This window comes from Rhodococcus sp. BP-241, from assembly GCF_019836145.1.
Lineage (GTDB): Bacteria > Actinomycetota > Actinomycetes > Mycobacteriales > Mycobacteriaceae > Rhodococcoides.
Genome location: NZ_JABUEI010000004.1, coordinates 341808 through 397957 on the forward strand (window position 1 = coordinate 341808; position 56150 = coordinate 397957).

Sequence of the window (56150 nt, forward strand, 5' to 3'; positions counted from 1 at the left end):
GTTCTGCAGCAAGGCGACCGGAAGCACGCGCGAGGTGCGGGAACACTTCGGAGACCAGGTGCGCTACATCTTCCGCCACTACCCGCTCGACGACTACCACCCGCATGCCCGGTACGCGTCCGAGGCGTCGGAAGCTGCTGCGGCACAGGGCAAGTTCTGGGAGATGCACGACACGCTGTTCCTGCACAGCGACGCCCTCGAGCGCGACGACATCGACCGCTACGCCGCGGACCTCGGGCTCGACATGGATCGCTTCGAGGACGACCTCCGGACCGGCGACTTCGTCACCCGCGTCGAGGACGACGAACTCGACGCGCTCACCAGCGAGCTACCGGGGACACCGACGTTCTATCTCGGCGTCGAGGGCCGGGTTCCGCAGCGCCACAGCGGCCCACACGACGCCGCGACCATCATCCGCGAGCTCGAGGCGATGCGCGCAGCCGCCCGCCGGCCTGTCGCCGACTGACGTCGCCTACTCCTGCGCCCGGTTGCCGTCCTCGTCCCAATGGGCGGCCACCTTCTTCGACGGCTGGACGCGGGGCGGCTCGCCGGGCATCTTGGGGTAGTCCGGGGGGAAGTTGAGTTCGCCGCCGGGCAGCGTCTCCCACAGATCGAGCAGCGGAGCCAACGAGTACGCCTCGTCGTCCATCGACGCCCAGGGATCGCCGTCCTGCAGGTAGTCGGGGACGGTGACCAGGGAGTACTCGCGGGGGTCGCTGGTCTCGGCGAGGCGCTCCCAGGTCAGCGGCGTCGACACCGGGGCGCCGGGACGCGCCCGCAGACTCCACGCACTCGCGATGGTGCGGTCCCTGTTGTTCTGGTTGTAGTCGATGAAGAGGCGCGCACCGCGCTCCTCCTTCCACCAGGCCGTGGTCACGCCGTCGTCGCGGCGTTCGAGTTCACGGCCCAGGCCGATCGCGGCGTGACGCACGTCCTCGAACGTCCACTCCGGCCGGATCCGCACGTACACGTGGATGCCGCGGTTGCCACTGGTCTTCGGGTAGCCACGAAGACCCATTTCCTCCAACAGTTCTCGCGTCACCAGAGCGACGCGGCGGGCGTCGGTGAACGAGGTTCCCGGCTGGGGGTCGATGTCGATGCGCAACTCGTCGGGACGGTCGACCTCGGGCCGACGGACCGGCCACGGGTGGAAGGTCAGGGTGCCCATCTGGGCGGCCCACACCAGCGACGCCGGCTCGGTGGGACACAGTTCCTCTGCGCGCCTCCGGCTCGGGAACGTGATCTCGACGGTCTCGACGAAATCGGGTGCACCTCTGGGCAATCGCTTCTGATAGAAGCCGTCGCCACCCTTGTCCTGCGGGCCGGTGGCCAGGCGCATCCCGTCGCGATACCCGTCGGGCCAGCGCTCCATCGCGGTGGGACGGTCCCCCAGGGCGCGCATCAACGGCTCGCCCACCGTCGAGAAGTACTCGCACACCTGCAGTTTGGTGATGTCCGGTGTGCGGTCCGTGGCCTCGTAGATGATGCGGTCCGGACTCGAGACCTTCACCTCACGCTCGCCGACCTGCAGCATCACGGGCGTCGACTTCGCGGCCACGGTCAGGACCTCTCGAGGATGTCGGAGACGTCGTAGTCCGCGGGCACGTCGAGCTGGTCGTACGTGCAGCTCAGCGGATCCCGGTCGGGGCGCCAGCGGACGAAGCGCGCGGCGTGGCGCAGCCTGGACTTCTCCATCTGGTCGTAGGCCACCTCGAGAACCCGCTCGGGCCGCACCGGGATCCACGTACGGTCCATGCCGGAGCGCCAGCGGGTCTGCTCGCCGTCGGAGACGATGTCGTCACCGAGCCGCAACGGTTCCAGTTCCTCGAGGTAGGACAACCGCTTCGCGTCCGTGAACGCGGACGCGCCGCCGATCATCTGGAGCTGGTGACCGTTGTAGAGACCCAGCAGCATCGACCCGATACCGTTGCCGCTCTTGTGAATGCGGTACCCGATGAGAACGCAGTCGGCCGTGCGGGCGTGCTTGACCTTGATCATCTCGCGCTTGTTCGGCACGTACACGCCGTCGAGCCGCTTGGCCACGACCCCGTCCAGTCCCGCTCCCTCGAACCGGTCGAACCAGTCGGTGGCCAGAGCGGCGTCCGCGGTCACGCGCGTCACGTGGCACCGCGGCTCGGTCCGACCCGTGTCGAGGATCGTCTCCAGGCGGGCACGCCTCTCGGCGAAGGGAAGACCGGTCAGGTCCTCGTCACCGAGAGCCAGGAGATCGAATCCGATGAACTGCGCGGGGGTCTTCTCGGCCAGCATCCGCACGCGACTGTCGGCGGGGTGGATCCGCTCGGACAGCGAGTCCCAGTCGAGCCGCCACGATCCGTCGGTCTCGAGAGCGACCACCAGCTCGCCGTCGACGACACATCGTTCGGGCAGTTCCTCGCGCACGGCGTCGACCATCTCCGGGAAGTACCGGGCCAGGTCCTTACCACCGCGTGACCCGAGCACCACCTCGTCCCCGTCACGGAAGACGATCGTGCGGAAGCCGTCCCACTTCGGCTCGTAGGACCACGCCGGATCCCCCGAGTCGGGCTGGTCGGGGACCGTCTTGGAGGCCTTGGCGAGCATGGGCTGCAACGGGGGTGAAACGGGGAGGTCCACCGCTCAATACTTACACGTCGGACAAACGGCGCAACGGGCTTACAGTGTCGTCCATGACGATTTCTCGGCGACCGGGAACGCGGCGCGCTCCGGCCGTTCTCCTCGTGCTGACGGCGGTCGCCCTGCTGGCAGGATGCTCGTCGACGATCACCGGTACCCCCGTCGCTCAGCAGGGCTCCGTACCCGCGTCCGAGGTGCCCGAGTTGCCGAACGATTCGATCCTCCCGCCGGTCCCCACCACTGCGTCCGGCACCGGCGGCGACGTCTCCATCGACGCGCAGGCGGGTGACTGCGTGCGTCTCGGCGGCACGGTCGACGAGGCCACCATCGAGGAGGCCGCGTGCGGGTCTCCCGAATCGAACTACCGCGTGGTGTCTGCCGAGGTCTCCACCGACTTCTGTCCCGGTGACGTCGACCAGACGTACTACGAGACGCTCGCCGGCATCGAGCAGGGCGCGCTGTGCCTCGACATCGACTTCGTGGTCGGGGGATGCATGGATCTGGGCACGCCCGACCCGGAGCGCTCGGACTGCGACGCCCCGATGATCGGCGGTGTCCGGGTCGTCGACGTCCTGCAGGGCACGACCGACGCGTCGGAATGCCCGTCGTCACGCAGTTACGTCTACGACGAGCGCGCCTTCGTCGTCTGTCTCGACGACCAGTGACCTCGCCCTCGCCGACCGTCCCCCTGTCGTCGGCGCGCGGCCGGTGGATCGTGCTGGCCACGGTGCTGGGATCGACCCTGTCGCTGCTCGACGGAACCGTGGTCACCATCGCCCTCCCCGACATCGGGACCGAACTGGGCGCCGACGTCAGCGGGCTGCAGTGGACGGTCACCGGCTACACCCTGACGCTCGCCGCGTTCGTGCTGCTGGGCGGCTCGCTCGGCGACCGTGTCGGACGGCGGCGCATCTTCGTCCTGGGCACGATCTGGTTCGCGGTCGCGTCGGTCGCGTGCGGTCTGGCGCCGAACGTCGAGTTCCTCGTGCTCGCTCGTGTCGTGCAGGGCATCGGCGCTGCGTTGGTGACGCCGGGTTCGCTGGCGATCCTGTCGGCCTCGATCGACCCGAAGGATCGGGGTGCGGCCATCGGCCTGTGGTCGGGCTTCGGTGGCATCGGGTCCGCGGTGGGCCCGCTGCTGGGCGGCTGGCTCGTGGAGATCGCCGGGTGGCGGTCCATCTTCCTGCTCAACGTGCCGCTCGCCGTCGCGGTCGTCGTCGTCGCGGTGCGCCACGTGCCCGAGACGCGAGACCCCGAGACCTCCGGCCGACTCGACGTCCCCGGAGCTGCCGTCGTCGCCCTCGCTCTCGCGGCACTGACCTACGGGGCGATCGACGGACGGTGGCCGATCATCGCGATCGGCCTGGTCGGCATGGCCGTGTTCGTGGTCGTCGAGCGCCGGACGGCCCACCCTCTGGTGCCGCCGTCGCTCTTCTCGTCCAGGGTCTTCGTCGCGGCGAACATCGTGACCTTCGCGGCCTACGCCGCGCTCGGCGGCGTGTTCTTCCTGCTGCTGCTGCAACTGCAGGTCGCGCTCGGCTACTCGGCCCTCGCCGCCGGCACGGCGACACTGCCGATCACCGCGGCGCTCCTCCTGCTGTCGGCGCGCGCCGGCGCGCTGGCCGGCCGCATCGGACCTCGTCTGCCCATGACGGTGGGACCACTGATGGCCGCGGTCGGGCTGGTACTCATGGTCCGCATCGAGCCGGGATCGACCTACGTCGGTGCCGTGCTGCCGGCCGTCGTCGTGTTCGGCGTGGGGCTCTCCCTGCTCGTGGCGCCACTCACCGCGGCCGTCATCGGTGCGGCACCGGCATCGCACGCGGGTACCGCGTCCGCGGTGAACAACGCGGTCGCGCGCACGGCTCAACTGCTCTCGGTCGCCGCGATTCCCGGCATCGTCGGCATCTCCGGGCAGCTGGATCCCGCGCAGTTCTCCTCGGGATTCCGCGCCGCGATGCTCATCTGTGCGGCCATGCTGACTCTCGCCGGGGCACTCGCCGCCGTCTCGATCCGCACACCTCGCCCGACGGGTCGCACACCGATGCACTGCGACGTGTCCGGACCACCCGTGACGGACGGCCGCTGACGGTCACTCCGCCAGGCAGGCCACGCGAGGATCGACGCGCATCTTTGCGAGTGCGCTGCGGATCCGCGACTTCATCGTCGACACAGGCACGCCCATACGATCGGCGGCCTCCGCATACGTGAGACCTTCGAAGAACGCCATGAACAGGCATTCCCGCTGCCGGCCACTCAGTTCCTGCATCGCGTCGAGCACCGGACGGCGGTCGAGGAAGCGGTCCGACGAGTCGTGAATCCCCACGGCGGCGTCGAGCATCGCGTACTTCGACTCGCGATCGGTCCGCGACTGCTCGGACCGCACGCGGTCGATGGCTCGCCGGTGCGCCATGGTCACCAACCACGCCGCCGGCGACCCCTGTTCGGGCGAGAACGTGGGGGCCTTCTGCCACACCTCGAGGTAGACGTCCTGGACGCACTCCTCGGAGAATCCACGATCGCGGAGCACCCGGAGCACGGCTCCGTAGACGCGGGAGGACGTCGCGTCGTAGAACCGGGCGAACGCCTCACGGTCACCACGGCCGACGGCCTGCAGCAGAGCCGACAGTTCCGCCGTCGAGCGAGCCGCGGGCCGAGGCGCGGGAGACACCGCCGAATCATCCGTAAGCGGCTGTGCAACAAGTGTATTCACGGTCTTCACCTCGATCCGTCGAACGCGGGACGTGCTCTCGATAGGCATGACGATGCCAGCGCTACCACGCGGTAGCGCATCGCGAGTGTCGCGATCGGGTCACTGGTTGATAACGGAACGGTCACGGTGGCTGAGGTCGAGTCCGGTGCCCGATGATCGGTGATTCCGGTGCGGTCTAGGGTTTTTGCCATGAGCAGCACCCCCGCAGACGCCACCACCTCCACCAGCGCCGACACGGCCGACGTCAAGCCCCGCAGCCGCGACGTCACCGACGGTCTCGAGAAGACCGCAGCGCGCGGCATGCTGCGCGCGGTCGGCATGGGCGACGCGGACTGGGGCAAGTCCCAGATCGGCGTCGCGTCGTCGTGGAACGAGATCACCCCGTGCAACCTCTCGCTCGATCGCCTGGCGAAGGCGGTCAAGGAGGGTGTGCACACGGGCGGCGGCTATCCCCTCGAGTTCGGCACCATCTCCGTGTCCGACGGCATCTCCATGGGCCACGAGGGCATGCACTTCTCGCTGGTCTCCCGTGAGGTCATCGCCGACTCGGTCGAGACCGTGATCAGCGCCGAGCGCCTCGACGGCTCCGTGCTGCTGGCCGGCTGCGACAAGTCGCTGCCCGGAATGCTCATGGCGGCCGCGCGCCTCGACCTCGCGAGCGTCTTCCTCTACGCGGGCTCCACTCTTCCCGGTTTCGCGACGCTCTCGGACGGCAGCGAGCACCAGGTCACCATCATCGACGCGTTCGAGGCCGTCGGCGCCTGCTCGCGCGGCCTGATGTCGCGTGAGGACGTCGACACCATCGAACGCGCGATCTGCCCCGGCGAGGGCGCCTGTGGCGGTATGTACACCGCCAACACGATGGCCAGCGCGGCCGAGGCCATGGGCATGTCGCTCCCCGGCAGCGCCGCCCCGCCCGCTCCCGACAAGCGTCGCGACGGATTCGCTCGTGCCAGCGGCGAGGCCGTCGTCGAACTGCTGCGTCGCGGCATCACCACGCGCGACATCATGACGAAGGAAGCGTTCGAGAACGCCATCGCCGTCGTCATGGCCTTCGGCGGTTCCACGAACGCCGTGCTGCATCTGCTCGCGATCGCGTACGAGGCAGGTGTCGAACTCACCCTCGACGATTTCGTCCGCGTCGGCGCCAAGGTGCCGCACCTCGCCGACGTGAAGCCGTTCGGCCGCCACGTCATGACCGACGTCGATCGCATCGGCGGCGTTCCCGTCGTCATGAAGGCCTTGCTCGACGCCGGCCTGCTGCACGGCGACTGCCTCACGGTCACCGGCAAGACGGTGGCGGAGAATCTCGCCGACATCGCCCCGCCGGATCCCGACGGTCTGGTGCTGCGCGCGATGAGCGAGCCGATCCACCCGACCGGCGGCATCACGATCCTGAAGGGCTCGCTGGCTCCCGGCGGCGCCGTCGTGAAGTCGGCAGGCTTCGACTCCGACGTCTTCGAGGGCACCGCCCGCGTCTTCGAGCGTGAGCGCGCCGCGATGGACGCTCTCGAGGACGGCACCATCACGTCCGGCGACGTCGTCGTCATCCGGTACGAGGGCCCCAAGGGCGGCCCGGGCATGCGCGAGATGCTGGCGATCACCGGAGCCATCAAGGGCGCGGGCCTCGGCAAGGACGTCCTGCTGATGACCGACGGTCGGTTCTCGGGTGGCACGACGGGCCTGTGTGTCGGGCACATCGCTCCCGAGGCCGTCGACGGCGGACCGATCGCGTTCGTCCGCGACGGCGACCGCATCCGCCTGGACGTCGCGAACGGCACGCTCGACCTGCTGGTCGAGGACGCCGACCTCGAGTCACGCAAGGCGGAGTGGGCACCGCTTCCGCCTCGCTACACCCGTGGCGTGCTGGCCAAGTACTCCAAGCTCGTGGGGTCCGCGTCGCAGGGCGCCGTCTGCAGCTGAGACCGTGCGGTGACAAGACCGTGACCTGACCGTGACCATCGGCGGAGTTGGCTGATACCGGGCGGGGGCATCCTTCGAGGACAAGACGCGGCAACGATCGTTGCCGTCGATCGTTTTCGGGAGAGGGCAACCCACGTCATGTCAGTCGTCAAGAGAACCATCGCCGGAGCGTTCACCGTCGCACTCGGTGTCGCCGCATTCCTGCCCGCCACCGCCTCGGCCGCACCGGTCACGGCATGCCAGGCACCGTTCGGTGCGGACGCCGTGCCCGCCGGTGGCCTGTGCTCGGCGACCAGTGACGCCTCCAGCGCCGCTGCCGCCTACGGTGACGCGTCCGCCGACGCCAGCCGCAACGCCCTCGCCCTGGCGCTCGGCCTCAACGGCGGCATCGCCAGCAGCTCGGCCGTCGGTTACGCGGCACCGGCCGCCATCGCGTTCGGACCGGGTTCCGTCGCCGAGGCACTCGGCCTGAACCCGGGTCTGTCCATCGCCATCGCGGCACCGGGCTCGACCGTCACGGTCGACTCCCTCGGCGGCGTCACCTGCGACGGCCCCGGATTCGCCGGCGACCTCACCACGCTGAAGGCGTGCCTGCGCGTCAACTGATCCACAGCTCCACCCAGCCGACACCACGAAGGCCGTGACCCCCTCTCGGGAGTCACGGCCTTCGTGGTGTGGCTGGGTGTCCGGCGATCAGCCCGTGACGGTGAACCCGGTACCGACGCCGCCGCCGCGGTTGATGTCGTCGAGCACCGTCTGGATGTTGGTGCCCACCTCGGGACCGATGCACGGGATGCCCAGGTACGCGTTGACCATGCCCACCAACGTGGTGCCGGCGACGACGGGGCCGCCCGAGTCACCCTGCTGGACGCAGATCTGCGTGTAGGTGCGGTCGTTCTGGAAGAGCTCCCCGTAGGTGATGCCGCACGTGTTGCCGGTGGTGCGGCCCTCCTTGCACATGATGCCGGGGAACGTCGCGGGCGCCCCCACGCCCGTGATGGTCACGTTGCCGACGCGGTTAGTCGGTGCGACGCGGCCCCGATCGAACTCGATGACGGCGTAGTCGAGGCCGGGGACCGAGCTCACGATGCGGCCGACGGCGCCCGCGTCGGGCAGGTACTCGGCGCCGATCAGATCACCGGGAACACCGCAGTGACCTGCGGTGATGCCGACGAGTCGACCGGCGGCGTCGTTGCCGATGGTGGTCAGTGTGCAGTCGAACTTGCCCTTGCCGGTGCTGTCTGCGACGAGCACTCCGGATCCGCCACCGAGCACGGCGACGGGTGCGGCCGACGCGGTTCCGGCGCCGATCCCGCCGGCGAGCGCCAGCGCTGTGGTGGCAACGAGCACGAGTTTCTTGAGCATGTATCCCCTCCGAGGTCACGCACACCGTAGCAATACGCGGGACCCGGAACGCGACGCTTCTACTCGTTCTTCAGTCGATCGAGCGCGCGGCGTGCCTCGTCGAGTTCCCGACTCAGGGCCTCGACCCGCTCGAGCGCGGCAGCCCGAGCCGCCTCGATCTTGTCCTCGACGGCAGCGGAAGCCACATCGTCGCCCAGTTCGCGGATCGCGCGGAGGACCCGGTCTGCCGTCACGTCCGACGGCTTGGCCAGCTTCTTCGCACCGTGCGACACGGTGACGGTCCACTGATCGTCGGGCCCCGACGTCACGGTCACCGACACCGGCGCGGGCTGCGCCTTCGTGCGCCGAGTCGGCCGAGCCGCGGGCTTCACCGACGTCTCCGGCGCGAGAGCCGGCGTGGCCACCGACTTCTCGGGTGCTGCTTTCTCGGGCACGGGAGTCTCCGATCGGGGCGTCGCTGCATGTGGGACGACGGGGGGTGGGACCACGGCGGGGCGGGTTGTCGGGCGCGCCGCCGTCGTGCGCGGAGCGACCTTCGTGGCTTTGCGCGCCGGCGCCGGCGCGTCCTTGCTCAGACGCAACTCGTCCGCCTCGTACGGCAGCTGGTCGTCGATGCCCTTGGGGCTCACCGTCACCGTGGTGCCGTCGACCGAGATCACCCGCGCCGAGGCGCCCGCCTCGAGGCCGAGGGACGGCGTCGCCTCCCGCAGGTAGACGGTGACGCGGCGACCGGCCGCGAGCCCCGCCTCGAGAGTCGCGAGGTCCTCGGCGGACAGCGCCTCGCCGGGTCGGGGGGCGCGGCGCCGGGCGGGAGCGCTCATGATCGGGTGCCTCTCGTCGTGAGTGGAGCGGGTCGTGGCTGGGGATCGGCGAGTCCGGGCGTGGGGCAGAACGGACGCGACAGAAGTTTTGCACGACCCACCGACACCGTTCGACGCACCGAGTCCTGCACGTCCGGTTGCGCCACCACCACCGCGGGTAGCCGTGCCCCATGACTACTGACGAGAGAACCGAAGGCACCGCCCGCGTCGCCGAACTGCTGTCCGACGCGACGCTCTGCATGTTCACCACCCACGGCACCGACGGCCACCTGAAGGCGAGGCCGATGGCCCTGCAGGAGACGGAGTTCGACGGCGATCTGTGGTTCTTCGCCGCGAACGACTCGAGGAAGGTGGCCGACATCCGTTCCGATCCGTCGGTCAACGTGTCGTTCCAGTCGGGCACGTCGTGGGTCTCGCTGTCGGGGCGCGCGAGCGTGGTGCTGGACGACGCGAAGAAGAAGGATCTCTGGAGCCAGGGCGTCGCCGCGTGGTTCGAGAACGGTCCCGAGTCCGACGAGGTCGTCCTCATCCGGGTGGAGTCGGAGGGAGCCGAGTTCTGGTCGGCGCCGGGGTCCAAGGTCTCGACGCTCATCGCGTACGCCAAGTCGCGCATCACGGGCGACAAGCCGGACGTGGGTGACAACGAGAAGGTCGACATGTCGTGACGGAGGCACCACTTCGGTTCCGCGGCCGGGGCGGCTCGTGAAAGTGGCACCGGGGTACCTGTCCCGGGCGTAGCGTTGCGGACCATCACGTGCACGGCCCACCACCGGTGGCGCATCGGAGGGGGAAGGCGAGCGGACATGTCTCAACTGGATTCGACCGAGCATCCGCTGACGGGGAGATCCTCGTCCTCCGACGATCAGGTCTTCCTCATCGACGCGGTCTCCGACGTCGACGTCCACGCGGCCGACGACTGGATCGATCGTCACCACGGTGACGGCCGACCGGAGTCGGTCGTCATGACGGGCAAGGCCCTCGACGAACTCACCGAGCGGGCCGGTGGTGCCGATCCACTCATCACTCCGTTGCGGGTGAGCTGGACCAAGGCTCCGCGTAAGGGATTCGGTCTCCGGGTGGGCCGGGCACGCCGCGGTGAGCCGCGCATCATCGAGGGTGAGCCCGCCTCGTTGTCGGCGCTGCGTGAGCGGTTCGAGGCGACGGCCGGCCGCTCCCTGTCGTCCTACATCGCGCGGCAGGCCAGCCTCACGCTGGACAAGGCCGAGCGTGAGGTCATCGGCAGCGAGTACAAGGTGCCGCGGTTCGTCGTCGAGGAGATGACGGAGCGCTCGCAGTTCCGCGCCGATCTGGCGGAGTTGGCGGCCTCGGTGGACACCCCGGTGTCGGCGGTCAATGCTCGGGTTCACGAGATCCTCGACGAGATGGTGGCCACCGAGAACAAGGGTGCCGTCGAACTCTGGGGCCAGCTCGGTGCCTTCTTCTCGCGGGCCTACCGCGTCGAGGTGGACACCGAGAAGCTCGCCGAGCTGCGCGATCTGGACAAGTCGTTCCCCCTGGTCTTCCTGCCGAACCACCGCTCCTACCTCGACCCGCTGGTTCTGCGCCCCGCCCTGCTCGAGCAGGGCTTCCCGCTCAATCACGTCATGGGCGGCATCAACGTCGGGTTCTGGCCCATCGGCCCGCTCGCGAAGCGCAGCGGTGTGGTGTTGATCCAGCGCAAGTTCTCCGACGCGGTCTACAAGTGGACCCTGCGCCAGTACATGAGCTTCCTGTTGAGCAAGAAGTTCAACCTCGAGTGGTACATCGAGGGTGGCAGGTCTCGCACCGGCAAGCTCCGGCCTCCGCGCTTCGGCCTGCTCACCTACCTCTTCGACGCGCTCGAGAACAGTACGGCGGCCGACGCGTACCTCGTCCCGACGTCCATCACCTACGACCGGTTGCACGAGGTCGGCGAGATGGCGAAGGAGTCGCACGGTGCGACGAAGCAGGCCGAGGGAATCCGGATGGCCATCGGGTACGTCCGCGCCCAGGGCCAGTTACGCGGAACCGTCTACCTGCGGTTCGGGACTCCGATGTCGGCACGGCAGTTCCTCGACGAGTACGACGACAAGCGGGTCGCGGTGCAGCGTGCGGCGCTGGCGGTGTCGCACGCCATCAACGAGTCCACTCCGGTGACGCCGGCGGCGCTGGTGGCGATGGCGATGCTCGGTATCGAGGACCGCGCGCTGAACAAGCGTGAGATGTGGTCGATCATCGAGCCGTTGGCGTCGTACATCCAGCAGCGTGGTCTCCCGACGGCGGGTGGGGTGGATCTGACCGACATCGACGTCATGACGGCCGCTGTGCGCGCGCAGGTCGCGGCCGGAGTGGTGCGGCGCTTCGACGACGGCCCGGAGCCGTTGTTCCTGCTCGCGCAGGACAAGCATCTCGTCGCGTCGTTCTTCCGCAACAACGCCATTCACTTCTTCGTGATGCGGGCGATCGGCGAGTTGGTGGTGTTGCGCACCGAGGACTGCCCCACGGGCGAGGTGGCCGCCGACGATCTGTGGAAGTCCGCGCTGGAACTGCGGGACATGCTGAAGTTCGAGTTCTTCTTCGGCGAGAAGCGTGAGTTCGGGGAGCGCCTCGAAGCCGAGGTCGATCTCATCGATCCGCACTGGCGCACCGGTCTCGATCGACCCGGATACGCGCTGAAGTCGTTGCAGTCGCAGCCTTTTCATCTGGCGCACCGGGTACTGCAGCCGATCTTCGAGGCGTATCAGGTGGTGGCCGACCAGCTGCTCACCCTCACACCGGGTGCGAAGTTCGACAAGGTGTCGTTCCTCGACGACTGCCTGGGCGTCGCGCAGTCGCGGCGACTCCGACAGCAGCTCGAGCACAGCGAGGCCATCTCGAACGAGCTCTTCGACACCGCCCTGCAGTTGGCCGACAATCGTGGTCTCCTGTCCACCGAGGACGACGACATCGCTTCCCGCCGTCAGGAATTCGCTGCGGACATCGCGGCGTGGGGACGTGTGAGCAGACGTATCCGCACGATGGTGCACGTGGCCCTCGACTCCGTCGACGGTGCGGACGCACCCGATCGACCAGACAACGCTTCCGGAGGACACCGGTGACCAGCACTCACCCAGCACACACGTTCCAGGATCTGCTCGACGAGGTCGCACAGGCTCCGAAGGGTCCGGACGTGGTGGCGTTCTTCGATTTCGACGGCACCGTGATCGACGGTTACTCCGCGACCGCCGTGTTCAAGGAACGTCTTCGCCGCTTCGACGTCGACCTGTTCGAGCTGTGGGAGATCAGCAGCGCCGTCGTGGAGATGCGGGTGCGCGGGACCACCGTCGACAACCTGATGGACAAGGCCGTGCACGCGTTGGCCGGCAAGACGCACGACGAGTTGATGGAGCAGGCGCAGCGGCTCTTCCGCTCCGAGATCGCTTCGCAGATCTTCCCGCAGGTCCGCACCCTCGTCGCCGCGCATCGCCGGGCCGGTCACCGCGTCGTGATGTCGACGTCCGCGACCCCGTACCAGGCTCAGCCCGTGGTCGACGACCTCCGCTTCGACGACCTGATCTGCACCCACCCCGAGATCGGGCCGGACGGCGTCCTCACCGGCCTCCTCGACGGCCGGTCGCTGTGGGGTCCGCGCAAGGCCGAGGGAATCGAGGACTGGGCGACGGCCGAGGGCGTCGACACCTCCGTGTGTTTCGGCTACTCCAACGGCATCGAGGACGTCCCGATGCTCGAGACCGTCGGTCGTCCCGTCGCGCTCAACCCGGACCCCGAACTCGACCGCACGGCGCGTGACCGCGGCTGGTCCCGTGTCCAGCTGCGCAGGCCCACTCGCGGAGCCGATCTGACGTCCACCGTGCGCAGCGTCGCCGCCCTCGGCTCGGTCCTGGCGAGTGCCGGACTGGGTGCGACCCTGGGCGTGCTCAGCGGCAGCCGCCGAGTGGGCGCCAACGTCACCAACGCCGTCGCACCGGAGGTCGCTCTGGCCCTCACCGGCATCACGGTGAACGTGGTGAACGAGGAGAACGCCTGGAGCCACCGACCGGCGGTGTTCCTGTTCAACCATCAGTCCACGATGGACATGATCGTCGTCGCCCGCGTCCTGCGTCGGGACATCACGGCCGTCGCGAAGAAGGAACTGAGCCGCGACCCCCGGTTCGCCCCCCTCGGGGCTCTCTTCGACGTGGCCTACGTCGACCGATCGAACAACGCCGCGGCGCGCGAAGCGATGAAGCCGGCCATCGACAAGCTCCACAGCGGCGTGTCGGTGGCCGTGGCCCCGGAGGGCACCCGCATGCCGACGGAGCGGTTGGGGCGCTTCAAGAAGGGCGGGTTCCATCTGGCCATGGCGGCCGGGGTCCCGGTGGTTCCCCTGATCCTCCAGGGAGCGGGCGACGTGATGTGGAAGTCCTCGTTCACTGCGCACTCCGGCACCGTCACCGTCACTGTGGGAGAACCGATCCCGACGACGGACTGGACGGCGGAGACACTGGACGAGCACATCGCGGAGGTCCGGGCGGTCTACGAGCGGACTCTCGACCATGTCTGACCAGGGCCCACCGGACGCCGGCCGGCCCACCTTCCGGCAGAACGAGGTCGAACAGACTCTGCTGGGAGAGGAACCCACGTACACCCGCGATCAGGTCGCGGAGCTGGCGAACGTGGATCTCGAACGCGCGCAACAACTGTGGATCGCCATGGGCTTCCCGGTCAGCCCGGATCCGGATGCCGTCATGTTCACCGATGCCGACATCGAGGCGCTGCGCCTGCTCACGACACTCGTCGACGAGAACGTCGTCGAGAAGTCGATGGAGGTGGCGGTCGCGCGGACGCTGGGGCAGTCGATGTCACGACTGGCCGAGTGGCAGGTGGGCGTCGTCAACTCCTACATCCGCTCGCGCATCGCTGCCGACGCCGCCGATCCGGACGCCATTCGATCGGAGTCCCGAGTCACCGCCGCGGACACGGTGCCCACCATGGAGAAACTGCAGAACTACGTGTGGCGGCGCCATCTCGCCGCGGTGGCCGGGCGCGCACTGTCCGTCGAGTCGAGCGGGGAGACCGACACGGTGCTCGCGGTCGGCTTCGCGGACATGGTCGGCTACACCTCGCTCACCCGTCGACTCGATGTCTCCGAGCTGACCTCGCTGCTCGAGGAGTTCGAGTCGGTGGCCACGACGATCATCGCCCGCGGCCACGGATCGGTGGTGAAGAACGTCGGCGACGAGGTGATGTTCCAGACCACCGACCCCCGGGACGCGGCACGGATCGCCCTGGAGCTGCACGACGCCTTCGCCGACCGGGACGACGTTCCCGCGCTGCGCGTTGGCATCGCCGTGGGTCCGGTGCTCGCCCGCTTCGGCGACCTGTACGGGTCCGTGGTCAACATGGCCGCCCGCCTGACCAGCAACGCGCACCCCGGCACGGTGCTGGTGGACAGCGAGACGGCCGACGCGCTGTCGGGCGAGGACGAGTTCTACCTCAAGTCGCTACGCCCCCTGCGGGTGCGCGGTTTCAGCAAGCTACGGACCTACGCGCTGCGTCGCAATCGCGATCACCAGCGGGAAGGATCGCGCGACACCGAGCGTTGACCTGAGGTGATGACGGATGCACCGCTCACTCCGACCCGCCTGTGGACACCCCGGCGGGTGATGATCACCAAGTCGGCCGCCGAACTGCCACACACCGCCGAGATCGTGCGGCGGTGCGAGGCGGCGGGTGTGTCGGACATCGACGTCCTCCCGGCGGATCGCCTCACGGGGCTGCGCGGCGAGTCCGAGCGGGAGACCTACGCGCGGGCGAAGTCGACGCTCGCGGTCGTGGTCGCTCCGCCCAGTGCGCTGAAGCCGCAACCCATCCCACCCAGCGCCGACTGGCGCATCGACCTGGCGAAGGGCTGCCCGGCGCACTGCCAGTACTGCTACCTCGCCGGCTCGCTGTCGGGCCCACCTGTCACTCGGGTGTACGCCAATCTCGACGACGTCCTGGCCCCGATCGCGACGCATGTCGGCCGCGGCACCATCACCAGCGGCACCGCCGAGCGTGGACACGAGGGCACCACCTTCGAGATGTCCTGCTACACCGACCCTCTCGGCATCGAGCACGTCACCGGATCACTGGCCGCCGCCATCTCGCGGGTCGGTGCCGGCGAGTTCGGACCCGGCGCCTCCCTCCGCTTCACCACCAAGTTCGACGATGTCACCGAGTTGGTCGGCCTCGACCACGGCGGGCGTACCCGGGTGCGACTGTCGGTCAACGCCCGCGACATCGGGAACCGTTTCGAGGGCGGCACGGCTCGGATGCCCGCGCGCATCGCGGCGCTGCGTGCGCTCGCACAGGCGGGGTACCCGGTGGGCGTGACCATCGCTCCGATCATGCCCGTGCCCGGCTGGCGCGAGCAGTACGGCGAGCTCCTCGCCGACATCGCGGCGGCGCTGGCCGACGTCCCGGACGTCGACCTCACCGCAGAGATCATCACGCACCGGTTCACTCCGTCGAGCAAGGACGTGCTGCTGAGCTGGTACCCGGCCACGAAGCTCGAGATGGACGAGGACTCGCGCTCGGCCAAGCGGTCGAAGTTCGGGGGCGTCAAGTACGTCTACCCGAAGGACACCATGGCGGAGATGAAGAGCTGGTTCACCGAGGAACTACGGGACGTCCTGCCCGCGGCGCAGCTCCTGTACTGGACCTGACGTGCCGGAGGGGGACACGGTCCACGCGCTCGCGGCACGTCTGCGGGCGGCGCTGGACGGCCGGGAACTGGCCGAGGGCCGGCTGAACGTCCCCGCACATGCGACGGAGAACCTCGCGGGACGCACGATCCAACGGCACCGGACGCACGGCAAACACCTGCTCACCGATCTCGACGGCGACCTGACGCTCCACACGCATCTGAGGATGACGGGGTCGTGGACCGTCACCGCCTCCGGCCGACGACTGCCCCGTCGCCTCGATCCCGACGTGCGCGTGCGGCTGGCCGTGCGCGACGGGCCCACCGCGTACGGGCTGCTGCTCCCGGTGGTCGAGTTCTCCACCACTCGCGACGTCGACGCGGCGCTGTCGTATCTCGGCCCCGATCCGCTGCACGACGACTTCGACGCCGCGCAGGCGGCGGCGAACATCGCGCGGGACCCGCGCCCGATCGTCGCGGTACTGCTCGATCAGCGCGTCATGGCCGGTCCGGGCAACCTGTGGGCCAACGAACTGTGTTTCCTTCGTGGTCTCGGGCCGTGGGTGCCGGCGTGCGACGTGGATGCCACTCGACTGGTCGCCCTCACTCGCAAGGCGATGCGCCACTCGGTGTCCACCCCGCGGGCCATGCAGGTGACCACCGGAGACACCCGGCCAGGTCGGCAGCACTGGGTGGCGGGTCGCGCGGGCAAGCCGTGCCTGCGATGCGGCACCACCGTCCGCGTGGTCGCCGAGGTGCCGGGAGATCCGGAACGACGGCGGACCTGGTGGTGCCCGCACTGCCAGCCGGGGCCGGAGCGGCCGTGATCCGGTGCAGCCGACCGTGCTGTACCCGGTTCACTGCACCGGATCCGATCCACGGAACTGCCGCGGAGGCGCGCGCGTCCAGTGCGAGATGATCGAGAGACTGCTGGCCGAGCAGGACGGGGTGGTGACCACCGCGCAGGCCCGCACCGCCGGACTCACCCCCGAGGCCATCGAGTGGCGCGTCCACACCGGCCGCTGGCGGCGCACGAGTCGCGGAGTGTTCTTCGCCGTCGACCGACCGTTCACCGACGACGCGCGGATCCGGTGCGCGGTGTGGTCCACGAGTACGGGCGCGCTGTCCGGTCCTGCAGCCGCGTACTGGTATCGCATGCTTCCGCGGGCCCCGGAGACGATCGAGGTGACCGTGCCCCGGACAGGCTCCGGTCGCGGAATCACGGGTGTCCGGTTGCGGCGGCGCGACCTACCGGGCATCGACGTCGTGATCGTGCGCCGTGTCCTCGTGACGAGGACGCCGCTGACCGTTCTGGAGGCGTCGACGGTGCTGGTGGGCCCCGAGGTCATGGATCGCGCCCTGCAGAAGACGATGACCCTCGACCATCTCCGACGAGCGCACGCTCGCAACCCCGGACGTCGCGGGTACGTGCGAGCGGAGCAGCTCCTGCGCGCCGCCGAGGGCGGTGCCCGGTCCGAGGCCGAACGGCTGTTCCGCAGGATCATGAGATCCGCACACATCACCGGGCTGCGGGTGAACCTGCCGTACGCGGGCTACAATCCTCGACTTCGCGTTCCCGCACGCCAGGGTCTGCGTGGAGATCGACGGGTGGGCCTTCCACTCGGACAGCGCCGCGTTCCACCGCGACCGGATCCGGCAGAACGTCCTCAGCAGGGAGTGGACGGTGTTGCGGTACACGTGGCGGGACCTCGTCGAACGGCCCGACGAGGTGGCGGCCGAGGTGCGACGCTTCGTCACCGGCTGATCCGGTGCAGCTAACCGTGCTCTCCGCGGTTCACTGCACCAGATCCGGTCCGGACCGGCGGATGTGGCACAGTTGTCAGCCGGGCGCGCCACCGGACGAGAGAGACGAAGATGCAGTATCAGTCGACGCGGGGTCACAACCTGCCCCAGCACTTCTCGGACATCCTCCTCGGCGGCCTGGCCCCCGACGGTGGTCTCTACCTGCCGGCCGAGTACCCGCAGCTGACCGCCGACGAGCTCGAGTCGTTCCGCTCACTGTCCTACGCCGACCTCGCCTTCGAGGTGCTCTCGAAGTTCGCCGACGACATTCCCGCGGAGGACCTCCGCGACATCACGCGCCGGACGTACACCGCCGAGGTCTACTCGAACGGCCGACCCGGCGACGACACGTCACTCATCACCCCGCTGCGTCCACTCGGCGAGGAGCAGGGCACCTCGCTCCATCTCCTGGGGCTGTCCAACGGCCCGACGCTGGCATTCAAGGACATGGCGATGCAGTTGTTGGGCAACCTGTTCGAGTACTCCCTCGCGGGCAGCGGCGAGGAGCTCAACATCCTGGGCGCCACATCGGGTGACACCGGCAGCGCCGCCGAGCACGCGATGCGCGGCAAGAAGAACATCCGCGTCGTCATGCTGAGCCCGCACGGCCGGATGAGCAGTTTCCAGCGGGCCCAGATGTTCAGCCTGCAGGACGAGAACATCGTGAACCTCGCGGTCGAGGGGAATTTCGACGACTGCCAGGACATCGTCAAGGCCGTCTCCAAGGACGCCGAGTTCAAGGCGCACCACGCCATCGGCACCGTCAACTCGATCAACTGGGGTCGAGTCGTCGCGCAGGTCGTCTACTACGTGCACGGGTGGCTCCTCGCGACGGACGGGCCGGGCCGGCGCGTGTCGTTCTCGGTGCCGTCCGGCAACTTCGGCAACGTGTGCGCCGGACACATCGCCCGGTGCATGGGCCTGCCGATCGACCAGCTCGTCGTCGCGACCAACGAGAACGACGTCCTCGACGAGTTCTTCCGCACGGGTGTCTACCGTCCCCGCGCGGCCGCCGAGACCCACCACACCTCGAGCCCCAGCATGGACATCTCGAAGGCGTCCAACTTCGAGCGCTTCCTCTACGACCTCGTCGATCAGGACGCGGTCCGGCTCGGTGAGCTGTTCCGCGCGCTCGACACCGACGGCGGCTTCGACTTCTCCGGTACTCCCGAGTTCGATCGCATCCAGGAGTTCGGCTTCGTGTCCGGCCGCAGCACGCACGCGAACCGCGTCGAGACCATCCGCGACGTGGCCGAGCGCTACGGCGTGACCATCGACCCGCACACCGCCGACGGCGTGAGTGTCGCCCGCCGGAACCTGCGCGAGGGCGTGCCCATGATCGTGCTCGAGACCGCGTTGCCCGCGAAGTTCGCGGACATCGTGCGGGAGGCACTGGGAACCGAACCCGAGCGTCCGCCGGCGTTCGAGGGCATCGAGGACCTGCCGCAGCGCTTCGACGTCGTCCCCGCGGACGTCGATCGCGTGAAGGACGTCATCGTGGAGCACACCGGTCGTTAGAGTCGAGCGATGTCGATACGACTCGAGAACGTCGGGATCGCGGTACGCGACCTCGACGAGGCCATCGCGTTCTTCACCGATCTGGGTCTGACACTCCTCGGCCGTGACACGGTCCAGGGCGAGTGGGCCGACACGGCGGTGGGTCTGGACGGCAATCACGCCGACATCGCGATGCTGCAGACGCCGGACGGGGCGGGCCGCATCGAGCTGTTCCAGAACCGCCATCCCACCATGATCGAAACGGAACCGACGCTCCCGCATCAGATCGGCATGCACCGCATCGCCTTCGAGGTCGACGACCTCGAGCAGGCTCTGGCAGTGGCCGCTCGGCACGGCTGCCACCCGTTGCGCGGTGTCGCGAACTACGAGGGTGTCTATGCACTGACCTACGTGCGCGGACCCAGCGGCATCATCGTCATGTTCGCTCAGAAGCTCGGGGCCTGATCACCCGGTGCTCTTGATCTCCTGGTGGTAGGTCTGCATGGCGTCGGTGAGAGCTCCGAACACACGGTGCGCCGCAGCGAGATCCGTGTCCGGCAGCGCGGACAGCGACTCGTGGACGTGCTGTCCGAGCGGGCCGAAGAACTGCCGTGCGACGTCCATTCCCGGCTCGTCGTAGCGGAGGATGACCCGCCGTCGGTCCCGCGTGTCGGGTTCGCGGCGGATGTGACCCGACGCGATCATCCGCTCCACCAGATACGTCATGGCGGCGGAGGAGAGTCCGAGGAGAGAGCCGAGCTCGCCCGGCGACACCGGACGTCCACCGACATCGGCGACCATGATGTGCAGTAGGGCTCGGAAGTCGTTCGCGCTGAGGTGGTGTCGAGAGCCGAACACACGGCCGAGCTGATCCGACTCGGCTGTCATGGCGCGCATGTCGGCGGCGATCGTGGATTCGAGATCGCGCCGGGCACCGTCGGCGTCGGTCGCGTCGGACCGCTCCGACCGTTCGTGTGCTGACACAGATTCTCCTTCGAAAACTCGGGTGTCAGCGTACTCGCCGGACCTCCGAGCAATGTCTCAGTTGCTTAACGATCAACTAACTGAGACACTTTTCCGGTGAGCGACAACTCTGTGTGGAACCGCGTGGCCGGCCTCGTCTCGGGGCCTCGGTCCTGGATCGTCGCCCTGCTCGTCGTCCTTGCCGCCGGCGCGCTCATCGGCGGCGTCGGGAGCAACTCCGCCGCCGAGAGTTCGCCGACATCGCTCCCCTCGGACGCGGAATCGGCACGGGTCGACGCCCTGCTCGAGGAATTCCCCGACTCCGACCTCTCGCCAGTGATCCTCGTGGTGACGCGCGCCGACGGCGGCGCCCTGTCCGAACAGGACCTCGCCGACGTCGCTGCCGCGAGGATGCGGATGAACGGTGTCGAGCGCGGGGTGGACGCGGGTGCGCCCGACGCCCCGGTCGTTCCCGCACCCGACGGCGAGGCGGCCATCGCCCCCGTCCAGGTGTCGACGTCGGAGTCCGGAACGGGACTGGCCGATCTGGTCACCGAGCTGCGCACCTCTGCCACCGACGGCCTCCCCGACGGGTTGACGGCGCAGGTCACGGGCGGTCCCGCGTTCGCCGCCGACATCGCCGACTCCTTCTCCGGGGCCAATGTCACGCTGCTCGGCGTCACCGCGCTGGTGGTGGCCCTGCTGCTGATCGCCACGTACCGGTCACCGATTCTCTGGCTCGTGCCGCTCGCCGTCGTGGGCTTCGGTGACCGGGTCGCCTCGACGGTCGGCACCGCCGTGTCCGGGCTCACCGGGCTCTCGTTCGACGGCAGCACCTCGGGCATCACCAGCGTCCTGGTGTTCGGCGCCGGGACCAACTACGCGCTGCTGCTCATCTCCCGGTACCGCGAGGAACTGCGCCGCGAGAGCGACCACCGGGTCGCCCTCCACCATGCCGTGCGACGCGCCGGCCCGGCCATCGTGGCGAGCAACGCGACGGTGGTGCTCGCGCTCCTGACGCTGCTGCTGGGCACTCTGCCGAGTACGCGCAGCCTGGGCGGTCTGGCCGCGGCCGGTCTCGTGGTCGCCGCCGTCTTCGTGCTCTTCGTTCTTCCGCCACTGCTCTCGCTGTTCGGCCGGAAGCTGTTCTGGCCGTTCGTTCCTCGCGTGGGCGATCCCGAGCCGACGGACAAGGGCGTGTTCTTCCGCGTCGCCAACGCCGTCGGTCGTCGACCCGGCCGCGCCGCGGCGGTGTCGCTGGTCGCGCTGGCCGTCTGCATTCTCGGCCTCGTCGGAACGAACGTGGGCCTGTCGCAGACCGAGCAGTTCCGCGTCACCGCCGAATCCGTCACCGGCATCGACACGCTCGCCGAGCACTTCCCGGCGGGGCAGTCAGATCCGACCGTGGTCGTCGCCCGGACCGCGGCGGCCTCGGAGGTCGAGGCAGCGCTGCAGGACACCGACGGCGTGGTGTCGGTGTCCCGAACTGCGGACTCCCGGCCCGGCACCTCAAACACCGGTCTCACCGAGTGGTCCGTCGTGCTCGACGCGGAACCGTCCTCCGACGGCGCGTTCGCCGCGGTCGAGAACCTGCGTGCATCTGTCGCTCCGATCACGGGTGCCGACGCTCTGGTGGGCGGCAGCGATGCGCAGGCGCTGGACACGTCCGATGCCGCAGCTCGCGACCGCCTGGTGATCATCCCGGTGATCCTGCTGGTGGTTCTGCTGGTGCTGTTCGTTCTGCTCCGGTCGGCCCTCGCACCCCTGGTGCTCGTGGCCACGACGGTGCTCAGCACGCTGGCGGCTCTGGGCATCGGCAGCTGGGCCAGCGAGAACATCTTCGGCTTCCCCGCCCTCGGCGACAACGTGCCGCTGTTCGGGTTCCTGTTCCTCGTGGCCCTGGGTGTGGACTACACGATCTTCCTCGTCACCCGGGCACGCGAGGAGACACCGTCCTACGGGACGCGGACGGGCATCGTGCGCGCCGTCGCGTCGACGGGCGCGGTCATCACCAGTGCGGGCATCGTGCTCGCCGCGGTGTTCACCGTGCTGGGCGTCCTGCCCCTCATTCTGCTCACGCAGCTCGGGATCGTCGTGGGCCTCGGCATCCTGCTCGACACCTTCGTGGTCCGCACGATCGTGATTCCGGCCCTGTTCACCCTGATCGGTCCCCGCATCTGGTGGCCGACCGAACTCGACCCGCACTCCGAAGACAGTTCGAACGCCACGAAAGAAGGAGTCACCTCATGATCCGCAGCATCATCCGCACGGCAGTCGCCGGAGCGTTGGTCACCGGAGCTCTGCTCGCCGGCGGTAGCGCCGCGTCCGCGCAGCCCCTGTTCGAGCCGCTGCAGCCCATCGCTCAGCTGGACGTCCAGCGCTACGCGGGTGACTGGTGGCAGATCGCGGCCGTCCCGCAGCCGTTCAACCTGAACTGCGCCAAGGACACCCGGGCCAACTACCAGGTGCTCGACCCCAGCAACGTGCGCGTGCAGAACAACTGCACCCGCTGGGACGGCGGAGCCAACGAGATCATCGGCAACGCCCGGGTGAACGATCCGGTCACGCAGGCGCAGCTGCACGTGAGCTTCCCCGGTGTGCCCACCCAGGACAATCCCGAGGGACCCACCAACTACATCGTCACCTACATCGCCGACGACTACTCGTGGGCGCTGGTGGGCGATCCGTTCCGCACGTCCGGCTTCGTCCTGTCGCGGTCGCCGCAGGTGAGTTCCGATCAGTGGAAGCAGATCCGGAGCGTCGTCGAGAGCCGCGGCTACAACGCCTGCCTGCTGTTGACGTCGCCGACCACTCAGGGCAGCAACGAGATCCGCCCGCTCTGCACCGTCTGACCTCTGCCACCGCTCACCGTTCGGCTCAGCTGGGTCGAACGGTGAGCACCGGCACCGGTGACGTCATTAGCAGACGCTGACTGACGCTGCCCAGCAATGCCTTTCCCACCCGACTGCGCTTCTTGATCCCGATCACGAGTCGCGTCACCTCCGGGTGCGCCTCGATCTCGTCGATCACCGCGATCACCGGGTCGCGGTCCTCGCGCCCCGCCCGGTCGATCACTCGCACCGCCACGTCACCGCCCACGTCGCTCGTGTCGAGCGCGCCGAGGGTCAGGTTCACCGCGATCACGTCGGTCTCGAGCATGCGCGCCTCCGACACCGCCTCCGACAGTGCGTGTCGGCCCTCGTCGCTGTCGGTCACTGCCACCAGTACTGCCATGATGTCTCGCCGTCCTTCTCGAAGTGGGGTGATCGTGTCAGGAGTACTCGCGGCGGAACCGGGCCTCGAGTTCCTCCAGGCTCTGACCGCGGGTCTCCGGCACCTGCGTGATGATGAAGACCAGGGCCAGTATGCCCAGTCCGACGAAGATGAAGAACGTCGGCGCGATGCCGAGCGCGTCGACCACCGGCGGGAAGGCCAGTGCAACGGCAGCATTGGCGATCCACAGCATGAACACGCAGACACCGATGGCGAAGCTGCGGATCTTGAGCGGGAAGATCTCTGCGAGCATCAACCAGACCAGCGGCCCGATCGTGCCCTGCATGCAGAAGACGAAGAGCACGACGAAGACGAGGATGAAGTATGCCTTGGCGGTGCCGTCCGGCAGCAGCAGTGCGGACAGTCCGACCAGGAGATGGAAGAGCGTCGTCAGTGAGAAGCCCGCGATCAGCATCGTTCGGCGATCGATCCGATTCATGATGAGCAGGCCGACCGTGATGCCGAGGACGCTGAAGAGGCCGTTGAGCGTGTTCGCGATGATGGCGGAGCTGCTCGAGAATCCGGCGTCGCCGAGGAGCTGGGTGCCGTAGTACATCACCGAGTTGATGCCCGTGAACTGTTGGAAAACACCGAGTCCCACACCGATGTAGATCAACCGTCGGATCCACCGCACCGACAGGTCGGCCGCGCCGCCGGTCTGCGAGAGCTTCTCCTCCTCGGCCAGCGCGTGCACCTCGGCCATCTCGGCCTCCGCACGTTCGGGGGACCGCACCTGCTTCAGCACCGCCAGGGCGTCGTCGTCCCGGCCCTGCGAGACGAGCCAGCGCGGACTCTCGGGCATCCGCAGCATGCCGAAGAACAGTGCGAACGCGGGCAACACGGCGACCAGCAGCATGTAGCGCCAGACGGAGTCGTGCTCGCCCCAGATGTTGAAGATGAGGGCGTTGATCACGAAGGCCGCGAACTGGCCGCTGACGATCATGACCTCGTTGCGCGTCACCAGGGAACCGCGGCGCTCGAACGGTGAGACCTCCGAGAGGTACACCGGCACGGTCGCGGACGCTCCGCCGACCGCGAGGCCGAGGATGAAGCGGAACACCGCCAGCACCTCCCACGACGGGGCGAGAACGCAGCCCAGAGTGCCGAGGACGAAGATGCCGGCCAGCATCAGGATGTTGTGCCGACGGCCGTACTTGTCCGACAGTCGGCCCCCGACCAGTGCGCCGATGGCCGCCCCGAAGATGAGGATGCTGACGACGAAGCCCTCGGTGAAGGCCGTGAGCGACAGGTCCTCCTTCAACGGCTCCAGCGCGCCGTTGATGACGCCCGTGTCGTATCCGAACAGCAGGCCACCGAAGGTCGCCACCACGGCGATGACGCCGAGGCGACGCGAGTGGGGACCGGGTGCGTCCGGCGGTAGTGCACTTCCCGTGGTGCTGACTTGCGAAGACATGACATCCCATCGTCGGCGTGGCGGGTCCGAGCCGCCCAGCGACGCTCGAACCATGTCTGTATGTCTTAACATAGTTTCCGCGCCCTGAGAAGTGGATCACATCATTTTCCCCTCGACACCGGTATATCTCTCAGTTGTTCAACTATTCAGAATCTGAGATGATTGGTCCGGCGATCCACGTCGAGAAGGGAGTGCCACCATGTCCGACGAGCCCGAGCGGGACAGCGAGCAACGCGCGGCTCCGTTGTCGTTCGTCCAGTTGTTCTTCGACGCGACGGTCGACACCACGTCGCCGGGACACCTCCCCGACGACGGACCCGACGACGCGGGCACATCGCCCCTGCGCTGATCAGCGATGCGCGAGCCCTGCGTAGAACGCGAGATGAGCGGCCGCGGCGTCGTCCCAACTCGTGCGGGCAGCCAGTGCGCGCCCGGCAGCGGCACGGTCGTCCGACGTCAGAGCGTCCTCGAGTGCGGCAGCCGTCCCCTCCGCGTCGCCGCCGTAGCGCACCGCGTCCCCGAACACCTCGCGGAACACGGGGAGGTCCCGCACCACGACGGGAACCGAGGCGGCGAGAGCCTCCATCGCGGCCAGCCCGAAGCCTTCCTTGGTGGAGAGGAACGCGAATGCCGACGCGCCCGCGGCGAGAGACGGGAGCACGTCGTGGTCGACGGTGCCGAGCACCCGCGGTACGGGCCCCTCGTCGCCTGTCGACCGACCGGCCTCCGGCCTGCCCGCCAGTTCCGCGAGTCGGGTGTCGAACTCCGCCCGGTACCCCCGGTAGTCGAACAACGTCTCACCGCCGGCGAACACCAGACCCACGTCCGGACACCGCTCTCGAAGCGCGGCGTGGGCCTCGAGCAGGTCGATGCTCCCCTTGCGCGGCTCGATGCCACCGACCGCGAGGACGTATCGGCCGAGACGGGTGCGCCACTCGTCGCCGCGTGCCGCCGCGAACCGAGCATGGTCGACCCCGTTGGGGATGACCGTCGGCGACAGCCCCCATCCCGCACGCACCTCGTCGGCCACGGCGCGCGAGACACAGATGCGGGCGAGGGGCTCGACGACCGCGCGCTCGTGGCAGGCGGCGAGTTCCGGTGTCGTGAACTCCTCGAGGTGGTGGATCGTGCGGACACAGCGTCCGACGGCGTTCGCGGTGATGCAGTCCTGGGCATGCACGACGTCGGCTTCACCCGGGTCGAATGCACTGCGCATCAGTGCTATCGACCGCAGGATGCGATCGCCCACCGACTCGTCCTCGCGCGCCGGGAACGGAACGAGACGAACCGTCACCGCGGGATCGATCGCACGGTAGAAGCCCTCGTCGCCGCCGCGCGCCAGGGACCACACCGTCACGTCCGCTCCCGCGCGCGCCAGTGCTTCCGCCAGTTCGACGGTGTGGACCACTCCCCCTCGCGGTTTCGTCGAGTAGGTCAGGAGGGCGACACGCACGTGGTCTCCTTCGATGCCTGTGAGTGGTAGGTGTCCGGTCGTCGTTCGTCGAGGTGACGCAGCACCCGACGGGCCCGGTCCACCTCCGCGTCCACGTCGATGTCGCAGCACGCCAGGCCACCCTTGTCTCGCGTCCGGCACAGGACCTCGCCGCCGGGACCGACGATCTTCGCCTGCCCGAGGAAGCGCAGAGATCCCGTCACCCCCGTGTGATTGGACGACAGCAGCACCACCTGATTCTCGGCTGCCCGGGCGGCGTCGTAGAGGTCGAACAGGCGAGACTGTCTGTCGTTGGCCAACTTCGACGCCCTGTCCGTCACACTGGCCGGCCACGCCGACAGCGCCGCGATGATGCGCGCACCGTCCAGAGCCAAGGTGCGCGCCGCCTCGGGGAATGTCTTGTCGTAATCGATCAGCATGCCCATCCTGCCCACCGGCGTGTCGAACGCCGAGAACCGATCTCCCGCCGCATAGGCCAACGACTCCCCCGCCGGTTGGTGCACCTTTCGATGACGACCCAACACACCGTCGCCCGTGAGGCACACGGCGGCGTTGTAACGGACCAGGGCCGCCCTCTCGGTGTAGCCCACGCACACGGTCATCGCACCGGCCGCAGCAGCGATCACCGCGAGCTCGGGTCCGTCCTCGTCGAGCGCCGGCGGCAGCTCCTCGAGATCGGGCCGCGCGAGATCACCGAGGTAACCGCCGAGGCAGGCGTCGGGCAGGACCAACAGGTCGATGCCCCGCTGATGGCCCTGCTCGATGATGCCCACGATCTTCTCGACGGACCGCTCGACGTCACGGCCGAAGTGTCCCGCGAGCGCCGCCGCCCGGATCGGCGCCATCTCGCGGTCAGACCGCCGCGGGCACGCGGGCGCCGACCGCCGGGGACATCTGCTCCGCGAGGTACTCCGCATCCCGTGCCACCGCCGCGAATCGGCCCGAGCCCCAGGTGTTCTGCCATGGCAGACCCAGGAAGTACAGGCCCTCCGCCGCGGTCACACCGCGGGTGTGAGCCGGGTGGCCCTCACCGTCGAACACCCCGACCTTCAGCCAGCGATAGTCCCGGCGGAAGCCGACGGCCCACACGACGGACGTGACGCCCGCCGCCTCGAGATCGAGCTCGGTGGGTTCCGACTCGGGCCGCCAGACCGGTGTGTATCGCTCCTCGACGGGAGCGTCGAGTCCCGCCCTGGTGATGTAGGCGTCGATGTCGTTCTTGATGCCCTCCGACACCGCGTCCGCCGCGTCGAGTGACTGCTCGAGAGTCGGCGCGAAACGCAGGACACCGTCCGAACCGACGTCGGTCAACCGCCCGTACAGCCGCATCCCGTCCAGCGCGAAGGCACGCAGGTCGATGTCGCGTCCGCCGTCCCGCCCGGTAACGTAGTGGTTCGTGCTCTCCCGCTTGGAGAGTCCGCCGGCGTGTTCGGAGATCGACACGTCGTACACCCCCATGTCCTGCAGCCACGCGACGCAGTCCCGTCCGCGGTAGAAGCGGGCGACACGAGGCGCGGACCCCGCGACGAGGTGCACCTGCCTGCCCTCGAGGTGCAGATCCTCGGCGATCTGCGCGCCGGACTGCCCGGTACCGACCACCAGGACCCCACCCGGAGGAAGCGCCGCCGCGCTGCGGTACCCCGACGAGTGGATCTGCGTGATCGTCTCCGGCACTCGCTCGGCGAGGCGTGGAATCGACGGGACGTGGTAGCCACCGACGGCCACCACGACCTGATCCGCGGTCATCGACCCGGCGGAGGTCGACACGACGTGGCCGCCACCGGGTGCCTGCTGCACCGACAGCACCGCGACGTGTTCGCGGACCGGAGCGCCGAACGAGTCGGCGTAGCGCCGCACGAAGTCGTACACCAGGTCTCGGGTCATGAATCCGTCGGGATCGTCGCCGTCGTAGGCGTACCCGGGCAGGACGCACTGCCAGTTCGGTGTCACCAGGGTGAAGTTGTCCCACCGCCCGTCCAGCCACTCGTGGGCGATGGTGTCCCGTTCGAGGACGACATGGTCGACACCGCGTCGGGTCAGGTGCCAGCTCATGGACAGCCCCGCCTGGCCCGCGCCGATCACGATCACGGTGTGATGCTCGGTCATCGCGCTCCTCCCAGGTCGAGCACGTGCACGGTGCCGCGGTCGAACGCCGCTGCGGTGGTCTCGATCTCGCGCAGAGTCGCCGCTGCCGAGGTACACGCGAAGCCGTACTTGGCCCGCACCCGGTCACTGGCCTCGGTGAGCGCGAGTCGACTGCGCTGCACGAAGTCGGCGATCTCGTAGCGCGTCCCGACCGTGAGATGGTCACGGACGACGAGTGACGGTGAGTAGCACTGTTGGCGGCACCCGTTGGGCCACTGGACGGTGAAGGTCATCTCAGGCACGGCTCATCACCCGGTCCACCCGTGACATGCTGTCGCCGTCGACGAGGGTCCCGTACACGGACGGACGGCGGTCCCGCAGGTTGTACATGCCACCTCCGCGAGCCGCCGCGATCGCCTTCTGCACATCGAGAGTCGCTGTCGCCAGGCCGGGTTCGACGCCCGTGCCGGCGAGGATCTCCCCTCCCGGACCGACGATCTTGGCGCTGCACACGAAGTCCAGCGACCCGAAGGACCCCGCCTGATTGGACGCGATCCACACGACCTGGTTCTCCAGTGCTCGCGCCTGGTCGTAGATGTCGAAGCGCAGCTTCCATCGATCGTCGGCCATGTTCGGAGCACGACCCGTTCGCGAGGTCGGCCATGCCGACAGCGAGGTGATGATCTCGGCGCCGTCGAGTGCGATCTCCCGCGCCGCCTCGGGGAACGCTTTGTCGTAACAGATCTGCATGCCCATCCGGCCGACCGGGGTGTCGAAGGCGCGGTACTCGGAACCCGCCGAGTAGCAGAGGTTCTCGCCCAGCGGCTGGTGCACCTTGCGGTACGAGCCCAGCACCCCGTCACCGTGCACCGTCACCGCGGCGTTGTACCGCGTGAGACCGTCCGCCTCACAGAAACCGAAGGTCACCACCATGTCTCCGGCCATCGCCGACACTCGCGCGATCTCCGGACCGTCCAGCTCGAGGGCCGGCGGCAGGTTCTGCAGCCGGGTGCGGCGCTTCTCCTCCGACTCGTCTCCGCCTCCCAGACTCGGGAGGTAGCCCCCGAGGCACGCCTCCGGCAGGACCAGCAGCGCGCTGCCGCGTCGCCGTGCTTCCGCGATGGTGCGCTCGATGGTGGCGTACGACTCGTCCATGTCGCGGCCGAAGCGCTCGGACGCCACCGAGAGAGTTACGTCGTTCATGCTGGTCCCAATCCTGTGACTGCGGCGGAGACCGCCGAGGTGGTGGCGCCGTCGGGCCACCGCAAGGTGACTCCCGGCTCCGAGGTGAGGCGGCCGCAGGCGGCCGATGTCGCCGGACCGGCCGGCGGGAGCCGACGTCCGGGGCGGTCCGCGGTGATCATCGCGAACCCGGGGAAGCACGTGATCCATCGGCCGAGGTCGGCACCGCCGGGTCGGGGTATGCGGGCGACGTCGATCTCGGCGCCCGTACCGGATGCCTCGGCCAGCATGCCGACGGTGCCCGCGAGCCCCGCCATGCTGACGTCCTTCGCCGCACGAGGAGCTGCCCGGGCCACGAACGAGCCCATCTCGCGGAGGTCCGACCCGGAGCGTGCGGAGGTCGAATCCCACTGCAGGACGTGGTAACCGGGTCGCCAGCCGCCCCCGAGGTCGGCGGTGAGACTCAGCTCGTCACCGACCTCACCGCCGCCCGCACGCACCGGCGACGACGTCCGTCCGAGTGCCGTGACCGACAGCGCCGCCGGCACACCCACCTGGGTGTGGCCGCCGAGCACGGGAACCCCCCACGCGTCACCGGCGCGGGCGAGGCCCCGGATCACGCGGGTGAGGAGCGACGTCGTCGGAGCGCCGACGGCGTCCAGCATGCCCACCGGGGTCGCACCCATGGCGGACAGATCGTTCAGATTCACCAGGGCGGCACACCATCCTGCCCACTCCGGGTCGCGCTCGACCATCGACGGCACGATGGCGTCGCACGCGGCGATGATGTCGGAGCCGGGCACCGGCACTCCGTCGTCGCCTCGGAAACCACTCGCCCCCAACCCCAGTGGCGCAGTGGCCAGGGGCGCCAGCACACCTGCGAGCACGGCCTTGGTCGACCGGACGAGACGTGCCACCGTGTCGATGGTCCAGCGCATCGTCTCGTGCGGGGCGCCGGCCAGCACGGTGGGGCCGGTGGCGGTCCACCCGAGCGCCGTGAACATCGGGACGTGGCGAGACTGCACGGTGGCGTCGAATCGCACCACCCCGGCCGTCTCCACATGAGCGCAGGCGGCTCGGATCAGAGCGGGTCCCACTGCGCGACTACGCTTCTCCCGCGCGACGACGAGGCGGCTGCCCGACCACCATCCCAGGTCGACGTCCGTGCAGGGAGCCACCCGGACCCCGCCGAGGACGGTGCCGTCGGGGGCGGTCGCGAGAAGGACGACCGCGCGCGGATCGTCGTCGACGCCGTCCCGGTCGGTACCCGAGAACAAGCCCTGCTCGACGACGAACGACTCGCGTCGAAGACGGTGATAGGCGGCGAGATCGGCCGCCGACTCGGCCGGCCGGACGAGGAACGGGGCAGCGCCGACGGTGGGTGCCCCGGTGAGGATCGACAGTTCGGTGCTCATGTCAGCCACCCATCGTCTGCAGGACGCTGCACGCACCACACGCTGCGCACCCGGCCTTCTGGTCGGTCCCCAGCATCTCCGCGTCCACCAGTGCCGCGGCCACCCGAGTGCTCACGTCCGTCAACAGCTCGGCGGACGGCGCCCCGGCCCCGTCGACGTCCACCGCGAGGGTCCCCGGGTGTGGCCGGAACGGGACGACGAAGGGATAGACCCCCATCGCGATCAGCTCGGTGGCGCCGCGAACCACCTCGTCCGGGTCCTCGCCGAGCCCGACCAGCAGATACGTCGACACCTGGTTGCGTCCGAAGACACGCACCGCCTCCGCCCATGCCGCGCGGTACTCGTCGAGCGAGACCGACGCCTTGCCCGGCATCCAGCGGCGCCGCACGTCCTCGTCCAGGGACTCGACGTGGATACCGATGGACCGTGCGCCGGCGTCGTACAACTCGGTGAGGGTCGCGAGATCACCGGGCGGTTCGCACTGCACCTGGATCGGCAGGTCGGGGAGCACGGCGCGCACCGCGCGGACGCAGCGTGCCAGGTGCAACGCCCCGCGATCTCGGCCCGCCGAGGTCCCGGTCGTCATGACCATCTGGGTGATGCCGTCGAGTCGCACCGCCGCCTCGGCCACGGCGGCGAGATCGGCGGGCTTCTTCACCGCCACGGTGGCGCCGCTGCGCAACGACTCCTCGATGGAGCAGAACCGACACCGTTGCGACTCGTCGTAGCGAATGCAGGTCTGGACCACGGTCGTGGCCAGCACCCCCTTGCCGTGGAGCTTGGCGAGCTTCTCGTAGGGCACACCGTCGTCGGTGGTGAGGTCGTAGAAGGCCGGCCGGGCGATGGCGGCGATGTCCAGTCCGATGTCGTCCCCGTCGAACAGCACCCGATCGCCGTCCAGGACGTAGGGGCTCGACGGATTGCGGGGCAGCGCTGCACCGAGTCCGTCGATGCTCACGTGGCCGTCGTCGCTCGGTCCCGCACCCGCGGTGCGGCGCACCGGTGGGGTCCCACGGATGCCGAGCAGGGCCAGATCGACCCGGTGGTTCCTGGTCGAGCGGGAAGGCCGGAGGCCGGTCGGGGTCTGCAGTCGAACGTCGGACATCGCCGTCTCACCTCAGACCATGTACGTGGAGTTGATGATCGCGCCCTTGCGGGCGTAGTGGATCAACGCGTCCTGCACGTCCAGCGGGTGCGCGGGCACGACGCCCTCGATGAGGTCTTCCTCGCGGCCGCCGTGCAGCGCGAGCCCGAATCGGCAACAGAACACGGTGCCGCCCTCCGAGATGAACGTCGCGAGAGCGTCGTTGATGTTCTGCTCGCCGGGGAAACCGGAGTCTCCGGTGGTGGGGAAGCCGCGGGTCGCCAGGCAGTTGATGGCACCGGGACCGTAGAAGTACATCGCCGACTCGTAGCCCTTGCGCAGAGCGCGCGTCGCCTGCAGCACGGCGACGAAGCTCACCGACGACTCGTGGGCGATGCCGTGCACGAGGGTGAAGTACGACTCGCCGTCCTCCGCCTTGTAGTCCGGGAAGATCTTGGTTCCGCCGTAGATGTTGCTGCCCTTGGGGAGTGACGGGTGCGGGATCTCGGCGAGTGAGGCGGACATGTTGTCGAGGATGGTCTGATCGAACGCGGCCACGGGAACCTCCGGAAGATGAGTGAGCGAGTACTCGGGTGCGGAGACGTCCGTCCCGCTGACACCAGTACAGGCCCGCTCGATGTCCGGATGGTCACCCGCGGAACAACGCCCTGTTTCGTCCTGCTCACTCGCGTAACCCCGACGACACACCGCCGCGTTACCGTCGGAGTGTGGTCGACGCCTCGGGTGCCCGACGCCTCCTCGCACTCGCGCACGTCGCGTCGCGAGTCGAGGCGGGCCCACCCGTGCCGCCGGCGACGAGAGTGACCGTGCACTTCCATCCCGATCGGCTCGTGGCCGGCCGACCGTTGCTCGAGGTGCTGATCGAGGAGAACCTGTACCGATCGCAGTTCGTCACCGGCACGAGCAACGGCGGGTTCGATCCTGCGCCCGGCGGTCGTCGCCACGCATGGGAGTCCCGGATGTTCGGTGGGGCGTACGACCACGGCCCGGCATCGGAGCGCCCGATCTACGGCTCGCTGAATCACCGCCTGGAGCCCGCGGGCGGATCGGTGCGCTTCGGCTCCTCCCACCTGGTGCTCCGCCGAGACGTGCTCCCCGCGACGACCTTCTGCTACCCCGATTCCGTCCACGAGCCGACAGCCTTCGGCACCGGTGAGCGCATGCCACTCGTCGAGACGGCACTCTCCCACCACGACGTCGACGTGCTCGACGACTACATCGAGGCCCATGTCCACGGACCGCTACGACTCGACACCGATGTCGAGGCACTCGTTCTCGACCCGTCGTTCCGCGGGACCGAGCTGGACGCGATCGCACGCCGGGCACCCGTTCCGGTGCGGTGGCACCACGGGTTCGAGCTGACATCGAGTCGGTTCGATCACTGCGCCGACTACCGCGGACCACACATCGCCGACCTCGCACGGTCCGTGGCGAGAGACGGGCGTCTCACCGCGTACATCGTCGGTCAGGCCGCGAACACCGGTGAGCACGACGATCAGCACGTCAAACAGCTCTGGCACTGCGTCGCGCGCTTCGGACACGACTGGTCCGACCGTCCGGGGGCCGCAACCTCACCTGCCGAGGGACGAATCGGACGGGGATAAACTGGGCTCACCATGCTCACACCCATCACGGTCGCCCTCTACGTGCTGCCACTCGTCGCCGCGGTCTGGGCACTGGTGAAGCTGATCCGCAATCAGGCGCTGCTCCTCGCGAACCGCGGAGACCGCGTGTTCTTCCGGTTTCTCGTCGGCATCGAGCTGCTCGTGCTCGCGCAGGCCGTGGTCGGTTTCGTCGCCCTGGCCACCACCGACCGCGATGTGCACACCGTCACCTTCGGCGCGTACCTCATCGGTCTCGCACTGCTGCTGCCCATCGGAGTGTGGTGGTCTCTCGGGGACCGCAGTCGCGGCGGCACCGCCGTCCTGATCGTCGTCACCCTCACCCTCGCGGTGATGGTGCTGCGTCTGAACCAGATCTGGGCCGGCCATGCCTGACACCGCACGCACGGACCTGCAGACGGCCACCCGGTCCGGCATCGGGCGCGTCCTCATCGCCCTCTACGCCCTGTTCTCCGTCGCCGCCGCGTCGCGCTCGGCGGTGCAGATCGGGACCCGGTTCGACGACGCACCGGTCGCGTACCTGCTGTCCGCGTTCGCCGCCCTGGTCTACATCGTCGGCACCGTGTGTCTCGCACGAGCCTCCGTGGTGTCGCGCCGCATCGCGACCATCTCGTGCGTCGTCGAGATAGTCGGTGTGCTCGCCGTCTCGATCGCCAGTTACGCCGTGCCGCAGGAGTTCCCGGAGCCCACGGTGTGGTCGCACTTCGGATCGGGCTACCTGTTCATCCCGGTGATCCTGCCGATCGCGGCGCTGTGGTGGCTGCGCCGGACGGACACCGGTAGGGCGGGGACCACACCCGTGGCGTGACTACCCCAGCTTCGCCAGGTTGGTCACACTCGTGCGCACGTCCGACTCCAGCACCTTCGCGACGACCCCGCCGATCGGGCCGGACAGCAACCCGCCGCGGAAGTTCGCGTCGAGGGTGAACTCCGATCCGGCGCCCTTCGGCGCGACGGACATCTTCAGATCGATCTTGATACCGCCCTTGCCTTTGCCGAGCAGCGCGATCTCGTAGGGCTTGTCGTACTCGGTGATCGTCCAGGTGATCACGTTGCGGAAACCCTTGACCTTGATCAGCGAGTCGATGGTGACGCCTTCCTTCAACGTGTCCGGCACGGGGCTGCGCCATCCACCGAAGATGGTCATCCACTCCTGGAAGCTGGACAGATCGGACGCCCTGGCCCACGCCTCGTCCGGTGTCATCGTCGAATCCACCGTCACGTTCACTCCGGCCACGCGGCCCTCGCTTCCTGCCTCGTCGGTCCCGCGCGCGGGTCCTGCCACCGAGCGTGGCACCGCCCTCGAACATACCCAGCTCGCGAAGCACGCAATCTATCCTGAACCCATGGCATCGCTGGAGGTCGCGGGGCGACAGATCGCCCTGACCAACGTCGACAAGGTGCTGTGGCCGGAGACGGGCACCACCAAGGGCGAGGTGATCGACTACTACGTCGACATCGCGCCCGCGATGCTCCCCCACCTTCTCGGACGCCCTGTCACGCGGAAGCGATGGCCGAACGGGGTCCAGGCAGGCTCGTTCTTCGAGAAGAACCTCGCCGCGTCGGCTCCGGACTGGCTCGATCGACGACGTCTGCACCACTCGGACCGCGTCGTGGTCTACCCCGTCTTCCACACCGCCGCCGATCTCGCGTGGCTGGGACAGCAGGCTGCGCTGGAAGCCCATGTGCCGCAATGGACTTTCGACGGCGACGAGCAGGGCAAAGCCACCCGCATCGTCTTCGATCTCGATCCGGGCGAGGGCGTCGACCTCGACACCTGCGCGACCGTGGCCTGTGAGGTACGGGCGATGATCACCGCCATCGGGCTCACCGCGCACCCCCTCACCAGTGGTAGCAAAGGCATACACCTGTACGTCCCGCTGGAGAAGCCGGTCTCGTCGTCCGGCGCCTCGACCGTCGCGAAACGCGTTGCGACGCTTCTCGAGGAGAAGATGCCCGATCTGGTCACCGCATCGATGTCGAAGGCTCTGCGGCCCGGGAAGATCTTCCTGGACTGGAGTCAGAACAACGGCAAGAAGACCACCATCGCGCCGTACTCGCTGCGCGGACGCGACCGCCCTACCGTCGCGGCTCCGCGGACGTGGGACGAGCTCTCCGGCGGCGGTCTCGCTCAACTGAGCTTCGATGAGGTGCTCGCTCGCTTCCACCGGGACGGCGATCTGCTCGCCGGCCTCGATCCGGAGCCGGAGGCGTCGACGATCACCGACAGCCTCGGTCCGTACCGCGGCAAGCGGACTGCCTCGCGCACACCGGAACCCGTCCCGACGACATCGACGACTCGGGAATCCGCGGACCCGATCTTCGTCATCCAGGAACACCACGCACGTCGACTCCACTACGACTTCCGACTCGAGCGCGACGGCGTGCTGGTCTCGTGGGCGGTCCCGAAGAATCTGCCGACGGACGAGAAGAAGAACCATCTCGCCGTGCACACCGAGGACCATCCGATGGACTACGCATCCTTCGAGGGGACCATCCCGCAGGGCGAGTACGGCGGCGGCGAGGTCAGCGTCTGGGATCACGGCACCTTCACCACCGAGAAGTGGCGGGACGACGAGGTCATCGTCGAACTCGCGGGTGAGCGCGTCGCGGGCCGGTACGCACTGATCCGGACCGACCGGGACCAGTGGCTCGTGCACCGGATGACATCGCGCCCCCAGCCGACACGCACGCAGTTGCCCCAGCACCTGCGGCCGATGCTGGCGTCCGCCGGAACGCTGTCCGGACTCGAAGCCGACGAGTGGTCGTTCGAGGGGAAATGGGACGGCGTCCGCATCGTCGCGACCCTCGACCACGGGGACGTCGTGCTCGAGAGTCGAACCGGACAGGACCTCACGCGCCGCTACGCGGGGATCACGGCGCTCGCCGCGGATCTGTCCGACCATGCGGTCGTACTGGACGGCGAGGCCGTGGTCTACCGCGCGGACGGAGTCACCAGCTTCCAGGCACTGCAGGACGCGCATCCCGACGACGTGCAGTTCATCTGCTTCGACATCCTCCACCTCGACGGCACCGATCTGACGGGCAAGAAGTTCACCGACCGGCGCAAGATCCTCGAACTGCTCCTGACCGGCCTCGAGACAGCGACCGTCTCGCCGCTCCTGCCCGGCACAGCGGCGGGAGCACTGTCCGAGAGCGAACGCCGCGGGTGGGAGGGCATCGTCGCGAAGCGGCGGGACTCGACCTACGAGGTGGGCCGACGCAGCACCTCGTGGATCAAGGTGAAGAACTGGCGGACGCAGGAGGTGGTCATCGGCGGATGGCGCGCCGGCAAGGGTTCCCGCACCGGGAGCATCGGGTCGCTCCTGCTCGGCATCCCGTCGGAGAACGGACTGCACTACGTCGGGCGCGTCGGCACCGGGTTCACCGAGCGCCAGCGCGCGGACCTGCTGACACTGCTGCGCCCCAGCGTCGTCGACGAGTCACCGTTCGACGAACCTCTCCCCACCGCCGACCGCCGCGATGCGACGTGGGTGGCCCCCACCGTCGTCGGCGAGGTGCGGTTCTTCGAGTGGACGGACGGCGGCTCGTTGCGCCATCCGAGCTGGCGGGGCCTGCGTGAGGACAAGACCGTCGAGGACGTTCACCGCGAGGACTGAGCGCTCCCACTCGAGTGGACAAAGTTTGGACCTTACACAAGAACCACCGAATACGGTTGTCGCCGTCGTGTCGCTTGCTTACGGTTCGATCACGGGGCCGGGGCGCCGTTTCCCGAGTGGAACCGAGCGCTCGGGCAGTGTTCAATGTGGCTGTCGTTCGATAACCGCACAGTCGGTTCGTAGGAGTGTTCCAGTGAGATCCATTCGTCGCCTCGTGCTCGCCGTGGTCACCGCAGCCGTCGTCGCTGCCGCCCTTCCGGGGACCGCAGCCGCAGACGCCCAGTACCCGACCCCCAATGCCGACCCGTTCTACTCCGCGCCGGGCGACATCTCCGGGCTCGCACCGGGCACGATCCTCGCCAGCCGTCCGATGCCCAACCCGCCCAACTTCATCGGCGTGTCGACGTGGCAACTGGCGTTCCGCAGCACCGGCAGCGAGGGCAACCCCATCGTCGGTGTCACCACCGTCTTCGTCCCACTGGGGAAGGCGCCCGACGGCCCGCTGCTCTCCTACCAGCAGATCGTCAATGCTCTCGGCCTGAAGTGCGCGCCCTCGCAGGCGTTGTGGTCGACCGACCCGAACGTCGTCATCCGCGACGCCGCCGCCTTGAACGCGGTGTTCACCCGCGGCTGGTCGGTCTCGATGCCGGACCACCTCGGCCCCAACAGTGCCTACGGTGCCGCCAAGCTGGGCGGTCAGATCACGCTGGACGGCATCCGCGCTGCCAAGAACTTCGATCCGCTGCAGCTGCGCAACAGCCCCGTCGGCATGGGCGGCTACTCCGGCGGCGGCATGGCCACCGCCTGGGCAGCCGCGTTGGCACCCTCGTACGCACCCGAGTTGAACATCGTGGGCAGCGCCCAGGGTGGCGTTCCGATGAACCTGTTGAAGATGGCCTACATGCTCGGCGAGAACACACCGCACCCCGTGTTCGGGCTGGCACTGGCCGCGGCGATCGGTCTCGGACGCGAGTACCCGGACCGGATGCCCGTGTCGCAGAACCTGACTCCCCAGGGCACGTCGATGATGAATCAGATCGCCGACTCCTGCACCAACGACATCCTGGCCGTGGGCGCCAACCACAGCGCCGCGGAGATCACCGCGAACAAGTCGGTGTTCGCGGATCCGCAGGGCCGTGCCGTCGTGGAAGAGAACAGTGTCGAGCTCTACCCCGGCGTTCCGCGTGCACCGATCTTCGAGTGGCACAGCCCGACCGACGGGCTCATCCCCGTCGTCGCCATCGACAGCACCACCGCCCGGTACTGCAGCGCCGGCGCTCGAGTGCAGACGCTGCTCACCCCGACACCCGACCACCTCAGTGGCGCGTTGCTCGGGCTGCCGTCCGCACTGCAGTGGCTGAACGATCGCTTCGCCGGCCTGCCTGCACCCAGCACCTGCTGATCGGAGGGTCAGGCGCGGACCGGTTCGTCGAACTGCGTGCGGTAGAGCTCGGAGTAACGACCCGAGTTCGCCAGCAGTTCGGTGTGCGTACCGCGCTCGACGACGCGGCCGTTCTCGATGACCAGGATGAGATCGGCCGCCCGGATGGTGGAGAGCCGGTGCGCGATGACGATGGACGTCCGTCCCTCCAGTGCCTCGGCGAGTGCCTCCTGCACCGCGGCCTCGGACGTGGAGTCCAGTGACGCGGTGGCCTCGTCCAACACGACGACGGTGGGACGCGCCAGCAGCAGGCGGGCGATGGTGACGCGTTGACGCTCACCACCGGAGAAGCGATAGCCGCGCTCGCCGACCACGGTGTCCAGGCCGTCCGGCAGCGACAGCACCAACTCCTCGAGACGCGCACGCCGCAGCGCGGACCAGATCTCCTCCTCCGTCGCATCCGGGCGCGCCAGGGTGAGATTGGAGCGCAACGTCTCGTGGAACAGGTGGCCGTCCTGCGTCACCATGCCGACGGTGCGCCGGATCGATTCGGCCGTCAGATCCCGCACGTCGACGTCGCCGATGCGCACGGCACCGGAATCCACGTCGTACAGCCGCGAGACGAGCTGCGCGATGGTCGACTTTCCTGCACCGGACGAGCCGACCAGGGCCACCATGTGTCCGGGCTCGGCGCGGAATGACACCCCGTGGAGCACCTCCTCGCCGCCGCGAGCATCCAGGACGGACACGTCCTCCAGAGACGCCAGTGACACCTTGTCGGCCGACGGATAGGCGAAGCGGACGTCGTCGAACTCGACGGTGACCGGGCCCTCCGGAACCGCCCGGGCATCGGGTTTGTCGGTGATGAGCGGATCGAGGTCGAGGATCTCGAAGACCCGCTCGAAGCTCACCACGGCGCTCATGATGTCGACGCGGGCGCTCGCCAGTGCGGTGAGCGGCGCGTACAGCCTGGTCAGAAGCAGCGCGAGAGTCACGACCGACCCTGCGTCGAGCTGCCCCCGCAGCGCGTAGAAGCCACCGAGGCCGTAGACGAGCGCGAGTGCCAGCGCGGACACGAGGGTCAGCGCCGTCACGAAGACGGTCTGGACCATGGCCGACCGCACGCCGATGTCACGGACGCGGCCCGCCCGCAGCGCGAACTCGGCCGACTCGTGGTCCGGGCGTCCGAACAGCTTGATCAGCGTCGCGCCGGGAGCGGAGAAACGCTCCGTCATCTGCGTCGACATGGCCGCGTTGTGCGCGGCGGCCTCACGCTGCAGACGGGCGAGCCGAGTGCCCATCCTGCGGGCCGGGAGCACGAAGATCGGCAACAGCAACAGTGCCAGCAGGGTGATCTGCCAGGAGATCCCGAGCATGACGACGAGGGTGAGCAGCAACGTCACGAGGTTGCTGACGACACCCGACAGCGTGCCGCTGAAGGCGCGCTGCGCCCCGATGACGTCGTTGTTCAGCCGCGAGACCAGGGCACCGGTGCGCGTGCGTGTGAAGAAGGCGATGGGCATCTTCTGCACGTGGTCGAACACGCGAGTACGAAGGTCGAGGATGAGGTTCTCGCCGATCCGCGCCGAGAGCCACCGGTTCACCAGCCCCGTACCGGCATCGAGCAACGCCACGACCGCGATGATGACGGCCAGTACGAGGACCGTCCCGTACGCGCTGCCCTGCACGATCGCGTCCACGACACGGCCGGCCAGCACGGGCGTCGCAACGGCCAGGACCGCCGCGACGACGCTGAGGATCAGGAACCCGACAAGCAGGGAGCGCAGGGGTCGCGCGAACACCATGATCCGCCGCACGGTCACCCGGGAGAACGGTCGGTGATCGTCGCCGTTGGTGTGCATCGATCGGTACATCTGGTTCCACGCGGTCATTTCCATACTCATGTGGAACCTCCTGTTACTCGTCACGATCTCTGCACACCCACGGCGCGGCCCGTTCACCTGCATTGAGGGCAACCCCCGCGCTGCCCCCGCTCATTCCGTGGTCAGGCCGCGGCGACCTGCTCCCGCGCAGGTTCGAGGGCTTGGGCGACGATATCGGCGACGTCCGACATGGGCCGGACGTCGACGGCAGCCCGTACCTCGGCCGGCACGTCGTCGAGATCGGGCTCGTTCCGCGCGGGAACGAACACGGTGGTGAGTCCGGCGCGCTGAGCGGCGAGCAATTTCTGCTTCACCCCACCGATCGGGAGTACCCGACCGTTCAGCGAGACCTCGCCCGTCATCCCGACGTCGGACCGCACGGGTCGCCCCGTCGCCATCGACACCAGCGCGGTGACCATCGTGACGCCCGCGGACGGGCCGTCCTTCGGTACGGCGCCGGCCGGCACGTGGATGTGGATCGCCTTGTCCAGCGCCGTGGGGTCCACCCCGAGTTCCGCCGCGTGCGACCGCACGTAGGAGAGCGCGATCTGCGCCGACTCCTTCATGACGTCGCCGAGCTGACCGGTGAGGGTGAGACCGGCGGTGTCACCCGTCGAGCTCGCCTCGATGAACAGGACGTCGCCGCCCAGACCGGTCACGGCCAGGCCCGTCGCGACACCGGGGACCTCGGTGCGTTCGTGTGCCTCGGGGGTGAAGCGGGGCCGTCCGAGGTAGGTGACCAGATCGGGCTCGTCCACCGTGATGGGCCGCTCGTCCTGCGCCAGCACGGTCGCCACCTTGCGCAACGCCTTCGCCAGCAGTCGCTCGAACTGACGGACACCGGGCTCACGGGTGTAGTCGGCGGCGATCGTGCGGAGTGCAGCGTCCGTGACGGTCACCTCGGCATCGGTCAGTGCAGCGCGGTCGACCTGCCGCGGAAGCAGGTGGTTCCGTGCGATGACGACCTTGTCGTCCTCGGTGTAGCCGTCGATGGTCACCAGTTCCATACGGTCCAGCAGCGCTGTCGGAATCTGGTCGATCACGTTGGCGGTCGCCAGGAACACCACGTCCGACAGGTCGAGATCGAGGTCCAGGTAATGGTCCCGGAACGTGTGGTTCTGAGCCGGATCGAGCACCTCGAGCAGCGCCGCCGCGGGGTCACCGCGGAAGTCCGACCCGATCTTGTCGATCTCGTCCAGCAGGACGACGGGATTCATCGAGCCTGCCTCGGCGATCGCACGCACGATCCGGCCCGGCAGGGCTCCGACGTACGTACGCCGGTGTCCGCGAATCTCGGCCTCGTCGCGCACGCCACCGAGGGCGACGCGAACGAACTTGCGGCCCAACGCCTTCGCCACCGACTCGCCCAGCGAGGTCTTGCCCACGCCGGGAGGACCGGCCAGCACCATGACGGCACCGGATCCGCGTCCGCCCACCACCGTCAGACCGCGTGAAGCGCGCCTCGACCGGACGGCCAGGTACTCGGTGATGCGGTCCTTCACGTCGTCGAGTCCGTGGTGGTCGGCATCGAGAACGGCGCGCGCTGCCACGATGTCCGTGCTGTCGTCGGTCGTCACCGTCCACGGCAATTCCAGGACCGTGTCCAACCACGTTCGGATCCAACCACTCTCGGGACTCTGATCGCTCGAGCGCTCCAGCCGGCCCACCTCGCGCAGCGCCGCCTCACGAACCGAGTCGGGCAGGTCTGCGGATTCGACGCGTCCGCGGTAGTCGTCGGCACCGTCGGGTTCGCCCTCGCCCAGCTCCTTGCGGATGGCGGCGAGTTGCTGGCGCAGCAGGAATTCCTTCTGCGTCTTCTCCATGCCGTCGCGGACGTCGCCGGCGATCTTGTCCGTCACCTCTACCTCGGCGAGGTGGTCGGTGGTCCACTCGGTCAGCACCGTCAATCGTGCTGCCACGTCCGGGGTCTCGAGCAACTGCCGCTTCTGGACATCGGTGAGCCACGACGCGTAGCCGGCGGTGTCGGCCAGCGCGGACGGGTCCGAGAGCTTGTTCACCGAGTCGATGACCTGCCATGCCTCGCGGCGCTGCAACATGGCCAGAACGAGCTTCTTGTACTCCGCGGCGAGAGTCCGTACGGCGTCCGTCGGCTCCGGCTCGGACACCGGCTCGGCCTCCACCCAGAGGGCCGCGCCGGGGCCGCTCACGCCGGACCCGATGTGCGCACGCTTCTCCGCCTTCAGCACCGCAGCCGGCTCACCGGTCGCGAGACGGCCGACCTGCACGATCGTCGCCACGACACCGTAGGCGGGGTAGCGGTCGTCCAGTCGTGGGGCGATCAGCAGAGTGCCGTCGGCGCTGGTCCGCGCGGCGTCGACCGCAGCGCGGGCAGCGTCGTCCAGTTCGACCGGCACGACCATGCCGGGCAGGACGACGGGGTCGGTCAGGAACAGAACGGGCAAGCGAGTCGATTCGCTCATGGGGTCCTCCAAAGTTCAGCGTGATCAGCTCAACTTGGCGGTGGGCCCCGGTGTTCCCGCAGATGAGGGCGTTCGCTGGAGGCGGACATGGCGGGCCCGAGAGTGGTTCCCGCAGGCATTCCATGCTCCCGCAGCGGCTGCAACCACTACGGCGAGGCGGAACACCCGCGGGAACGGTCAGCCGGCGGCGCTCACTCGCTGAGCGTCACGTCCACGCCGGTGACGGTCTTGAGGAACGGGCAGATCGACCGTGCCTGCTCGAGCACGTCGCCCGGGTTGTCGACGCCCGGCAGTGTCACGCCGAGGCGGTAGGCCGCGTCGTAGCCCGCGCCGTCCGCGGAGGACAGCGTCACCTGTCCCTCCACCGATGCACCCTCGAGGGATCCACCCGCGGTACCGACTGCGATGCGCAGCGACTCGAGCAGGCACGAGCTCAGCGCAGCGGCCATCAACTGTTCGGGGTTGGTCGCCCCACCCGGACCCCCGAGGTCGGAGGGCTCGTGGACATCGAGGGAGAGCACGTCGTCGCTCGAGGAGATCGATCCGTCGGTGGCGGTGACAGTGGCGGTGTACAGGTCTTGGCTCATGTCTGCCGGGTGTCCGCGAACCGCTGTCCGCAAACCACCGAGGTCAGGAGTGCTCGGCGAGGAAGCCGAGCACCTCGTCCTCGAACTTCCGCGGCTCGTCCAGAAACAGTGCGTGACTGCTGTTCTCGAACACGACGGTGCGCGCGCCGGGAATCGTGTCACCCACGTACTGTGCCGCTTCCCACGGAAACGCCTTGTCGTGCTTGCCCACCATGACCAGTGACGGCAGCTCGAGTGCCGGCAGCAGATCGCGCCAGTCGTGGTGGGTGTGGTCCGCCATCACCGCGTTGCGCGCCTCCGAGGAGATCTTCGTCATCTCCGCGAGGAGGACCTCGACACGCTCGGCGGGGAGGTCGGTGGCGGTGATCTCGTCGAGCTGTTCGCGGTCGAAGTTCTCGCGGTCGTACGTCACACGGCCCTGCACCGCGGCCAGCGACGCGTCGTCGAAGATGCTGGTGTGCGCCAGGGTCCACTCGGGCGTCCGGTACTGGCGAGGAGTCTGCGCGACGTAGATCGCCTGCGCCAGCATGTCGGTGCCGAACAGCTCCTGGTAGCTCCAGATCACGGGACAACCCAGTGACCACCCCAGGACTGTGACGTCCGTCAGCTCCAGCCCCACGAGCAGATCGCGGAGGTCCTTGGCCAACCTCGACACCCGGTAGCCGTGGCCCGGATCCTCCGAGTCACCGTGAGCGCGCAGATCGACGGTGATCACGCGGGCGTACTCGGCGAGCCGATCGACACTGCCGTCGAAGAAGCGGCCGCTGAATCCCCACCCGTGCAGCATCACGAGCGGCCGTCCCGTTCCCTGGTCGGTGTAGTGCAGGACTGTGCCGTCGCTGACGGTCCACGTACTCATCCTGCTGAGATACCCCACCGGACACCTGCGGTAACGGTGCGATCACGCACTCCCGCCGAAGGTGCCGTCCGGCGCTACAGTGCGAGACACCAGCCGAGTCGCCCGTCAGGAGAGACCAGTGAGCGGTCCCACGCCCGAGTACGGCCAGCAGCCCGAATATGGTCAGCAGCCCCGTACGGCCAGCAGCCTCAGTACGGTCAGCAGCCTCAGTACGGTCAGCAGCCCGGTTCCGGCGGGCAGTACCCACCACCCGGCGGCTACGACGGCGGCTACGGCCAGCCCCCGGTCAGCCCGAAGAACGGCGTGGGAATCGCGGCGCTGATTCTCGGCATCCTGTCGATCCTGGCCTTCTGGACCTTCGGATTCGGCATCTTCCTGGGCATCATTGCCGTGGTGCTCGGCGTGCTCGGCCGCGGCCGAGTCAAGCGCCGCGAAGCCACGAACGGCGGCGTCGCCACGACGGGGCTGGTGCTGGGTGTCCTCGGCATCATCGGTGGCGCGGTGTTCATCGCCCTGACCGTATGGGTGTTCAACGAGGTGGGAGTCGGCGACCTCGCGACCTGCCTCAGCGACGCCGGTGGCGACGCGACACGGGTCGAGCAGTGCCAGCAGCAGTTCACCGACAATCTGGAGAACCAGTTCTCGGTGACCCTGACGCCCGCTCCGACGCCGTGACAGGTGCGGAAGGGTTGACCGCGCGGTCGATCGGGCACACCGGTGCTCATGAATGATTCCGTGAACGAGCCCGTCGACACCGCATCCATCGACCCGCGCGAGGAGTCCAAGGGCACGGGTGCGGACACTGCACAGAGTCCGGACGAGCGCGACGAGGCCGTGCGCGAGTTCGACAACCATGCCGAGGCCGAGCCGGCGCCGACCCTCGATCGGAGTGAAGCCGCCGTGGACGAGGGCAAGGATCTGCCCGCCCCGAGTCCGCGCGACGTGACCGCCGGCGACAAGGACGACAAGCAGACCGCTCGCCAGGAATGAGCCTCTGCTCTAGAAGAGCGTGACGGGTTCCTGTGCGCCCACCGGCTCGCACGGCGTCAGCGAACCGTCTCGGATCGCCCGCGCAGCGATTCCTGCCAGCTCGTCCGCCATCTCGTTGAACTGGTTGCCCACGTGTCCGCGGACCCAGCGGAACCGCACCGGACCCTCGCGCTCGGTGATGGCACGGTCGATCGCGCGGACCAGTTCCAGATTGCGCACCGGCCCACCCGTGGACGTACGCCAGCCCTTGCGCTTCCATCCGGCGAGCCACTCCGACGCACACTTGATGGCGTACTGACTGTCCGACTCGATGAGCATCGGCTCCGGACCCGGATGCGCGGCCACGGCCTCGTACAACGCCCTGAGCTCGGCGATCTGATTCGTGCCGGACGCTTCTCCGCCGGAGGCGGACGGGCCGGTGTGGTCGACCCAGGCCCAGCCGATGGCCCCGCCGGGGTTCTTCAGGCACGAACCGTCGGTACTCACGATGATCACCCTCGAGACAGTACGGCCGAGGACCGACAATTCCGCGGTCCCGCGCCGAGCGCACACCCTGTCCACGGCTCGGCCTACTCTCGAACGTGAACCATCAGCCCAGACCGCGATCTGGACCGACACAGGGAGACGCCACGTGACCTCGCCGACCGACGATCGATCCGCCACCGAGATCCCGGAGAACTTCCGCGCCCTGGTCGCCCGGCAGACCGACGACGGTGTGGATCTGACGTCCGAGACGGTCGACCTGTCGTTCCTGCCGGAGGGCGAGGTGGTCGTCCGCGTCGAGTACTCGGGCGCCAACTACAAGGACGCCCTGGCCGTCACCCCGAAGGGCGGAGTGGTGCGGGAGTACCCCATCGTCCCCGGCATCGACCTCGCCGGTGTGGTGGTCTCCTCGACGTCCGACGGGGTGTCGGTCGGTGACCGCGTCGTGGCACACGGCTACGAGATCGGCACCGGACGTCACGGCGGCTACGCCGAGTACGCGCGTACTCCGGCCGAGTGGGTCGTGCCGCTCGCGGACGGACTGTCGACGGCCGACGCCGCCACCATCGGCACCGCGGGCTTCACCGCCGCACTCAGCGTGCAGGCCCTGCTGGCGCGTGGCCTCACCCCGTCCGACGGTCCGGTACTGGTCACCGGAGCGAGCGGTGGGGTCGGCAGTGTCAGCGTGGACCTGTTGTCGCAGGCCGGGTTCGAGGTGGTCGCCTCCACCGGCAAGGAGTCGGCACACGACCTGCTGACCACACTCGGCGCGTCCTCGATCATCGGCCGCCTCCCCGAGGACCCCGACGCGGCGCCGCGTCCCCTCGGGAAGGCGCAGTGGGCCGCCGCGGTCGACTGTGTCGGCGGCAAGACCCTCGCGCACGTACTCAGCACCACGAGGTACGGCGGCGCGGTCGCCGCCAGCGGGCTCACCGGGGGAGCCGGGCTCTCGACCACGGTGTTGCCCTTCATTCTCCGGGGAGTGGCCCTGCTGGGCATCGACTCGGTGCAGTTGCCGATCGAGGCCCGACGCACCCTGTGGAACGACCTGGCCGGTTCCCTGCGCCCGAGTCGGCTCGCCGAGGTCACCACCGAGGTGACTCTCGACGAGGTGGCGGGAGTGCTCGACTCCCTGCGCGACGGGGCCACCATCGGTCGCACCCTCGTCCGTGTCGGCTAGCTCGTTTCCCGTGCTCGATCCCGGACACACTTCCCGCGGCGGTGCGGTGGAGATCACGCTCACCTCGGATCGCCCGCTCGCCCTGCGGTATTCGTTGTCGCCACACCGCCGCGGAGCGGGCGATCCCGCCCATCGGGTGGAGTCCGACGGATCCATCTGGCGCACCTCACGGTTTCGCACGGGGCCGGTGACGTATCGCCTGCGCCAGGTGGACCGGTTCGAGGTGACCTGCGAGGCCTGGGGCGCCGGCTCCGCGGAGTTCCTCGACTCTCTTCCGGGGCTCGTGGGCATGGAGGACGACGCCGACGGATTCGCGCCCGAGCACCGCATCCTCGCGGAGGCGCATCGTCGATTTCCCCATCTGCGCATCGGCCGCACCGGGCGGGTCATGGAGGCGCTGGTCCCGGCCGTTCTGGAGCAGAAGGTGCACGGGGTCGCCGCCTTCGCGGCATGGCGCTACCTGCTCTCGAAGTTCGGCGAGCCGGCACCGGGACCGGCGCCCGCGGGAATGCGGGTACCGCCGCCCGCCGAGGTCTGGCGGCGGGTGCCGTCCTGGGAGTTCCACCGGGCGAACGTGGATCCGAAGCGCTCCAAGACGATCGTGCGGAGCGCCGCCCTGGCCGACAAGCTCGAACCGATCGTGTCCATGACGAGGGAGGATGCCGAGCGCCGGTTGCGCCACGTTCCCGGAATCGGCGTGTGGACCGCGGCCGAGGTGATGCAACGGGCGCTGGGAGATGCGGACGCTCTGTCCGTGGGCGACTACCACCTGGCGTCGGTGATCGGATGGACGTTGACGGGGGCACCGATGACGGACGACGAGATGCTCGAGTACCTGGCGCCGATCCGGCCGCACCGCTATCGCGCGGTACGTCTGCTCGAGGTCAGCGGAACGGCCCTGCGCCCGAAGTTCGGTCCGCGCACCGTGGTCACCGACCACCGCCATCACTGACGGACGCTGCGAGGTGTGTGCACACAGTTACTGGTGAGCCCACACGATCTCCCGCACGCAGGAGCGGGTGTTCGGTTCACGCAGGCTGTGTCCACGCGGTTGCGGGAACCGGGGTACAGTTTAAGTTGAAGCTTCAAGCTAGCGACAACGCCTCGATCCGAAGGGACCTCTCATGGCCATCTCCCGTCTGAACCATGCCGTGCTCTACGTGCGCGACGCCCAGCGCAGCGCACGCTTCTACTCGGACGTGCTCGGTTTCCGCGTCGTCATGTCCATGGGCGATCGCGCCGTGTTCGTGCAGGCGCCGGACAGCACGAACGACCACGACCTCGGCCTGTTCTCCGTCGGCGACGGAGCGGGCGCGTCCCCGGCCGGCCGCAGCACCGTCGGGCTCTACCACCTGGCCTGGGAGGTGCAGACGCTGTCCGATCTCGTCGACCTGCGGGAGAAGCTGGCCACCGCGGGCGCACTGGTCGGCGCATCCGATCACTCGACGTCCAAGAGTCTCTACGGCCAGGATCCCGACGGCATCGAGTTCGAGATCGCCTGGCTCGTTCCCGCGGACCGCATCGACGACGCCGTCCTCCACGGTCGTTCCAGCATCGCTCCGCTGGACCTCGACGCGGAGATCGCTCGATACGGCGCCGACACCACGGGCGGCATCGGCGTCAGCACGGCGGCGCTGTCCTGACGGACGCCTCTCACCCGGTGCCGGGCGGAAATAGCGACGGCTCACAGGTGTTGCACCGAACATGACTCGTATCGGAACCTCGGACCTGGACGTCTTCCCGCTCGCACTCGGTGCCAACACCTTCGGATGGACGAGCGACGAGCCGGACTCGCACCGCATCATCGAGGCCTTCCTCGGAGCCGGTGGTTCGCTGATCGACACCGCGGACTCGTACTCCGCCTTCGCCCCCGGCAATTCGGGCGGCGAGTCGGAGACGGTGATCGGGAACTGGTTCACCTCGACGGGCCGGCGCGACGACGTCGTCCTGGCCACCAAGGTGAGCCAGCACCCGCAGTTCAAGGGTCTGGCCGCGGGCACGGTCGCTGCCGCGGCCGACGCGTCGTTGCAGCGCCTGCAGACCGATCGCATCGACCTCTACTACGCACACTTCGATGACGCGGACACCCCGCTCGAGGAGACGGTGGCCGCCTTCGACGCACTCGTGAAGGCCGGCAAGGTGCGGTACGTCGGTATCTCCAACTACACGGCGGAGCGCGCGCGGCAGTGGATCGACATCGCACAGCGCGAGGGGTTCGACGCACCCGTCGCGCTGCAGCCGCACTACAACCTGGTGCATCGCCGCAGCTACGAGCCGGAGCTGATGGAGGTCGCCGAGAAGAATCAGTTGGGCGTCTTCCCGTACTTCGCGCTCGCCTCGGGCTTCCTGACGGGCAAGTACCGCACGCGCGAGGACATCGAGGGCACACCCCGTGCAGCGATGACGTCCGGCTACTTCAGTGACGCCGGCCTCGAGGTCGTCGGGGCGCTCGCCGACATCGCGGACGCTCACGGCTCCGCGATCCCCACCGTGGCATTGGCGTGGCTGCTCTCCCGCAACGGCATCGTGGCACCCATCGCCAGCGCGAGCCGTCTCGAACAGCTCGCGTCCCTGACGGACGCCCCGACGTTGTCGCTGACCGCCGACGAGCTCGACCGTCTGACCGCATTGTCGGACAAGGTCGGCGAGTAGCGTCGTCTCGGTGGTCACGCCGAGACGAGAGCGCAACCCCGAAGGCCGGCCGCAGAACGGCCGGCCCCGCGACGGGCTCGGACGTCCCCTGCCCCGCGGAGCCGAGGGCGTCGAGCGCATTCCGGACGACGTCCAGCTCCCGCCGGTCGAGTCCCTGATCCGTGCCCAGCAACTCCTCGACGACGGCATGCCCTTCCACGCGCACGAGATCCTCGAAGGCACGTGGAAGATCAGTACGCCAGGGGAACGTGCACTGTGGCAGGGCCTGGCCCAGCTCGCCGTCGGTCTCACCCACCTGCTGCGGGGGAATAGCGTGGGAGCCACCTCGCTGTTGACGCAGGGACGTGATCGCATCGGGACGTACGCCGACGCACCCCACGACATCGACATCGCGGGCCTGATGCGGTGGGCCGACCTTCTGGTGGCTGCGCTGGACCGCGGGGAGTCCCCCGTTCCGACAGTCCCGCACCTCACGCATCGCCGACAGTTCACCTGACCGTCACACGGATCGGGAACACATCGCGGCCGCACGGTGCTGCACCCCGGGTGACGACAGACTCCCGCACCACCTCGGCGACTCCCGGCACGGCAGTCGGTACCTCCGACCAGCCGGCCGCACCCTCCAGGCTTCGCACCATCCTGGTTCTCGGCGCCCTCGTCGCGCTGGGGCCGCTCACGATCGACGTCTACCTCCCGGCGCTGCCCGCGATCACCGAGGACCTCGGGTCCACGGATGCCGCGGTGCAGTTCACCCTCACCGGCACCCTCATCGGACTGGCCGTGGGACAGCTGGTGATCGGGCCGCTCTCGGACTCCCTGGGACGTCGACGGCCCCTCATCGCCGGAACGATGATCCACATCGTCGCGTCGCTCCTGTGCATGATCGCTCCGACCGTCGGCGTCCTGGGTGTGACCCGAGCCCTGCAGGGCTTCGGTGCCGCCGCCGCCATGGTCATCGCGATCGCCATCGTCCGCGACCTGTTCGACGGCAGGGCCGCCGCCACCGTGATGTCGCGTCTGGTCCTGGTCATGGGCGTCGCACCGATCGTGGCACCCAGCCTCGGCAGCCTCGTCCTCATCCACGGGTCGTGGCGCGGCGTGTTCGCCGGGCTCGCGGTCGTGGGTGCCGCCCTCATGCTCGTGGCGATGTTCCTGCTGAAGGAGACGCTCCCCGAGGAGCGTCGTCGACCCAACGAGTTCCTGCCCGTCCTGCGCACCTACGGATCGTTGCTCGGCGACCGACGGTTCGTGGTTCTCGTTCTCGTGGCCGGCCTCGGTATGTCCGCGCTGTTCGCCTACATCTCCGGCAGCTCGTTCGTGCTGCAGGACGGGTACGGACTCGGCGAGCAGCAGTTCGCCCTGGTGTTCGGCATCGGCGCCGTCGCACTGATCAGCGCGTCGCAACTCAACGTCCTGGCGCTGCAGCGCTTCACCCCGCAGCGGATCGTCACCGTGGCACTGGTCGCGATGGCCGCGTCCGGCGCCGCCCTCATCATCACCACGACCACCGGATTCGGCGGCATCGTCGGATTCATGGTGCCCGTGCTGTTCGTGCTGGCGTCGGCAGGATTCGTCATGCCCAACTCCCCGGCGCTCGCCCTGTCACGCCACGGTGAGGCCGCCGGCACCGCCGCCGCTCTGCTGGGTGCCGCGCAGTTCGGCATCGGTGCGCTCATCGCGCCCCTGGTGGGCGTCCTCGGCAACGACGGCCCGGCCATGGCCATCGCGATGACCGGTGGCGCGACCATCGCGCTGCTCGCTCTCGCGAGCGTCCGGTCCGAGAAGCCGGTACCCGCCGACGCGGTCTGACTCAGAGCGAGCGGAGGTACGCGACGTCGTCCTTCATGCCGTCGGCGGGCGTCTCCAGCATCACCGGAGCGTCCGCCGCGGCGGCGACGGCGGCCAGCACCTCGGCCTCGATCTCGCCGCTCTCGAGATTGGCGTGACGGTCGCGAGCCGAATCGAACTCGTCGCGAGAGTTGTTCAGGTGCACCAGGTCGATGCGTCCGGTGATCGCCTTGACGCGCTCCACGGCGTCCACGAGGTCCTCGCCGCCGGCCCAGGCGTGGCACGTGTCGAGGCAGAACCCTGCTCCGAACTCTCCGACGGCGTCCCAGAGGCGAGCGATGGCGTCGAAGCGCCGCGCCATCGCGAAGTCGCCGCCGGCGGTGTTCTCGATCCAGATCGGAACCGCGAATCCACCGGATTCCGACTGCCGTTCGAACAGCTTGCGCCAGTTGGCCACTCCCTCGGCGGGATCCTCCCCGTCGCGAACGTGTCCACCGTGGACCACCAACCCGAGAGCACCGATCTCTGCGGCCACGTCGGCCTGCTGCGCGACGGCCTTGCGGGACGGGATGCGGATGCGGTTGTTCAGGCTCGCGACGTTGATGACGTAGGACGAGTGGACGACGATGTCGACCGCACTGTCCCGGACCGCCTCCAACCCCGAACCGACAACGGGCTTGTTCCACTTCTGCGGGTCCGTGAGGAACAGTTGCACCAGGTCGACGTCGAGATCCTCGGCCTCGCCGAGCGGGTTCTCCGAGTTGCGGACGTGTGCACCGATACGCATGTCCCGACCTTACTCGAGCGGACCCAGCTCCTCGTCGAGTACTCGCTGCACCACCCGCATCGCTGCGAGCGCCGCCGGCGCGCCGCAGTAGCCACTGGCGTGGACCACGGACTCCACGATCTCCTCGCGGGTCAGACCGTTGGTGAGTGCGCCCCGGATGTGCCCGCCGAGCTCCTGCTCGGCCCGGAGGGCGATCAGCATGCCGATGTTCAGCAGGCTCCGACTCCGTCGGTCGAGGCCCGGCCTGTTCCACACGGCGTCCCACACGTGCTCGGTGACGTGGCGTTGCAACGCTTCCGAGTCGGTGCCCGTGCTGTTCTCGAGGGCGGCCGCGACGAAGGTATCGCCCATCACCTCGCGGCGGACCGCGAGACCGTCCCGATAGGCATCACTCACTGCAGCGTCACCACGACTTTGCCTGTGGCGGTCCGGTTCTCGAGAGATGCGATGGCCTCGCCGGCCTTGTCGAGCGGGTACACCACCGGCTCCGGCGCCACCAGCGCGCCCGAGGCGAACAGCGGCTCGAGCTCGGCCCACTGCGTCGTCGTGTAACCGGGCCGGCTCATCCACCACGCACCCCATCCGGCGCCGACGACCTCGACGTTGCTCAGCAGCAGTCGGTTGACCTTGACCGTCGGGATGTCGCCACCGGTGAAGCCGATGACCACGAGTCGACCCGCAGGCGCCAGCGATCGGATGCTGTCGGTGAAGCGATCCCCGCCGACGGGGTCGATGACGATGTCGACTCCGCGGCCACCGGTGAGTTCCTTGACCGTGTCCTTCCAGCCCTCGCCGTTCGGGCCCTGCAGCATCACCACATCGGTGGCGCCCGCGGCGCGAGCGACCTCGGCCTTGGCCTCGCTGCTCACCACCGCGATGGTGCGTGACGCTCCCAGTACCGGGGCGAGTCGCAGCGTCGATGTCCCGATGCCGCCACCGGCGCCGTGGACCAGGACGGTCTCGCCCTCGGCCAGACGTCCGCGCTCGCGGAGGGCGAAGTGCACCGTCAGATCGTTGAAGAGCAGTCCCGCACCGGCCTCGAACGAGACGGCGTCGGGCAGCGCGAAGACGAGGTCGGGGGTCGCCACCGCCACCTCGGCCATACCGCCGCCGAATCCGGTCAGCGCCGCCACTCGGTCACCGGGCGCGAATCCCGAGCCCTCGGGCGCGGACCGCACGACACCGGCGACCTCGCTTCCGGGCACGAACGGCAGGTCCGGCTTGTACTGGTAGAGCCCACGACTGAGCAGTGCGTCGGGGAAGGCCACGCCGGCCGCACGCACGTCGATCACCACGCCGTCGCCGGTGGGCTCGTCGAGATCGGTGAGGGTGAGGGCTTCGGGGCCTTCGAGGGTGGTCACCTGCACTGCGCGCACGGACTGTCCTTTCGCCGGTCGACGGTCGAGGGGTGGTGCGAGTCGACTCGGGCCTCAGGTTACAAAGAACCCGCCGTCGCCGGTGCGCTGGGTCACACGGCAGTACGAGCGGCGCCCACTGCAGAGTTCACGGCCTTCACCGTGCGCACGACGTCGCCCGCGGGGACCGGCCGCGCGATGTGGAAGCCCTGCACCGCGTCGCATCCGAGTCCGCGCAGCACGTCGAGGGTGTGTTCGTCCTCGACGCCCTCGGCCACGATGTGCAGACCCATGCTGTGCGCGAGAGCGATGGTGGATCGGACGATCGCGAGGTTGGCGGAGTCCGACGCGAGCGAGGTGACGAAGGACCGGTCCATCTTCAGCTGCTGCACCGGAAGCGACGCCAGGTACGTCAAGGAGCTGTACCCCGTGCCGAAGTCGTCGATGGAGAGTGAGACTCCCTGCGCGCGAAGCGCTTCGAGCGTGTCGATCGATCGTTCGGGATCGGTCATCGCGGACGACTCGGTGACCTCGAAGACGACGGCGTGCCCGGGAAGGCCGTGGTCGTCCAGAGCCGTTCGCACTCGGGACGCCAGGGAGGAGTCCACGAGATCCCGGACGGAGAGATTGACGGCCACGTCGATGTCCAGTCCCGCCAGCCGCCAGCGTCGGCACGCGGCCATCGCCGTGTCGATGACGAACGAGGTGACGGCCGGGAGCATGCCGGTCTGCTCCGCACTCGGCAGGAACGCGGCCGGCAGCAGCAGCCCCTCGCGCGGATGTCGCCACCGCAGAAGGGCTTCCATTCCCGACACGGCTCCGGTGCGCAGGTCGAGGCGGGGCTGGAAGAACACCTCGAGCTCACCTCCCGTGATGGCGTCCTCCAACTCGCCCATCCTCCGGAGCTGATCGATCCTGTCGATGTCCATCGTGTGGTCGTAGACGGCCAGTCGCGGTTGCCGGGACTTCGCGGCCACCACGGCGGCGTACGCCCGCTGCACCAGCTCCTCGGATCGTGGGTGCGGCGTGCCGGTCGACAGTGTCACGGCCACACTGCTTTCCAGCGTCAGCTTCATGTCCCGCACCTCGAGCGGGGCCCCGACCGCGCGTTGCGCAGCGATCGCGACCGCCACGGCGTCGTGCCTGTCGACGGGGCCCGGCAGGACGAGGGCGAACTCGTCACCCCCGAGACGTCCCACCGTCGCCGACGAGTCCACCGTGTCGACGAGTCGGCGACCGATCTCGGTGAGCACCTGATCTCCCACCGCGTAGCCGAAGGTCTGGTTGATGTCGGAGAACCGGTTGAGATCCACCAGCACCAGGGCCACTCCGTCGCGGCCCTCCGGACCGAGGATCTCGTGCAGCCGGCGCCCGAGCCGGCCGCGGTTCGCCAGTCCCGTGACGGAATCGGTGTCGGCCGCAAGGCGCAGTGCCCGCGACTGTCGTTGCAGCAGTGTCAGGAACGAGGTCAACCGCACGGCGCCGAGGACGACGATGATCGAGGCGGCGATCACCACCGCGGGCCCCCAGCGAGTGACCGGAGTGCCGCGCATCAGTTCGATGCTCATGACGACCGGCGTCATCGCCACGGCCGAGGTCAGCAGGATCAGTCGAGCCATCCCCGTCTGCGCACGACTGATGGTGCTGACACGCGGACGCTCGTCGTGTCGCAACGCCGCCGCACCGAAGAGCACGTAGGACGCTAGCCAGCAGACGTTGAGGATCGTGCTCTCGGCGGGACCGTCCGCGACCACCACGTACGAGGTGTAGTCGGCGACCACCATCAGTGCCGTGGCCGCACCCAGCAGCCAGTGGGTGGTGGAGCCCGCGCGTCGCTTCAACACGACGAAGACGAGCAGTACCAGCAGGAAGACGTCGATCTCGGTGTAGAAGATGCCGAGCCACGTTCCGGCGTCGGGCACGCGCTCGCCTCGGGGACCGGACACCACGACCCAGGACGCGAGACCCACCCCCGCGGTCATGATCGCGGCTTCGAGTCCGTCCGCCGGACTCAGCATCGGGGTCCCCGAACTGCGGACCGACAGCAGGGCCACGACGATGAGGAGGTATCCCAGGACGTAGGCGGCGTCCGCCACCGACGGGAGAGGTACGACGCCGCCCGAGTTCTCCATCACCGCGATCGCGATGTCGCCGACGACCCAGAACGACAGCGCCGTCGCGACGATCCACCACGAATGGGTGCTCACCTTGCGGTGTGCGCGGATGCCGACAGGAATGGACGCCACCGCACCCA

56 protein-coding genes and 1 pseudogene (2 of these 57 cut by a window edge) are annotated in these 56150 nt (G+C 68.8%); 31 read left to right on the forward strand and 26 right to left on the reverse strand.

Annotation, left to right across the window (positions count from 1 at the left end):
* On the forward strand, positions 1-466 hold the final stretch of the coding sequence (gene nhaA, locus HQ308_RS10805; RefSeq protein ID WP_261776018.1) for a Na+/H+ antiporter NhaA. The gene continues 1379 nt to the left of window position 1, outside the view; the window shows 466 of its 1845 coding nt (coding positions 1380-1845); its start codon lies beyond the left edge, outside the window; it ends in the stop codon at positions 464-466.
* 6 nt (positions 467-472) lie between these two features.
* Here the strand turns inward: nhaA and HQ308_RS10810 are convergent, their stop codons facing one another.
* Both HQ308_RS10810 and HQ308_RS10815 read right to left on the reverse strand, forming a co-directional pair.
* Positions 473-1558 carry a DNA polymerase domain-containing protein gene (locus tag HQ308_RS10810; protein ID WP_222646378.1) on the reverse strand — a complete coding sequence of 362 codons (1086 nt, stop codon included), beginning with the start codon at positions 1556-1558 and terminating at the stop codon, positions 473-475.
* A gap of 2 nt (positions 1559-1560) precedes the next feature.
* Complete coding sequence (locus HQ308_RS10815) at positions 1561-2613, reverse strand: ATP-dependent DNA ligase (protein ID WP_222646379.1); 1053 nt, start codon at positions 2611-2613, stop codon at positions 1561-1563.
* Positions 2614-2666: 53 nt separating this feature from the next.
* Between HQ308_RS10815 and HQ308_RS10820 the strand changes: the two genes are divergently transcribed.
* Together HQ308_RS10820 and HQ308_RS10825 are read left to right on the forward strand one after the other, a co-directional pair.
* Positions 2667-3278 (forward strand): hypothetical protein, encoded by a 612-nt coding sequence (locus tag HQ308_RS10820; protein ID WP_037185985.1) that lies wholly within the window; start codon positions 2667-2669, stop codon positions 3276-3278.
* The gene (locus HQ308_RS10825) at positions 3212-4702 is read left to right on the forward strand and encodes an MFS transporter (RefSeq protein ID WP_222646380.1); all 1491 of its coding nucleotides are present in this window, start codon (positions 3212-3214) and stop codon (positions 4700-4702) included. The genes HQ308_RS10820 and HQ308_RS10825 overlap by 67 nt, the downstream gene beginning before the upstream one ends.
* Positions 4703-4705: 3 nt before the next feature.
* Here HQ308_RS10825 and HQ308_RS10830 read toward each other — a convergent pair whose 3' ends face one another.
* Positions 4706-5284 (reverse strand): sigma-70 family RNA polymerase sigma factor, encoded by a 579-nt coding sequence (locus tag HQ308_RS10830; protein ID WP_308115748.1) that lies wholly within the window; start codon positions 5282-5284, stop codon positions 4706-4708.
* 231 nt (positions 5285-5515) lie between these two features.
* On the opposite strand from HQ308_RS10830, the gene ilvD reads away from it, so the two are divergent.
* Positions 5516-7249, forward strand: coding sequence for a dihydroxy-acid dehydratase (ilvD, locus tag HQ308_RS10835; protein ID WP_222646382.1), 1734 nt, complete (start codon positions 5516-5518; stop codon positions 7247-7249).
* Positions 7250-7387: 138 nt separating this feature from the next.
* A complete protein-coding gene (locus tag HQ308_RS10840; protein WP_037185983.1) occupies positions 7388-7855 on the forward strand; it encodes a DUF6764 family protein in 468 nt (155 codons plus the stop codon).
* An 87-nt stretch (positions 7856-7942) separates the two neighbouring features.
* On the opposite strand, the gene HQ308_RS10845 is transcribed toward HQ308_RS10840, so the two are convergent.
* Both HQ308_RS10845 and HQ308_RS10850 read right to left on the reverse strand, forming a co-directional pair.
* Positions 7943-8614 (reverse strand): S1 family peptidase, encoded by a 672-nt coding sequence (locus HQ308_RS10845; RefSeq protein ID WP_027506112.1) that lies wholly within the window; start codon positions 8612-8614, stop codon positions 7943-7945.
* A gap of 59 nt (positions 8615-8673) precedes the next feature.
* The gene (locus tag HQ308_RS10850) at positions 8674-9435 is read right to left on the reverse strand and encodes a DUF6319 family protein (RefSeq protein ID WP_222646383.1); all 762 of its coding nucleotides are present in this window, start codon (positions 9433-9435) and stop codon (positions 8674-8676) included.
* Positions 9436-9605: 170 nt separating this feature from the next.
* On the opposite strand from HQ308_RS10850, the gene HQ308_RS10855 reads away from it, so the two are divergent.
* The 10 genes and pseudogenes from HQ308_RS10855 to HQ308_RS10895 all read left to right on the forward strand — a co-directional run bounded on the left by HQ308_RS10855 (position 9606) and on the right by HQ308_RS10895 (position 19843).
* Positions 9606-10100, forward strand: coding sequence for a pyridoxamine 5'-phosphate oxidase family protein (locus HQ308_RS10855; protein WP_222646384.1), 495 nt, complete (start codon positions 9606-9608; stop codon positions 10098-10100).
* A 138-nt stretch (positions 10101-10238) separates the two neighbouring features.
* Positions 10239-12512 (forward strand): glycerol-3-phosphate 1-O-acyltransferase, encoded by a 2274-nt coding sequence (locus tag HQ308_RS10860; protein ID WP_027506109.1) that lies wholly within the window; start codon positions 10239-10241, stop codon positions 12510-12512.
* Positions 12509-13957, forward strand: coding sequence for an HAD-IB family hydrolase (locus HQ308_RS10865; RefSeq protein WP_222646385.1), 1449 nt, complete (start codon positions 12509-12511; stop codon positions 13955-13957). The genes HQ308_RS10860 and HQ308_RS10865 overlap by 4 nt, the downstream gene beginning before the upstream one ends.
* The gene (locus HQ308_RS10870) at positions 13950-14999 is read left to right on the forward strand and encodes an adenylate/guanylate cyclase domain-containing protein (protein ID WP_222646386.1); all 1050 of its coding nucleotides are present in this window, start codon (positions 13950-13952) and stop codon (positions 14997-14999) included. Before HQ308_RS10865 ends, HQ308_RS10870 begins: the two co-directional genes overlap by 8 nt.
* Before the next feature lie 9 nt (positions 15000-15008).
* Positions 15009-16100: a spore photoproduct lyase family protein gene (locus tag HQ308_RS10875; RefSeq protein WP_222646387.1), complete on the forward strand. Its 1092-nt coding sequence runs from the start codon at positions 15009-15011 to the stop codon at positions 16098-16100.
* Position 16101: 1 nt separating this feature from the next.
* Entirely contained in the window at positions 16102-16905 is an 804-nt protein-coding gene (locus HQ308_RS22950) for a DNA-formamidopyrimidine glycosylase family protein (protein ID WP_222646388.1), read from the forward strand.
* A gap of 88 nt (positions 16906-16993) precedes the next feature.
* Positions 16994-17068 (forward strand): annotated as a pseudogene (locus HQ308_RS22955) (hypothetical protein); the annotation flags it as partial.
* Between the two features lie 604 nt (positions 17069-17672).
* A complete protein-coding gene (locus tag HQ308_RS22960) occupies positions 17673-17843 on the forward strand; it encodes a hypothetical protein (protein WP_308115763.1) in 171 nt (56 codons plus the stop codon).
* A 110-nt stretch (positions 17844-17953) separates the two neighbouring features.
* Positions 17954-19399: a threonine synthase gene (thrC, locus tag HQ308_RS10890; protein WP_222632266.1), complete on the forward strand. Its 1446-nt coding sequence runs from the start codon at positions 17954-17956 to the stop codon at positions 19397-19399.
* Between the two features lie 9 nt (positions 19400-19408).
* Positions 19409-19843, forward strand: coding sequence for a VOC family protein (locus tag HQ308_RS10895; RefSeq protein WP_222646389.1), 435 nt, complete (start codon positions 19409-19411; stop codon positions 19841-19843).
* On the opposite strand, the gene HQ308_RS10900 is transcribed toward HQ308_RS10895, so the two are convergent.
* Complete coding sequence (locus HQ308_RS10900; RefSeq protein WP_051613432.1) at positions 19844-20275, reverse strand: MarR family winged helix-turn-helix transcriptional regulator; 432 nt, start codon at positions 20273-20275, stop codon at positions 19844-19846.
* Between the two features lie 183 nt (positions 20276-20458).
* Here HQ308_RS10900 and HQ308_RS10905 point away from each other — a divergent pair, with 183 nt between their 5' ends.
* Together HQ308_RS10905 and HQ308_RS10910 are read left to right on the forward strand one after the other, a co-directional pair.
* Positions 20459-22591, forward strand: coding sequence for an MMPL family transporter (locus HQ308_RS10905; RefSeq protein ID WP_308115749.1), 2133 nt, complete (start codon positions 20459-20461; stop codon positions 22589-22591).
* Positions 22588-23193, forward strand: coding sequence for a lipocalin family protein (locus HQ308_RS10910; RefSeq protein ID WP_222646390.1), 606 nt, complete (start codon positions 22588-22590; stop codon positions 23191-23193). The genes HQ308_RS10905 and HQ308_RS10910 overlap by 4 nt, the downstream gene beginning before the upstream one ends.
* Before the next feature lie 25 nt (positions 23194-23218).
* On the opposite strand, the gene HQ308_RS10915 is transcribed toward HQ308_RS10910, so the two are convergent.
* Positions 23219-23575 (reverse strand): universal stress protein, encoded by a 357-nt coding sequence (locus HQ308_RS10915; protein WP_027506099.1) that lies wholly within the window; start codon positions 23573-23575, stop codon positions 23219-23221.
* Between the two features lie 37 nt (positions 23576-23612).
* The gene (locus HQ308_RS10920; RefSeq protein WP_056441079.1) at positions 23613-25028 is read right to left on the reverse strand and encodes a sugar porter family MFS transporter; all 1416 of its coding nucleotides are present in this window, start codon (positions 25026-25028) and stop codon (positions 23613-23615) included.
* Positions 25029-25227: 199 nt separating this feature from the next.
* On the opposite strand from HQ308_RS10920, the gene HQ308_RS10925 reads away from it, so the two are divergent.
* Positions 25228-25377 (forward strand): hypothetical protein, encoded by a 150-nt coding sequence (locus tag HQ308_RS10925; RefSeq protein WP_155957046.1) that lies wholly within the window; start codon positions 25228-25230, stop codon positions 25375-25377.
* On the opposite strand, the gene HQ308_RS10930 is transcribed toward HQ308_RS10925, so the two are convergent.
* Genes HQ308_RS10930 through HQ308_RS10965 form a run of 8 tightly spaced genes read right to left on the reverse strand, consistent with a single transcriptional unit; the run spans position 25378 to position 32805 of the window.
* Positions 25378-26481 (reverse strand): MSMEG_0565 family glycosyltransferase, encoded by a 1104-nt coding sequence (locus tag HQ308_RS10930; RefSeq protein WP_222646391.1) that lies wholly within the window; start codon positions 26479-26481, stop codon positions 25378-25380.
* Entirely contained in the window at positions 26463-27326 is an 864-nt protein-coding gene (locus HQ308_RS10935) for a carbon-nitrogen hydrolase family protein (protein WP_056441078.1), read from the reverse strand. Before HQ308_RS10935 ends, HQ308_RS10930 begins: the two co-directional genes overlap by 19 nt.
* A gap of 7 nt (positions 27327-27333) precedes the next feature.
* A complete protein-coding gene (locus HQ308_RS10940; RefSeq protein WP_037185980.1) occupies positions 27334-28587 on the reverse strand; it encodes an MSMEG_0569 family flavin-dependent oxidoreductase in 1254 nt (417 codons plus the stop codon).
* On the reverse strand, positions 28584-28868 hold the full coding sequence (locus HQ308_RS10945) for an MSMEG_0570 family nitrogen starvation response protein (protein WP_056441075.1): 285 nt from the start codon (positions 28866-28868) through the stop codon (positions 28584-28586). The genes HQ308_RS10940 and HQ308_RS10945 overlap by 4 nt, the downstream gene beginning before the upstream one ends.
* Positions 28861-29769 (reverse strand): carbon-nitrogen hydrolase family protein, encoded by a 909-nt coding sequence (locus HQ308_RS10950; protein WP_037185976.1) that lies wholly within the window; start codon positions 29767-29769, stop codon positions 28861-28863. Before HQ308_RS10950 ends, HQ308_RS10945 begins: the two co-directional genes overlap by 8 nt.
* The gene (locus HQ308_RS10955) at positions 29766-31163 is read right to left on the reverse strand and encodes an MSMEG_0567/sll0787 family protein (RefSeq protein ID WP_222646392.1); all 1398 of its coding nucleotides are present in this window, start codon (positions 31161-31163) and stop codon (positions 29766-29768) included. Before HQ308_RS10955 ends, HQ308_RS10950 begins: the two co-directional genes overlap by 4 nt.
* Before the next feature lies 1 nt (position 31164).
* Positions 31165-32268, reverse strand: coding sequence for an MSMEG_0568 family radical SAM protein (locus HQ308_RS10960; protein ID WP_222646393.1), 1104 nt, complete (start codon positions 32266-32268; stop codon positions 31165-31167).
* 12 nt (positions 32269-32280) lie between these two features.
* Positions 32281-32805 carry an MSMEG_0572/Sll0783 family nitrogen starvation response protein gene (locus tag HQ308_RS10965; RefSeq protein WP_027506093.1) on the reverse strand — a complete coding sequence of 175 codons (525 nt, stop codon included), beginning with the start codon at positions 32803-32805 and terminating at the stop codon, positions 32281-32283.
* A 170-nt stretch (positions 32806-32975) separates the two neighbouring features.
* Here HQ308_RS10965 and HQ308_RS10970 point away from each other — a divergent pair, with 170 nt between their 5' ends.
* Genes HQ308_RS10970 through HQ308_RS10980 form a run of 3 tightly spaced genes read left to right on the forward strand, consistent with a single transcriptional unit; the run spans position 32976 to position 34698 of the window.
* A complete protein-coding gene (locus HQ308_RS10970) occupies positions 32976-33872 on the forward strand; it encodes a DUF3626 domain-containing protein (protein ID WP_308115750.1) in 897 nt (298 codons plus the stop codon).
* A 12-nt stretch (positions 33873-33884) separates the two neighbouring features.
* A complete protein-coding gene (locus HQ308_RS10975) occupies positions 33885-34265 on the forward strand; it encodes a hypothetical protein (protein WP_027506091.1) in 381 nt (126 codons plus the stop codon).
* On the forward strand, positions 34258-34698 hold the full coding sequence (locus HQ308_RS10980) for a hypothetical protein (RefSeq protein WP_222637914.1): 441 nt from the start codon (positions 34258-34260) through the stop codon (positions 34696-34698). The genes HQ308_RS10975 and HQ308_RS10980 overlap by 8 nt, the downstream gene beginning before the upstream one ends.
* Here the strand turns inward: HQ308_RS10980 and HQ308_RS10985 are convergent, their stop codons facing one another.
* On the reverse strand, positions 34699-35127 hold the full coding sequence (locus HQ308_RS10985; protein WP_056442173.1) for an SRPBCC family protein: 429 nt from the start codon (positions 35125-35127) through the stop codon (positions 34699-34701). It lies immediately after the preceding gene.
* Between the two features lie 109 nt (positions 35128-35236).
* On the opposite strand from HQ308_RS10985, the gene HQ308_RS10990 reads away from it, so the two are divergent.
* Together HQ308_RS10990 and HQ308_RS10995 are read left to right on the forward strand one after the other, a co-directional pair.
* Entirely contained in the window at positions 35237-37510 is a 2274-nt protein-coding gene (locus tag HQ308_RS10990; RefSeq protein WP_222646394.1) for an ATP-dependent DNA ligase, read from the forward strand.
* A gap of 193 nt (positions 37511-37703) precedes the next feature.
* Positions 37704-38912, forward strand: coding sequence for a lipase family protein (locus HQ308_RS10995; protein ID WP_222646395.1), 1209 nt, complete (start codon positions 37704-37706; stop codon positions 38910-38912).
* Between the two features lie 8 nt (positions 38913-38920).
* Here the strand turns inward: HQ308_RS10995 and HQ308_RS11000 are convergent, their stop codons facing one another.
* The 4 genes from HQ308_RS11000 to HQ308_RS11015 all read right to left on the reverse strand — a co-directional run bounded on the left by HQ308_RS11000 (position 38921) and on the right by HQ308_RS11015 (position 44661).
* Positions 38921-40795, reverse strand: a complete 1875-nt coding sequence (locus HQ308_RS11000; protein WP_222646396.1) for an ABC transporter ATP-binding protein — start codon at positions 40793-40795, stop codon at positions 38921-38923.
* Between the two features lie 101 nt (positions 40796-40896).
* Positions 40897-43215, reverse strand: coding sequence for an endopeptidase La (lon, locus tag HQ308_RS11005; RefSeq protein ID WP_222646397.1), 2319 nt, complete (start codon positions 43213-43215; stop codon positions 40897-40899).
* A gap of 191 nt (positions 43216-43406) precedes the next feature.
* Positions 43407-43802 carry an OsmC family protein gene (locus HQ308_RS11010; protein WP_222632294.1) on the reverse strand — a complete coding sequence of 132 codons (396 nt, stop codon included), beginning with the start codon at positions 43800-43802 and terminating at the stop codon, positions 43407-43409.
* A gap of 43 nt (positions 43803-43845) precedes the next feature.
* On the reverse strand, positions 43846-44661 hold the full coding sequence (locus HQ308_RS11015; RefSeq protein WP_222646398.1) for an alpha/beta fold hydrolase: 816 nt from the start codon (positions 44659-44661) through the stop codon (positions 43846-43848).
* 303 nt (positions 44662-44964) lie between these two features.
* On the opposite strand from HQ308_RS11015, the gene HQ308_RS22600 reads away from it, so the two are divergent.
* Positions 44965-45336, forward strand: a complete 372-nt coding sequence (locus HQ308_RS22600) for a DUF4190 domain-containing protein (RefSeq protein ID WP_308115751.1) — start codon at positions 44965-44967, stop codon at positions 45334-45336.
* Positions 45337-45384: 48 nt separating this feature from the next.
* Positions 45385-45651: a hypothetical protein gene (locus HQ308_RS11025; protein ID WP_222646399.1), complete on the forward strand. Its 267-nt coding sequence runs from the start codon at positions 45385-45387 to the stop codon at positions 45649-45651.
* Positions 45652-45660: 9 nt separating this feature from the next.
* On the opposite strand, the gene HQ308_RS11030 is transcribed toward HQ308_RS11025, so the two are convergent.
* Complete coding sequence (locus HQ308_RS11030) at positions 45661-46146, reverse strand: ribonuclease H (RefSeq protein ID WP_027506082.1); 486 nt, start codon at positions 46144-46146, stop codon at positions 45661-45663.
* A 136-nt stretch (positions 46147-46282) separates the two neighbouring features.
* Between HQ308_RS11030 and HQ308_RS11035 the strand changes: the two genes are divergently transcribed.
* From HQ308_RS11035 to HQ308_RS11060, 6 genes are all read left to right on the forward strand, one after another.
* Positions 46283-47314 carry an oxidoreductase gene (locus HQ308_RS11035; protein ID WP_308115752.1) on the forward strand — a complete coding sequence of 344 codons (1032 nt, stop codon included), beginning with the start codon at positions 46283-46285 and terminating at the stop codon, positions 47312-47314.
* A 10-nt stretch (positions 47315-47324) separates the two neighbouring features.
* Positions 47325-48266 (forward strand): DNA-3-methyladenine glycosylase, encoded by a 942-nt coding sequence (locus HQ308_RS11040; RefSeq protein WP_222646401.1) that lies wholly within the window; start codon positions 47325-47327, stop codon positions 48264-48266.
* A gap of 172 nt (positions 48267-48438) precedes the next feature.
* Complete coding sequence (locus tag HQ308_RS11045) at positions 48439-48957, forward strand: VOC family protein (protein WP_027506079.1); 519 nt, start codon at positions 48439-48441, stop codon at positions 48955-48957.
* A gap of 61 nt (positions 48958-49018) precedes the next feature.
* The gene (locus HQ308_RS11050) at positions 49019-49966 is read left to right on the forward strand and encodes an aldo/keto reductase (RefSeq protein ID WP_027506078.1); all 948 of its coding nucleotides are present in this window, start codon (positions 49019-49021) and stop codon (positions 49964-49966) included.
* 10 nt (positions 49967-49976) lie between these two features.
* Positions 49977-50462, forward strand: coding sequence for a DUF309 domain-containing protein (locus tag HQ308_RS11055; RefSeq protein WP_222646402.1), 486 nt, complete (start codon positions 49977-49979; stop codon positions 50460-50462).
* A 50-nt stretch (positions 50463-50512) separates the two neighbouring features.
* Entirely contained in the window at positions 50513-51775 is a 1263-nt protein-coding gene (locus HQ308_RS11060) for a multidrug effflux MFS transporter (RefSeq protein ID WP_037185969.1), read from the forward strand.
* Between the two features lies 1 nt (position 51776).
* Here the strand turns inward: HQ308_RS11060 and HQ308_RS11065 are convergent, their stop codons facing one another.
* The 4 genes from HQ308_RS11065 to HQ308_RS11080 form a co-directional block, all read right to left on the reverse strand.
* Positions 51777-52541 (reverse strand): deoxyribonuclease IV, encoded by a 765-nt coding sequence (locus tag HQ308_RS11065; RefSeq protein ID WP_222637904.1) that lies wholly within the window; start codon positions 52539-52541, stop codon positions 51777-51779.
* Between the two features lie 9 nt (positions 52542-52550).
* Positions 52551-52892 carry a carboxymuconolactone decarboxylase family protein gene (locus tag HQ308_RS11070; RefSeq protein ID WP_051613431.1) on the reverse strand — a complete coding sequence of 114 codons (342 nt, stop codon included), beginning with the start codon at positions 52890-52892 and terminating at the stop codon, positions 52551-52553.
* Positions 52893-52933: 41 nt separating this feature from the next.
* Positions 52934-53917, reverse strand: coding sequence for an NADPH:quinone oxidoreductase family protein (locus HQ308_RS11075; RefSeq protein WP_027506074.1), 984 nt, complete (start codon positions 53915-53917; stop codon positions 52934-52936).
* A gap of 92 nt (positions 53918-54009) precedes the next feature.
* On the reverse strand, positions 54010-56150 hold the 3' portion of the coding sequence (locus HQ308_RS11080; RefSeq protein ID WP_222646403.1) for a bifunctional diguanylate cyclase/phosphodiesterase. 106 nt of this gene lie beyond the right edge of the window; 2141 of the gene's 2247 nt are visible here — the last part of the coding sequence; its start codon lies off the right edge, out of view; its stop codon occupies positions 54010-54012.

Excerpts from the sequence above, each read along its gene's own strand:
- HQ308_RS10975 (WP_027506091.1), top strand. The coding sequence starts at position 33,885 with ATGCTCACACCCATCACGGTCGCCCTCTACGTGCTGCCACTCGTCGCC.
- HQ308_RS11065 (WP_222637904.1), bottom strand. The coding sequence starts at position 52,541 with ATGCGTATCGGTGCACACGTCCGCAACTCGGAGAACCCGCTCGGCGAG.
- HQ308_RS10855 (WP_222646384.1), top strand. The coding sequence starts at position 9,606 with ATGACTACTGACGAGAGAACCGAAGGCACCGCCCGCGTCGCCGAACTG.
- thrC (WP_222632266.1), top strand. The coding sequence starts at position 17,954 with ATGCAGTATCAGTCGACGCGGGGTCACAACCTGCCCCAGCACTTCTCG.
- HQ308_RS10870 (WP_222646386.1), top strand. The coding sequence starts at position 13,950 with ATGTCTGACCAGGGCCCACCGGACGCCGGCCGGCCCACCTTCCGGCAG.
- HQ308_RS11025 (WP_222646399.1), top strand. The coding sequence starts at position 45,385 with ATGAATGATTCCGTGAACGAGCCCGTCGACACCGCATCCATCGACCCG.
- HQ308_RS10860 (WP_027506109.1), top strand. The coding sequence starts at position 10,239 with ATGTCTCAACTGGATTCGACCGAGCATCCGCTGACGGGGAGATCCTCG.
- HQ308_RS10940 (WP_037185980.1), bottom strand. The coding sequence starts at position 28,587 with ATGACCGAGCATCACACCGTGATCGTGATCGGCGCGGGCCAGGCGGGG.
- HQ308_RS10915 (WP_027506099.1), bottom strand. The coding sequence starts at position 23,575 with ATGGCAGTACTGGTGGCAGTGACCGACAGCGACGAGGGCCGACACGCA.
- HQ308_RS10910 (WP_222646390.1), top strand. The coding sequence starts at position 22,588 with ATGATCCGCAGCATCATCCGCACGGCAGTCGCCGGAGCGTTGGTCACC.
- HQ308_RS10820 (WP_037185985.1), top strand. The coding sequence starts at position 2,667 with ATGACGATTTCTCGGCGACCGGGAACGCGGCGCGCTCCGGCCGTTCTC.
- HQ308_RS10845 (WP_027506112.1), bottom strand. The coding sequence starts at position 8,614 with ATGCTCAAGAAACTCGTGCTCGTTGCCACCACAGCGCTGGCGCTCGCC.
- HQ308_RS11070 (WP_051613431.1), bottom strand. The coding sequence starts at position 52,892 with ATGGGCGATACCTTCGTCGCGGCCGCCCTCGAGAACAGCACGGGCACC.
- HQ308_RS10875 (WP_222646387.1), top strand. The coding sequence starts at position 15,009 with ATGACGGATGCACCGCTCACTCCGACCCGCCTGTGGACACCCCGGCGG.
- HQ308_RS10900 (WP_051613432.1), bottom strand. The coding sequence starts at position 20,275 with ATGCGCGCCATGACAGCCGAGTCGGATCAGCTCGGCCGTGTGTTCGGC.
- HQ308_RS10825 (WP_222646380.1), top strand. The coding sequence starts at position 3,212 with ATGCCCGTCGTCACGCAGTTACGTCTACGACGAGCGCGCCTTCGTCGT.
- HQ308_RS10895 (WP_222646389.1), top strand. The coding sequence starts at position 19,409 with ATGTCGATACGACTCGAGAACGTCGGGATCGCGGTACGCGACCTCGAC.
- HQ308_RS11000 (WP_222646396.1), bottom strand. The coding sequence starts at position 40,795 with ATGAGTATGGAAATGACCGCGTGGAACCAGATGTACCGATCGATGCAC.
- HQ308_RS11045 (WP_027506079.1), top strand. The coding sequence starts at position 48,439 with ATGGCCATCTCCCGTCTGAACCATGCCGTGCTCTACGTGCGCGACGCC.
- lon (WP_222646397.1), bottom strand. The coding sequence starts at position 43,215 with ATGAGCGAATCGACTCGCTTGCCCGTTCTGTTCCTGACCGACCCCGTC.
- HQ308_RS10840 (WP_037185983.1), top strand. The coding sequence starts at position 7,388 with ATGTCAGTCGTCAAGAGAACCATCGCCGGAGCGTTCACCGTCGCACTC.
- HQ308_RS10950 (WP_037185976.1), bottom strand. The coding sequence starts at position 29,769 with ATGAACGACGTAACTCTCTCGGTGGCGTCCGAGCGCTTCGGCCGCGAC.
- HQ308_RS10980 (WP_222637914.1), top strand. The coding sequence starts at position 34,258 with ATGCCTGACACCGCACGCACGGACCTGCAGACGGCCACCCGGTCCGGC.
- HQ308_RS10935 (WP_056441078.1), bottom strand. The coding sequence starts at position 27,326 with ATGGCGCCGATCCGGGCGGCGGCGCTCGCGGGACACTTCGGCCGTGAC.
- HQ308_RS10920 (WP_056441079.1), bottom strand. The coding sequence starts at position 25,028 with ATGTCTTCGCAAGTCAGCACCACGGGAAGTGCACTACCGCCGGACGCA.
- HQ308_RS10955 (WP_222646392.1), bottom strand. The coding sequence starts at position 31,163 with ATGAGCACCGAACTGTCGATCCTCACCGGGGCACCCACCGTCGGCGCT.
- HQ308_RS11015 (WP_222646398.1), bottom strand. The coding sequence starts at position 44,661 with ATGAGTACGTGGACCGTCAGCGACGGCACAGTCCTGCACTACACCGAC.
- HQ308_RS11010 (WP_222632294.1), bottom strand. The coding sequence starts at position 43,802 with ATGAGCCAAGACCTGTACACCGCCACTGTCACCGCCACCGACGGATCG.
- HQ308_RS10925 (WP_155957046.1), top strand. The coding sequence starts at position 25,228 with ATGTCCGACGAGCCCGAGCGGGACAGCGAGCAACGCGCGGCTCCGTTG.
- HQ308_RS10990 (WP_222646394.1), top strand. The coding sequence starts at position 35,237 with ATGGCATCGCTGGAGGTCGCGGGGCGACAGATCGCCCTGACCAACGTC.
- HQ308_RS10850 (WP_222646383.1), bottom strand. The coding sequence starts at position 9,435 with ATGAGCGCTCCCGCCCGGCGCCGCGCCCCCCGACCCGGCGAGGCGCTG.
- ilvD (WP_222646382.1), top strand. The coding sequence starts at position 5,516 with ATGAGCAGCACCCCCGCAGACGCCACCACCTCCACCAGCGCCGACACG.
- HQ308_RS10960 (WP_222646393.1), bottom strand. The coding sequence starts at position 32,268 with ATGTCCGACGTTCGACTGCAGACCCCGACCGGCCTCCGGCCTTCCCGC.
- HQ308_RS11050 (WP_027506078.1), top strand. The coding sequence starts at position 49,019 with ATGACTCGTATCGGAACCTCGGACCTGGACGTCTTCCCGCTCGCACTC.